The organism is Pseudomonas sp. WSY_20 (genome assembly GCF_043104335.1).
GTDB classification, from domain to species: domain Bacteria; phylum Pseudomonadota; class Gammaproteobacteria; order Pseudomonadales; family Pseudomonadaceae; genus Aquipseudomonas; species Aquipseudomonas parafulva_B.
Map to the genome: position 1 here is coordinate 112,350 of NZ_JBICKP010000054.1, position 53,428 is coordinate 165,777.

Annotated in this window: 54 protein-coding genes (1 of these 54 running past the window's edge); 23 read left to right on the forward strand and 31 right to left on the reverse strand. The window is 59.0% G+C overall.

Annotation, left to right across the window (positions count from 1 at the left end; genetic code table 11):
* On the forward strand, window positions 1–29 hold the end of the coding sequence (locus ACF8E5_RS13735; RefSeq protein ID WP_196185254.1) for a hypothetical protein. It extends 598 nt beyond the left edge of the window; the window shows 29 of its 627 coding nt (coding positions 599–627); the start codon falls outside the window, past its left edge; it ends in the stop codon at window positions 27–29.
* On the opposite strand, the gene ACF8E5_RS13740 is transcribed toward ACF8E5_RS13735, so the two are convergent.
* On the reverse strand, window positions 21–938 hold the full coding sequence (locus ACF8E5_RS13740) for a LysR substrate-binding domain-containing protein (protein WP_058638804.1): 918 nt from the start codon (window positions 936–938) through the stop codon (window positions 21–23). The genes ACF8E5_RS13735 and ACF8E5_RS13740 overlap by 9 nt on opposite strands.
* 182 nt (window positions 939–1,120) lie before the next feature.
* Here ACF8E5_RS13740 and aspA point away from each other — a divergent pair, with 182 nt between their 5' ends.
* The 4 genes from aspA to ACF8E5_RS13760 all read left to right on the forward strand — a co-directional run bounded on the left by aspA (window position 1,121) and on the right by ACF8E5_RS13760 (window position 6,010).
* Window positions 1,121–2,545 (forward strand): aspartate ammonia-lyase, encoded by a 1,425-nt coding sequence (gene aspA / locus ACF8E5_RS13745; RefSeq protein WP_058602745.1) that lies wholly within the window; start codon window positions 1,121–1,123, stop codon window positions 2,543–2,545.
* 177 nt (window positions 2,546–2,722) lie between these two features.
* Entirely contained in the window at window positions 2,723–3,715 is a 993-nt protein-coding gene (locus ACF8E5_RS13750) for an AraC family transcriptional regulator (RefSeq protein ID WP_058638803.1), read from the forward strand.
* Between the two features lie 148 nt (window positions 3,716–3,863).
* Window positions 3,864–4,907, forward strand: a complete 1,044-nt coding sequence (locus ACF8E5_RS13755; RefSeq protein ID WP_058602743.1) for a histone deacetylase family protein — start codon at window positions 3,864–3,866, stop codon at window positions 4,905–4,907.
* Window positions 4,907–6,010, forward strand: a complete 1,104-nt coding sequence (locus ACF8E5_RS13760; protein ID WP_392475397.1) for a polyamine ABC transporter substrate-binding protein — start codon at window positions 4,907–4,909, stop codon at window positions 6,008–6,010. The genes ACF8E5_RS13755 and ACF8E5_RS13760 overlap by 1 nt, the downstream gene beginning before the upstream one ends.
* An 80-nt stretch (window positions 6,011–6,090) precedes the next feature.
* Here ACF8E5_RS13760 and ACF8E5_RS13765 read toward each other — a convergent pair whose 3' ends face one another.
* Window positions 6,091–7,629 (reverse strand): PLP-dependent aminotransferase family protein, encoded by a 1,539-nt coding sequence (locus tag ACF8E5_RS13765; RefSeq protein WP_392475398.1) that lies wholly within the window; start codon window positions 7,627–7,629, stop codon window positions 6,091–6,093.
* Window positions 7,630–7,719: 90 nt separating this feature from the next.
* On the opposite strand from ACF8E5_RS13765, the gene ACF8E5_RS13770 reads away from it, so the two are divergent.
* Genes ACF8E5_RS13770 through ACF8E5_RS13780 form a run of 3 tightly spaced genes read left to right on the forward strand, consistent with a single transcriptional unit; the run spans window position 7,720 to window position 9,486 of the window.
* On the forward strand, window positions 7,720–8,349 hold the full coding sequence (locus tag ACF8E5_RS13770; RefSeq protein WP_078479364.1) for an FMN-binding negative transcriptional regulator: 630 nt from the start codon (window positions 7,720–7,722) through the stop codon (window positions 8,347–8,349).
* An 11-nt stretch (window positions 8,350–8,360) separates the two neighbouring features.
* On the forward strand, window positions 8,361–8,807 hold the full coding sequence (locus ACF8E5_RS13775; protein WP_058638792.1) for a GNAT family N-acetyltransferase: 447 nt from the start codon (window positions 8,361–8,363) through the stop codon (window positions 8,805–8,807).
* A 7-nt stretch (window positions 8,808–8,814) separates the two neighbouring features.
* A complete protein-coding gene (locus ACF8E5_RS13780) occupies window positions 8,815–9,486 on the forward strand; it encodes a GNAT family N-acetyltransferase (protein ID WP_392475399.1) in 672 nt (223 codons plus the stop codon).
* Window positions 9,487–9,667: 181 nt separating this feature from the next.
* Here ACF8E5_RS13780 and oadA read toward each other — a convergent pair whose 3' ends face one another.
* Complete coding sequence (oadA, locus tag ACF8E5_RS13785) at window positions 9,668–11,476, reverse strand: sodium-extruding oxaloacetate decarboxylase subunit alpha (RefSeq protein ID WP_392475400.1); 1,809 nt, start codon at window positions 11,474–11,476, stop codon at window positions 9,668–9,670.
* A 98-nt stretch (window positions 11,477–11,574) separates the two neighbouring features.
* On the reverse strand, window positions 11,575–12,990 hold the full coding sequence (locus ACF8E5_RS13790) for an acetyl-CoA carboxylase biotin carboxylase subunit (RefSeq protein ID WP_196185258.1): 1,416 nt from the start codon (window positions 12,988–12,990) through the stop codon (window positions 11,575–11,577).
* A 190-nt stretch (window positions 12,991–13,180) separates the two neighbouring features.
* Here ACF8E5_RS13790 and ACF8E5_RS13795 point away from each other — a divergent pair, with 190 nt between their 5' ends.
* Window positions 13,181–14,143, forward strand: coding sequence for a LysR family transcriptional regulator (locus ACF8E5_RS13795; protein WP_058638789.1), 963 nt, complete (start codon window positions 13,181–13,183; stop codon window positions 14,141–14,143).
* On the opposite strand, the gene ACF8E5_RS13800 is transcribed toward ACF8E5_RS13795, so the two are convergent.
* Both ACF8E5_RS13800 and hexR read right to left on the reverse strand, forming a co-directional pair.
* Complete coding sequence (locus tag ACF8E5_RS13800) at window positions 14,085–14,303, reverse strand: PA3496 family putative envelope integrity protein (RefSeq protein WP_078479366.1); 219 nt, start codon at window positions 14,301–14,303, stop codon at window positions 14,085–14,087. The two genes, ACF8E5_RS13795 and ACF8E5_RS13800, sit on opposite strands and share 59 nt — an antisense overlap.
* Window positions 14,304–14,425: 122 nt before the next feature.
* On the reverse strand, window positions 14,426–15,292 hold the full coding sequence (gene hexR, locus ACF8E5_RS13805) for a transcriptional regulator HexR (protein WP_023532857.1): 867 nt from the start codon (window positions 15,290–15,292) through the stop codon (window positions 14,426–14,428).
* Window positions 15,293–15,395: 103 nt separating this feature from the next.
* On the opposite strand from hexR, the gene zwf reads away from it, so the two are divergent.
* The 5 genes from zwf (at window position 15,396) to ACF8E5_RS13830 (ending at window position 21,267) form a co-directional block, all read left to right on the forward strand.
* On the forward strand, window positions 15,396–16,838 hold the full coding sequence (zwf, locus tag ACF8E5_RS13810) for a glucose-6-phosphate dehydrogenase (protein ID WP_058638800.1): 1,443 nt from the start codon (window positions 15,396–15,398) through the stop codon (window positions 16,836–16,838).
* Window positions 16,839–16,922: 84 nt separating this feature from the next.
* Window positions 16,923–17,237 carry a hypothetical protein gene (locus ACF8E5_RS13815; RefSeq protein ID WP_058638788.1) on the forward strand — a complete coding sequence of 105 codons (315 nt, stop codon included), beginning with the start codon at window positions 16,923–16,925 and terminating at the stop codon, window positions 17,235–17,237.
* A gap of 137 nt (window positions 17,238–17,374) precedes the next feature.
* Window positions 17,375–19,561 carry a DNA helicase II gene (gene uvrD / locus ACF8E5_RS13820; RefSeq protein ID WP_058638787.1) on the forward strand — a complete coding sequence of 729 codons (2,187 nt, stop codon included), beginning with the start codon at window positions 17,375–17,377 and terminating at the stop codon, window positions 19,559–19,561.
* Between the two features lie 167 nt (window positions 19,562–19,728).
* Entirely contained in the window at window positions 19,729–20,583 is an 855-nt protein-coding gene (locus ACF8E5_RS13825; RefSeq protein ID WP_326383954.1) for a TIM44-like domain-containing protein, read from the forward strand.
* A 276-nt stretch (window positions 20,584–20,859) separates the two neighbouring features.
* A complete protein-coding gene (locus tag ACF8E5_RS13830; protein WP_023532298.1) occupies window positions 20,860–21,267 on the forward strand; it encodes an SMI1/KNR4 family protein in 408 nt (135 codons plus the stop codon).
* 75 nt (window positions 21,268–21,342) lie between these two features.
* Here ACF8E5_RS13830 and ACF8E5_RS13835 read toward each other — a convergent pair whose 3' ends face one another.
* The gene (locus ACF8E5_RS13835; RefSeq protein WP_196185260.1) at window positions 21,343–23,103 is read right to left on the reverse strand and encodes a cation:proton antiporter; all 1,761 of its coding nucleotides are present in this window, start codon (window positions 23,101–23,103) and stop codon (window positions 21,343–21,345) included.
* Between the two features lie 330 nt (window positions 23,104–23,433).
* Here ACF8E5_RS13835 and ACF8E5_RS13840 point away from each other — a divergent pair, with 330 nt between their 5' ends.
* Window positions 23,434–23,919 carry an acyl-CoA thioesterase gene (locus ACF8E5_RS13840; RefSeq protein WP_023532667.1) on the forward strand — a complete coding sequence of 162 codons (486 nt, stop codon included), beginning with the start codon at window positions 23,434–23,436 and terminating at the stop codon, window positions 23,917–23,919.
* Here ACF8E5_RS13840 and pdxY read toward each other — a convergent pair.
* Complete coding sequence (gene pdxY, locus ACF8E5_RS13845; RefSeq protein ID WP_058638785.1) at window positions 23,916–24,788, reverse strand: pyridoxal kinase PdxY; 873 nt, start codon at window positions 24,786–24,788, stop codon at window positions 23,916–23,918. The two genes, ACF8E5_RS13840 and pdxY, sit on opposite strands and share 4 nt — an antisense overlap.
* Before the next feature lie 119 nt (window positions 24,789–24,907).
* On the opposite strand from pdxY, the gene ACF8E5_RS13850 reads away from it, so the two are divergent.
* Entirely contained in the window at window positions 24,908–25,300 is a 393-nt protein-coding gene (locus ACF8E5_RS13850; protein WP_058602729.1) for a DUF3301 domain-containing protein, read from the forward strand.
* Here the strand turns inward: ACF8E5_RS13850 and ACF8E5_RS13855 are convergent, their stop codons facing one another.
* From ACF8E5_RS13855 to zigA, 3 genes are read right to left on the reverse strand one after another with little or no spacing between them, the layout of a single operon-like run.
* Window positions 25,301–26,272 (reverse strand): GTP-binding protein, encoded by a 972-nt coding sequence (locus ACF8E5_RS13855; RefSeq protein ID WP_196185261.1) that lies wholly within the window; start codon window positions 26,270–26,272, stop codon window positions 25,301–25,303.
* A 40-nt stretch (window positions 26,273–26,312) separates the two neighbouring features.
* Window positions 26,313–26,933 (reverse strand): DUF1826 domain-containing protein, encoded by a 621-nt coding sequence (locus ACF8E5_RS13860; protein WP_392475401.1) that lies wholly within the window; start codon window positions 26,931–26,933, stop codon window positions 26,313–26,315.
* Entirely contained in the window at window positions 26,930–28,138 is a 1,209-nt protein-coding gene (gene zigA / locus ACF8E5_RS13865; RefSeq protein WP_392475402.1) for a zinc metallochaperone GTPase ZigA, read from the reverse strand. Before zigA ends, ACF8E5_RS13860 begins: the two co-directional genes overlap by 4 nt.
* A gap of 222 nt (window positions 28,139–28,360) precedes the next feature.
* Between zigA and folE2 the strand changes: the two genes are divergently transcribed.
* Window positions 28,361–29,266 (forward strand): GTP cyclohydrolase FolE2, encoded by a 906-nt coding sequence (folE2, locus tag ACF8E5_RS13870; RefSeq protein ID WP_058638781.1) that lies wholly within the window; start codon window positions 28,361–28,363, stop codon window positions 29,264–29,266.
* On the opposite strand, the gene ACF8E5_RS13875 is transcribed toward folE2, so the two are convergent.
* The gene (locus ACF8E5_RS13875) at window positions 29,250–29,777 is read right to left on the reverse strand and encodes a DUF3617 domain-containing protein (protein ID WP_058638780.1); all 528 of its coding nucleotides are present in this window, start codon (window positions 29,775–29,777) and stop codon (window positions 29,250–29,252) included. The two genes, folE2 and ACF8E5_RS13875, sit on opposite strands and share 17 nt — an antisense overlap.
* A gap of 130 nt (window positions 29,778–29,907) precedes the next feature.
* On the opposite strand from ACF8E5_RS13875, the gene cls reads away from it, so the two are divergent.
* Window positions 29,908–31,347, forward strand: a complete 1,440-nt coding sequence (gene cls, locus ACF8E5_RS13880; protein WP_392475403.1) for a cardiolipin synthase — start codon at window positions 29,908–29,910, stop codon at window positions 31,345–31,347.
* Between the two features lie 70 nt (window positions 31,348–31,417).
* Here the strand turns inward: cls and cfaB are convergent, their stop codons facing one another.
* The gene (cfaB, locus tag ACF8E5_RS13885) at window positions 31,418–32,602 is read right to left on the reverse strand and encodes a C17 cyclopropane fatty acid synthase CfaB (RefSeq protein ID WP_145254126.1); all 1,185 of its coding nucleotides are present in this window, start codon (window positions 32,600–32,602) and stop codon (window positions 31,418–31,420) included.
* Window positions 32,603–32,713: 111 nt separating this feature from the next.
* Window positions 32,714–34,765: a TonB-dependent receptor gene (locus ACF8E5_RS13890; RefSeq protein WP_392475404.1), complete on the reverse strand. Its 2,052-nt coding sequence runs from the start codon at window positions 34,763–34,765 to the stop codon at window positions 32,714–32,716.
* Between the two features lie 275 nt (window positions 34,766–35,040).
* Here ACF8E5_RS13890 and ACF8E5_RS13895 point away from each other — a divergent pair, with 275 nt between their 5' ends.
* Entirely contained in the window at window positions 35,041–35,364 is a 324-nt protein-coding gene (locus ACF8E5_RS13895; RefSeq protein ID WP_392475405.1) for a hypothetical protein, read from the forward strand.
* A gap of 221 nt (window positions 35,365–35,585) precedes the next feature.
* Here the strand turns inward: ACF8E5_RS13895 and arsJ are convergent, their stop codons facing one another.
* Genes arsJ through ACF8E5_RS13935 form a run of 8 tightly spaced genes read right to left on the reverse strand, consistent with a single transcriptional unit; the run spans window position 35,586 to window position 41,449 of the window.
* Window positions 35,586–36,818: an organoarsenical effux MFS transporter ArsJ gene (gene arsJ, locus ACF8E5_RS13900; protein ID WP_044047293.1), complete on the reverse strand. Its 1,233-nt coding sequence runs from the start codon at window positions 36,816–36,818 to the stop codon at window positions 35,586–35,588.
* A 9-nt stretch (window positions 36,819–36,827) separates the two neighbouring features.
* Window positions 36,828–37,832, reverse strand: coding sequence for an ArsJ-associated glyceraldehyde-3-phosphate dehydrogenase (locus ACF8E5_RS13905; RefSeq protein ID WP_013974856.1), 1,005 nt, complete (start codon window positions 37,830–37,832; stop codon window positions 36,828–36,830).
* Between the two features lie 32 nt (window positions 37,833–37,864).
* On the reverse strand, window positions 37,865–38,368 hold the full coding sequence (locus ACF8E5_RS13910) for a cyclin-dependent kinase inhibitor 3 family protein (RefSeq protein WP_013974857.1): 504 nt from the start codon (window positions 38,366–38,368) through the stop codon (window positions 37,865–37,867).
* Between the two features lie 12 nt (window positions 38,369–38,380).
* Window positions 38,381–39,097, reverse strand: coding sequence for an arsenical resistance protein ArsH (gene arsH / locus ACF8E5_RS13915; protein ID WP_013974858.1), 717 nt, complete (start codon window positions 39,095–39,097; stop codon window positions 38,381–38,383).
* A 3-nt stretch (window positions 39,098–39,100) separates the two neighbouring features.
* Entirely contained in the window at window positions 39,101–40,162 is a 1,062-nt protein-coding gene (arsB, locus tag ACF8E5_RS13920) for an ACR3 family arsenite efflux transporter (RefSeq protein WP_054912979.1), read from the reverse strand.
* A gap of 18 nt (window positions 40,163–40,180) precedes the next feature.
* Window positions 40,181–40,651, reverse strand: coding sequence for an arsenate reductase ArsC (locus ACF8E5_RS13925; RefSeq protein ID WP_044047179.1), 471 nt, complete (start codon window positions 40,649–40,651; stop codon window positions 40,181–40,183).
* A gap of 19 nt (window positions 40,652–40,670) precedes the next feature.
* A complete protein-coding gene (locus tag ACF8E5_RS13930; RefSeq protein WP_044047180.1) occupies window positions 40,671–41,027 on the reverse strand; it encodes a metalloregulator ArsR/SmtB family transcription factor in 357 nt (118 codons plus the stop codon).
* Window positions 41,028–41,035: 8 nt separating this feature from the next.
* On the reverse strand, window positions 41,036–41,449 hold the full coding sequence (locus ACF8E5_RS13935; protein WP_044047181.1) for an arsenate reductase ArsC: 414 nt from the start codon (window positions 41,447–41,449) through the stop codon (window positions 41,036–41,038).
* 115 nt (window positions 41,450–41,564) lie between these two features.
* Between ACF8E5_RS13935 and ACF8E5_RS13940 the strand changes: the two genes are divergently transcribed.
* Window positions 41,565–41,903 (forward strand): helix-turn-helix transcriptional regulator, encoded by a 339-nt coding sequence (locus tag ACF8E5_RS13940; RefSeq protein WP_013974863.1) that lies wholly within the window; start codon window positions 41,565–41,567, stop codon window positions 41,901–41,903.
* A 42-nt stretch (window positions 41,904–41,945) separates the two neighbouring features.
* Window positions 41,946–42,488, forward strand: a complete 543-nt coding sequence (locus ACF8E5_RS13945; protein WP_013974864.1) for an NAD(P)/FAD-dependent oxidoreductase — start codon at window positions 41,946–41,948, stop codon at window positions 42,486–42,488.
* A 209-nt stretch (window positions 42,489–42,697) separates the two neighbouring features.
* On the opposite strand, the gene ACF8E5_RS13950 is transcribed toward ACF8E5_RS13945, so the two are convergent.
* Both ACF8E5_RS13950 and ACF8E5_RS13955 read right to left on the reverse strand, forming a co-directional pair.
* Window positions 42,698–44,395, reverse strand: coding sequence for a phosphoethanolamine transferase (locus ACF8E5_RS13950; RefSeq protein ID WP_044047182.1), 1,698 nt, complete (start codon window positions 44,393–44,395; stop codon window positions 42,698–42,700).
* Window positions 44,396–44,902: 507 nt separating this feature from the next.
* Window positions 44,903–45,061, reverse strand: coding sequence for a hypothetical protein (locus tag ACF8E5_RS13955; protein WP_224459398.1), 159 nt, complete (start codon window positions 45,059–45,061; stop codon window positions 44,903–44,905).
* Between ACF8E5_RS13955 and ACF8E5_RS13960 the strand changes: the two genes are divergently transcribed.
* Together ACF8E5_RS13960 and ACF8E5_RS13965 are read left to right on the forward strand one after the other, a co-directional pair.
* A complete protein-coding gene (locus ACF8E5_RS13960) occupies window positions 45,032–45,232 on the forward strand; it encodes a zinc ribbon domain-containing protein (RefSeq protein ID WP_224459391.1) in 201 nt (66 codons plus the stop codon). The genes ACF8E5_RS13955 and ACF8E5_RS13960 overlap by 30 nt on opposite strands.
* Before the next feature lie 55 nt (window positions 45,233–45,287).
* A complete protein-coding gene (locus ACF8E5_RS13965; RefSeq protein ID WP_047595902.1) occupies window positions 45,288–46,193 on the forward strand; it encodes a cation diffusion facilitator family transporter in 906 nt (301 codons plus the stop codon).
* Window positions 46,194–46,318: 125 nt separating this feature from the next.
* Here ACF8E5_RS13965 and ACF8E5_RS13970 read toward each other — a convergent pair whose 3' ends face one another.
* The 7 genes from ACF8E5_RS13970 to ACF8E5_RS14000 form a co-directional block, all read right to left on the reverse strand.
* On the reverse strand, window positions 46,319–49,285 hold the full coding sequence (locus ACF8E5_RS13970) for a Tn3-like element TnAs1 family transposase (protein WP_010921731.1): 2,967 nt from the start codon (window positions 49,283–49,285) through the stop codon (window positions 46,319–46,321).
* 3 nt (window positions 49,286–49,288) lie between these two features.
* Window positions 49,289–49,849 (reverse strand): recombinase family protein, encoded by a 561-nt coding sequence (locus ACF8E5_RS13975; RefSeq protein WP_010921730.1) that lies wholly within the window; start codon window positions 49,847–49,849, stop codon window positions 49,289–49,291.
* A gap of 174 nt (window positions 49,850–50,023) precedes the next feature.
* A complete protein-coding gene (locus tag ACF8E5_RS13980) occupies window positions 50,024–51,013 on the reverse strand; it encodes a DUF3330 domain-containing protein (RefSeq protein WP_012314201.1) in 990 nt (329 codons plus the stop codon).
* The gene (merE, locus tag ACF8E5_RS13985; protein ID WP_003132004.1) at window positions 51,010–51,246 is read right to left on the reverse strand and encodes a broad-spectrum mercury transporter MerE; all 237 of its coding nucleotides are present in this window, start codon (window positions 51,244–51,246) and stop codon (window positions 51,010–51,012) included. The genes ACF8E5_RS13980 and merE overlap by 4 nt, the downstream gene beginning before the upstream one ends.
* A 156-nt stretch (window positions 51,247–51,402) precedes the next feature.
* Window positions 51,403–52,239: an aminoglycoside O-phosphotransferase APH(6)-Id gene (locus ACF8E5_RS13990; protein ID WP_000480968.1), complete on the reverse strand. Its 837-nt coding sequence runs from the start codon at window positions 52,237–52,239 to the stop codon at window positions 51,403–51,405.
* Window positions 52,239–53,042 (reverse strand): aminoglycoside O-phosphotransferase APH(3'')-Ib, encoded by an 804-nt coding sequence (gene aph(3'')-Ib, locus ACF8E5_RS13995; RefSeq protein WP_001082319.1) that lies wholly within the window; start codon window positions 53,040–53,042, stop codon window positions 52,239–52,241. Before aph(3'')-Ib ends, ACF8E5_RS13990 begins: the two co-directional genes overlap by 1 nt.
* A 65-nt stretch (window positions 53,043–53,107) precedes the next feature.
* The coding region (locus tag ACF8E5_RS14000) for a recombinase family protein (protein ID WP_034975116.1) at window positions 53,108–53,428 on the reverse strand (321 nt) is incomplete at its 5' end.

Here is a 53,428-nt window from a genome sequence, read left to right on the forward strand (position 1 = left end):
CGGATTATCTGAAATACAATTCAAAATGATGCCTCGCCTTGGACGCTGGTCGACTCCAGTTTGCGCCACAGCAAGCGCACGTTGGCCTTGCGGACCAAGGCGCAGCGATACAGGCGAATTTCCAGCGGCACGTGCCACTGGCTGCCACCGCAGATCGCAAGTTCCCCACGCTCCAGTTCACCGCGCATGGACAGTCGCGGTACCCATGCCACCCCCATCCCCTCCAGGGCCATGCTCTTGAGGCTGTCAGCCATGGCGGTTTCATAGACGGTGGTGTAGCGCAGATTGCGCTGGCGCAGCAGCAGGTTCACCGAACGGCCAAGGAAGGCGCCGGCGCTGTAGGCCAACAATGGCACGCTGGTTTCACCCTCCAGGGTGAACAACGGTTTGCCTGCGGCATCCACGGCACAAACGGGCAACATCTCGGTGGTGCCCATGTGCAGCGAGGGAAAGATTTCGGCGTCCATCTGCAAGGCTGCATCAGGGTCGTAGAACGCTAGCATCAGGTCGCAGCCGCCTTCCCTCAAGGCATGCACTGCATCGCCGACGTTGGTGGCAACAAGCCGGGTGGCGATGTTCAGCCCATCGTTGCGCAGCTGGGCCACCCAGCGCGGGAAGAAGCCCGACGCGAGCGAGTGCGCGGCCGCCACTTGAATCACTTCGCCCTGGCCACCCTCGAGATGATGCAAATGGCGAAGAATTTCGCTCAGTTGGTCGACAACCGTACGGGCTGTTACCAAAAACAGCTGGCCCGCCTCTGTCAGCTCGATAGGGGTGCGGGAACGGTTGACCAGGGTAAGCCCCAAGGCTGCCTCCAGGCTACGAATCCGGCGGCTGAAGGCCGGCTGCGTCACGAAGCGCCGCTCCGCCGCCTGGGAAAAACTGCGGGTTGAGGCCAGGGCACTAAAGTCCTCCAGCCATTTGCTTTCAAGGTTCATTGGGCCGCTCCCCTGCCGTGCACCAAAATGGAACACGCTCGAAAATCAATCGGCGTCACATCTATCACTATGCCGTTTGTGCATAGGTTAGCGTGCAACAGCATTGGCCGCAAAAACACCTTAGGGCCTAGGATTGGCGCCATTCCGGCATGTGCCGGGTCAAACTCGAGATGATATTTATCATGTCCGCTGCTGCATCGTTCCGCGTCGAAAAAGATCTGTTGGGCACCCTTGAAGTTCCTGCCGATGCCTACTACGGCATCCAGACCCTGCGCGCTGCCAACAACTTCCACCTCTCTGGCGTCCCCCTGTCGCACTACCCCAAGCTGGTCGTGGCCTTGGCCATGGTCAAGCAGGCGGCTGCCGATGCCAACCGTGAGCTGGGCCACCTGAGCGATGCAAAGCACGCTGCCATCAGTGCAGCCTGCGCCCGTCTGATCAAGGGCGACTACCACGAGCAGTTCGTGGTCGACATGATTCAAGGGGGTGCCGGTACCTCCACCAATATGAACGCCAACGAAGTCATCGCCAACGTTGCGTTGGAGGCCATGGGTCACCAGAAGGGTGAATACCAGTACCTGCACCCCAACAACGATGTGAACATGGCGCAGTCGACCAACGACGCCTACCCCACCGCTATTCGCCTGGGCTTGCTGCTGGGCCACGACGCCCTGCTGGCCAGCCTCGACAGCCTGATCCAGGCCTTTGCTGCCAAAGGTAAAGAGTTCGACCACGTACTGAAGATGGGTCGTACCCAGCTGCAGGACGCCGTGCCGATGACTCTGGGCCAGGAATTCCGCGCCTTTGCCACCACCATGACCGAAGACCTCAACCGTCTGCGCTCGCTGGCACCTGAGCTGCTCACCGAGATCAACCTGGGTGGCACCGCGATTGGCACCGGCATCAACGCCGACCCGGGCTACCAAGCTCTGGCCGTACAGCGTCTGGCAACCATCAGTGGCCAGCCACTGGTACCGGCTGCCGACCTGATCGAAGCCACCTCCGACATGGGCGCCTTCGTACTGTTCTCCGGCATGCTCAAGCGCACCGCGGTCAAGTTGTCGAAGATCTGCAACGACCTGCGCCTGCTGTCCAGCGGCCCGCGTACCGGCATCAACGAGATCAACCTGCCGGCTCGTCAGCCAGGCAGCTCGATCATGCCAGGCAAGGTAAACCCGGTGATTCCTGAAGCCGTGAACCAAGTGGCCTTCGCCATCATGGGCAACGACCTGGCCCTGACCGTCGCGGCCGAAGGCGGCCAGCTTCAGTTGAACGTGATGGAGCCGTTGATCGCCTACAAGATCTTCGACTCGATTCGCCTGCTGCAACGCGCCATGGACATGCTGCGCGAGCATTGCATCGTCGGCATCACCGCCAACGAACAGCGCTGCCGTGAACTGGTCGAGCATTCGATTGGCCTGGTCACTGCCCTGAACCCTTATATCGGCTACGAAAACGCCACCCGTATCGCTCGCGTTGCCCTGGAAACCGGCCGCGGTGTGCTTGAACTGGTGCGCGAAGAGAAGCTGCTGGACGACGCGATGCTCGACGACATCCTGCGCCCGGAAAACATGATTGCCCCGCGTCTGGTTCCGCTCAAGGCCTGACCAGCACGTTGTAACCGTCTCACCAGGTCGAGGGACTAGACACCTCTCAACCTTTCCTAAGCCCGGGCGCATGCTTCGGGCTTTTTTTTGCCCGCCCGGTGCCGGTTGGCAGGCATTGACGGCACTCGGCATACAACTTGCTCGGTAATGCGTCCCAGACCTACGGGACCACCCAGCATGCTGCACAGCCACCTGACCACCCTCAACGCGGTTTCGCTGATTCTCAACGTCTTCCAGGCTCAAGGCTGCGAAGCCTCGGAACTGCTGGCCGGGAGCGGCATAGGCCCAGCGGACCTTGGCCATGCCGATGCACGCATCACGACCCAGCAGGAACTGCAGGTCTGTGCCAATGCCGTGGCACGTCGGGAGGATATTGGCCTGGAGTTGGGCCAGCGCATGCGCGTGTCTTCCTACGGCATGCTGGGGTACGCCCTGCTGTCCAGTGCCACTTTGGGTGACGCCCTGAGCCTGGCCTTGGAGTATCCGGCACTGCTGGGAACAGTTTTTACCTTGCGTCTGGTCGACGACGGCCACAGTGTCTGGCTCAGCGCCAGCGATTATCGGGACAGCCCTGCGCTCAGCGCTTTCAACGCCGAATTCTGCATGGTGTCGTTGAAGGTCATCTGCGACGACTTGCTAGGCCTCGATCTGCCGCTGCTCGGGGCTCGCTTCGAGCACCTGCGCCCGGATTACCACGCGTGCTACAGGCGCATGTTCCAGTGCCCGACCACCTTCGCCTCCCATGACAATGCCTTTGCCTTCGAGCGGCACTGGCTAGACGCGCCACTTCCCCTGGCCGACCCGATCACCCACAAGGCCATGAAAGAGCGATGCCGACGCCTGAACCTCGAGTTCACCGGCCGGCAGGCATGGCTGGGGCGCGTCCGCCAACTGCTTGTCAATCAACTGGAAGCGGCGCCGGGCCTGGAGGGCCTGGCACGGCAGATGAACTGCTCGTCCCGTACGCTTCGCCGTCATTTGCAGGCGCTGGGCAGCAGCTATCAGCAATTGCTCGATGAGTTGAAGTTCGAACGGGCCAAGGAACTGCTCGCCGACGGGCACATGCCGATCCACCGCATTGCCGAAACCCTTGGGTACAGCGAGACGGCCAGTTTCCGTCATGCCTTTGTGCGCTGGAGTGGCGTGGCGCCGACTCGGTTTCGTGGCTGACCCTGCTGCTAGGCCCAGGGAAACTGCCGCGAAGATGAAAGTGTTCGACGTTGGCCATATCTATCCTCTTTTGGCCGATTCGGACGTTCTCGCTAAGCGGCCCCGTTCGTGACAATGGATGCACGCCAGTACCCACCGGAGAACAACAATGCTGACGATCTATTCCGATGATCACCGTCTGCACCATGGCCGCTGCGAGCTGATCGACGGCAAGCTCATGCCTTGCTTCGAAATGCCCTCGCGTGCCGATCACGTCCTGGCCCAGGTACGCAAACGCGAGCTGGGTGAGGTCAGAGGCCCTGACGATTTTGGCCGTGCGCCGTTACTGCGCGTACACAGTGCCGACTACCTCGACTTCTTCGAAGGCGCCTGGGCGCGCTGGGCAGCCATGGGCCAGGAGGGCGATCTGCTTCCCTATACCTGGCCTGCTCGCACGTTGCGGGCGGTCAAGCCCACCGGGTTGCACGGTGAGCTGGGTTACTACAGTTTCGATGCAGGGGCGCCCATCACGGCAGGCACCTGGCAGGCCGCCTACAGCGCAGCCCAGGTCGCGCTCACGGCGCAAGCGGCCATCGAGCAGGGTGCCCACGCCGCGTTCGCATTGTGTCGTCCACCGGGGCACCACGCGGCAGGCGACGTCATGGGGGGCTACTGCTACCTGAACAATGCAGCCATCGCTGCCCAGGCCTTCCTCGACCAAGGGCGAGCAAAGGTGGCCATCCTCGACGTGGACTACCACCACGGCAATGGTACCCAGGACATTTTCTATAGCCGCGCCGATGTTTTCTTCGCCTCCATTCACGGTGATCCTCAGGATGAGTTTCCCTTCTTCCTGGGCTATGCCGACGAAACCGGAGCCGGTGCCGGCGAGGGCTGCAACGTGAATTATCCGCTACCGGCAGGCAGTGACTGGTCGACCTGGCGGGCAGCTCTGGAAGACGCTTGCGAGCGCATCGCCGCGTATGAGCCGGAGGTCGTGGTGGTATCGCTGGGGGTGGACACGTTCAAGGACGATCCGATCTCCCAGTTCAAGCTCGACAGCCCTGATTACCTGGAGATGGGCAAGCGCATCGCGCAGCTCGGCAAGCCCACCCTGTTCGTGATGGAAGGTGGCTATGCCGTGGAAGAAATCGGCATCAACGCCGTCAACGTGCTCGAAGGCTTCCAGCGCGCACAACCCGGAGCTCGATAATGGCCACCCTCAAACAGCTACTCGCCCCTCTCGTTGCTGCGGTACTGTGCACAAGCACCCTGCCCGCCCAGGCCGAACAGCGCACGCTGCGCGTGTACAACTGGTTCGATTACATTACCCCGCAGACGCTGACTGACTTCCAGAAGGACAGCGGTGTGAAGCTGGTGTATGACATCTTCGATACCAATGAAGCGCTGGAAGCCAAGTTGCTGACCGGCAACTCTGGTTACGATGTGGTGGTGCCATCCAACGTGTTTCTGGCCAAGCAGATCGAGGCCGGCGTGTTCCAGCCGCTCGATCGCAGCAAGCTGCCGAACTGGCAACACCTGGACCCGGCCCTGATGAAGCTGATCGAGGCCAACGACCCCGGCAACCGCTTCGCCGTGCCGTACATGTACGGCACCATATTGATCGGCTTCAACCCGGCCAAGGTCAAGGCTGCGCTCGGCGACAATGCGCCGGTGGACAGCTGGGACCTGATCTTCAAGGAAGAGAACATTGCCAAGCTCAAGCAATGTGGCGTCGCCCTGCTCGACTCGCCGTCGGAGATTCTGCCGCTGGCCCTGCAGCACCTGGGCTTGCCACCCAATAGTGACAAACCGGCCGACTACAAGAAGGCCGAGGCGCTGATGCTGAAGATTCGCCCGTATATCACCTACTTCCACTCGTCGAAGTATATGGCAGACATCGCCAATGGCGATATCTGCGTCGCCGTGGGCTACAGCGGCAGCTTCTCGCAGGCTGCCAACCGTGCCCGCGAGGCCAACAACGGTGTCGTGGTGGACATGCGCCTGCCCAAGGAAGGCGCACCGATCTGGTTCGACATGCTGGCGATACCGAAAAACGCGGCCAACCCGGAAGACGCCTATAAGTTCATCAATTACCTCCTGCGGCCGGAGGTGATTGCGCCGATCAGCGACTTTGTCGGGTACCCCAACCCGAACAAGGATGCGACCGACAAGGTGAACCCAGCGATTCGCAACAACCCCAACCTGTACCCGACGGCAGAGGCAATGACCAAGCTGTACACCCTCAAGCCATTGGCGCGAGATGCGGAGCGTGCGCGGACCCGCGCATGGACCAGAATCAAGTCCGGGACCTGAGTCGCCTGCTTCGCGGGTAAACCCGCTCCCACAGGTACAGCGCTGACCTTAAGTGCTGTGCAGATCCTGTTGGAGCGGGTTTAACCGCGAAGTGGCCGCCAAGCCTTGCGCAGTTTCATCAAGGCATCGGCAATTTCCCCTTCCGGCACCGCTGCAAACCCCAGCACCAGCCCTGCCCGCTTATCCACAGGCACCTCGCTGTCCGCCAACCAGAAACTGCTCAGCGCCGTCACCTCTACGCCCACCGCTTCAGCCTTGGCTACCAGTTCCTGCTCACGCGCAAAGTTATCCACATCTACCTTCACATGCAGCCCGGCCGCCACTGCCGGCATGGCACCCAACCCGGGAATATCCATAGGCCAGCCGGCCTTGAGCACATTGCGCCGGCTCAACGCCGCCTTGCGCATGCGCCGGATATGCCGCTGAAAGTGCCCACGGGCCATGAACTCGGCCATCACGCATTGGCTGCTGACCTCAGAATGCCGCACCGCCAACGCCTTGCCCTGGCTGAACGCTTGGGCCAGCGGCGGCGGTAGCACCAGGTAACCCAGGCGCAGCGCCGGGAAGGCGATTTTGCCGAAGGTGCCGACATACAGCACCCGCCCGTGAAGGTCGAGCGCTGCAAGCGGGGCCAAGGGCGCGCCACGGTATCGGTACTCACCGTCATAGTCGTCCTCGATAATCCAGGCGTCGTTACGCTCGGCCCAGGCCAGCAGTGACAGGCGACGCGCCAGGCTCATGGTCACCCCGGTCGGGTACTGATGAGCAGGCGTCACGTAGGCCAGCCGGCAATCCTCCAATTGCGCTAGCCGAGTGCAATCCATCCCCTCTTCATCCACCGGTACACCATGCACCCGGCCACCCGCCAGTGCGAAGGCATGACCGGCTGCCCGATAGCCCGGGTTTTCCACAGCCACACCGTCGCCTGGCTGCAACAGCAACTGTGCACAAAGGCTGATGGCCTGTTGTGCACCACTGGTGATCACAATTTGTTCAGCCATGCAACTCAGCCCACGCGAGCGTCGCAAGTAGGCAGCGATGAGTTCGCGCAGCATCGGCTCGCCCGCCGGATCGCCATAACCCAGTTGAGCGGGGCTCGGATGACGCCAGAAACCCGCCTGCAGCTTGGCCCAGACGTCAAACGGGAACAGGTCGAATGCGGGAATACCGACGCGAAAAGCACGGGGCTGACCGCTTCTTGGCGGCGGCAAGTAGTTGGTTTTCAGTCGCTGCAAAGCGTCACTGAAACGCCGGTTGCTGGATAAATCCTCAGTATCATTTACAGGAAATGTGGATAAGTCTGTTGATAACCCATGGGATAACCCTGTGGATACTTGTGTGGATAGTTTTGGTAGCCGACTCACGTAAGTGCCATCACCCACCCGGCTTTCGATGTAGCCCTCGGCGTACAACTGGTCATAGGCCCGCACCACGCTGTTGCGTGATAACCCCAGCATGGTGGCCAACTCACGGGTGGCCGGCAACCGGGTTCCGCTGCTCAGGCGCCCATCCAGCACCCGCGCTCGCAGCGCCTGGTACAGCTGCTGGCTAAGCCCGCGGCGGTGATCCAAGGCAATTCCGGAAGGGTCGAAAGGCAAAACGAGGGGGCTATCGCTCATGGTATTGGACCTATCAAAACAGGCAGTAATGGCTCTTACCCAGAACCAATAGCCTGCTTAGGATGGCACCATTGCACAAGGAAACCGAGCATGTACAACAGCAAACCTCACCAGGAAGACGACCTCGGCCGCCTGCATCAGCATATGCTCGATACCCGCCTGGCCGTGCTGGTCAGCCAAGGAGAACAAGGCTTGTTGGCCACACACCTGCCGGTGCTGGTCGATACCGGCGAAGGCAAGCTAGGGACCGTCTATGCGCACCTGGCACGGGCCAACCGCCAATGGGAGGACCTGGCACAAGGTGGCGAAGCCCTGCTGGTCTTCCCCGGCGCCGATGCCTATGTCAGCCCCGGGTACTACCCAAGCAAAGCCGATAACCCCAAGGTCGTGCCGACCTGGAACTACCTGGCAGTACACGCTTATGGTCCGGCCGAGATAATCCAAGACCCAGCAGCGTTGCTGACTATCGTCAGCCGCCTGACCGAGCGCCACGAACAAGGCCGCAACGAGCCATGGAGCGTCACCGACGCCCCGGCTGACTACCTCGACGGCATGCTCCGCGCCATCGTCGGTATCCGCCTGCCCATCGCCCGCCTGCAAGGTGCGCGCAAGCTCAGCCAGAACCGCTCCAAACAAGACATCGCCGGCGTGCGCGAAGGCCTGACCGCCAGCCCCGATCAACTGGATAACCAACTCGCAGCGCACATGCGCCAGCTTTGAAGGAATAGCCCATGCCCAGCGTTACCCTGCGTCCTGTCACCGCTCAAGATCACGCCGCCTGGCACGCCCTGTGGCAAGCCTACCTGCACTTCTACGAAACCGAGTTGGCAGATGACGTCAGCCTGAGCACCTGGCAGCGCCTGCTCGACCCGAGTGAGCCGACCCATTCGGCACTGGCCTGGGTGGATGGCAAGGCGGTGGGGATGGTCAACTTCATCTACCATCGTTCCAACTGGAGCATCGAGAACTCCTGCTACCTACAGGACCTGTACGTCGACAGCGCGCAGCGTGGTCTGGGCGTTGGTCGCCAGCTGATCGAGCACGTCTACACCACAGCCAAGGGCGATAACTGCATTAAGGTGCACTGGCTGACCCACGAAACCAACGCCACCGCCGTCAGCCTGTATCAGCAGGTTGCCGAGCGCTCGGGCTTTATCCAATTTCGCAAAGGCTTGTAGGCTGAACATGACAGACGCATTGAACTGGAAACCCGCCGCAACGCCCCAGGCCGAGCCCATCGAGGGCCGCTTCATCCGCCTGGAAAAGCTCCACCCTGCGCGCCATGGCGACGACCTCTGGGAAGTGCTGCAGGGCCCAACCGCCGACCCGGTGCTATGGGACTACCTGCCTTATGGCCCGTTCACCGAGCGTGCCGCCTTCGACCGCTGGCTGGACGGCAACGCCGCAGGCCGCGACCCGCTGTTCTACACCGTCATCGACCGCACCACCGGCCAGGCTCAGGGCATTCTCAGCCTGATGTCGATTGTGCCCGACCACGGCCGCATCGAAATCGGCCACATCGCCTTCGGCGCCGCCATGCAGCGCACCCCCAAGGGCACCGAGGCGGTGTACCTGCTAGGTAAGCTGAGCTTCGAACTGGGCAACCGCCGGCTGGAGTGGAAGTGCAACAACGCCAACGCTCGCTCCAAGCGTGCGGCAGAGCGGTTTGGTTTCACCTACGAAGGGGTGTTCCGCAAGCACTTGGTGGTGAAGGACCACAACCGCGATACGGCCTGGTATTCGATTACCGATGATGAGTGGCCGCAGGTGGCTACCGGGTTTGAGCGGTGGTTGAGTGATGAGAATCAACAGCCAGAGGGCCAAGTAGAAACCCTCGAGGCTTGCCGCAAAGACTGATTTTTGCGCTGGCTTCACCGGCCCTATCGCCGGCAAGCCAGCTTCCACAGGATTAACTCGAGGTCGGAACCTGCGGCGATCCTATGGGAGCGGGTTACCCGCGAAGAGGCCGGTGAATCCAGCAAAGAAAAAGGGGAGCATCCGCTCCCCCGAGGTAAACCGCTTATAGATTAGGGTCTACTCAGCCCTCGATCTCGATCAGGATCTCACCCGGCGTGACACGGTCGCCCTTGGCCACGTGGATTGCCACGACCTTGCCGGCTATGGCCGCCTGCACTTCTGTCTCCATCTTCATGGCTTCGGTGATCAGCACGGCCTGGCCGGCCTTGACCATGTCACCCTCCTTGACCAGCACATCGACAATGTTGCCGGGCATGTTGGTACTCACGTGACCCGGCTCGCTAGCCTGCTTGCGCTTGCTGCCGCCGCCGCCAACGAACTCGTTAAGGGGTTCGAACACCACTTCTTCCGGCATGCCGTCGATCGACAGGTAGAAGTGGCGCTTGCCTTCGGCTTTCACACCAACGCCAGTGATGTCGACGCGGTAGGTTTCACCGTGCACGTCGATGACGAACTCGGTCGGGACGCCTTCACCGCCTGGCGCAGAAACGGCGCCAGCCTCCGGAATTGGCAACAACGCTTCCGGGGTAAGGGTGCCGGCTTCGCGTTCTTCGAGGAACTTGCGACCAATGTCCGGGAACATGGCAAAGGTCAGCACGTCCTCTTCGCAACGGGCCAAGGCACCGATGTCGGCACGCAGCTTGGTCATCTCTGGCTTGAGCAGGTCGGCCGGGCGCACGTCGATCACGTCTTCGCTGCCGATCGCCTGGCGGCGCAGCTGCTCGTTGACCACGCCAGGGGCTTTACCGTAACCGCCTTGCAGGTACAGCTTCACTTCGTTGGTGATGGTCTTGTAGCGCTCGCCAGCCAGCACGTTGAAGAACGCCTGGGTGCCAACGATTTGCGAGGTCGGCGTCACCAGCGGCGGGAAGCCGAGGTCTTCACGCACACGCGGGATCTCTGCCAGCACTTCGTTCATGCGGTTGAGCGCGCCCTGCTCTTTCAGCTGGTTGGCCAAGTTGGAAATCATGCCACCCGGCACCTGGTTGACCTGCACGCGGGTATCCACGGCGGTGAACTCGCTTTCGAACTGGTGGTACTTCTTGCGCACGGCGTAGAAGTACAAGCCGATTTCCTGCAGCAGTTCCAGGTCCAGGCCGGTGTCGAACTCGCTACCCTTGAGCGCAGCAACCATCGACTCGGTACCCGGGTGGCTGGTGCCCCAGGCGAAGCTGGAGATGGCGGTATCGATGTGGTCGGCGCCGTTTTCCACAGCCTTGAGCTGACACATGGCGGCCAGGCCGGCGGTGTCGTGGGAGTGGATAAACACCGGCAGCGACTGCTCGGCTTTCAGCGCCTTGACCAACTCGCCCGTGGCAAACGGGGTCAACAGGCCGGCCATGTCCTTGATGGCGATCGAGTCGCAACCCATGGCCTCCATTTGCTTGGCCTGGTTCACGAACGCCTCGATGGTGTGCACCGGGCTGGTGGTGTAGGCGATGGTCCCCTGGGCGTGCTTGCCCGAGGCTTTGACCGCCTCGATGGCCACACGCAGGTTACGCACATCGTTCATGGCGTCGAAGATGCGGAATACGTCGATGCCATTGACGGCGGCCTTGGCGACGAATGCCCTGACCACATCGTCGCTGTAGTGACGGTAACCCAGCAGGTTCTGGCCGCGCAGCAGCATTTGCAGGCGCGTGTTGGGCAGTGCGGCACGCAGTTTGCGCAGGCGCTCCCATGGGTCTTCCTTCAGAAAGCGCACGCAGGCATCGAAGGTGGCGCCCCCCCAGACTTCCAGCGACCAATAACCGACCTTGTCGAGTTTCTCGCAGATCGGCAGCATGTCTTCGGTGCGCATACGGGTGGCCAGCAGGGACTGGTGGGCGTCGCGCAGGATCGTATCGGTTACGTGAATCTTCTTGGACATTGTTATCTCCTCGTCGCGGCAAGCTTCACGCCTCAGCCGGCCTGCACAGACGCGTTGGCGCTGGCTGGCAATCTGGGTTTGGCAGCTTGCTGCTGTATTCAAATGCCTGCGTGGGCGGCGATGGCGGCAGCGATGGCCAGGGCCAGCTCTTCGGGTTTGCGCTTGATCGAATAGTTGGTCAGTTCCGGGTGGGTCTCAACGAAGCTGGTATTGAACTGACCGCTACGGAATTCCGGATTACGCAGGATTTCCTGGTAATACGCCGCAGTGGTCTTGACCCCTTGTACACGCATGTCATCCAAGGCCCGCAGGCCGCGATCCATGGCCTCTTCCCACGTCAATGCCCACACCACCAGCTTCAGGCACATCGAGTCGTAGAACGGTGGAATGGTGTAGCCGGTGTAAATGGCGGTATCGGTACGCACACCGGGGCCACCTGGCGCGTAATAACGAGTGATCTTGCCAAAGCTGGGCAGGAAGTTGTTCTTCGGGTCTTCGGCATTGATGCGAAACTGCAGGGCGTAACCACGGTGCTGGATATCTTCCTGCTTCACCGACAGGGGCAGGCCCGATGCGATGCGGATCTGCTCACGCACGATATCGATACCGGTAATTTCCTCGGTGATGGTGTGCTCGACCTGCACGCGTGTGTTCATTTCCATGAAATACACTTCGCCATCGGCCAGCAGAAACTCAACGGTACCGGCGTTCTCGTAGCCCACCGCCTTGGCTGCACGTACTGCCAAGTCGCCGATGTACGCGCGTTGCTCTGGGGTAAGTTGCGGGCTCGGTGCAATTTCGATGAGCTTCTGGTTACGGCGTTGGATGGAGCAGTCGCGCTCAAACAAGTGCACGACATTGCCGAAGCTGTCGCCGAGAATCTGCGCCTCGATGTGCTTAGGGTTGACGATGCACTTTTCCAGGAACACTTCTGCCGAACCGAATGCCTTGGTGGCCTCGGAAATCACGCGCGGGAAGTTCTGCTCCAACTCTTCGCGACTGTTGCAGCGGCGAATACCACGGCCGCCACCACCCGACGTCGCCTTGAGCATTACTGGGTAACCAATACGATCACCTTCACTGAGCGCCTCGTGAATGTCGGCGACGTTGCCCTCTGTGCCTGGGGTGACCGGAACGCCCGCGGCGATCATGGTGCGGCGCGCTTCGGTCTTGTCGCCCATGCGGCGAATGACGTCGGCAGCAGGCCCGATGAACTTGACCCCGCGCTCGGCGCAGATCTCGGCCAACTCCGCATTTTCCGAGAGAAAGCCATAGCCAGGGTGCAAGGCATCGCAGCCCGTTTCCACTGCCAGGTTCACCAACTTGCGAGGATTCAAATACCCGGCCAGTGGCTCTGCGCCAATGCTGTAGGCTTCGTCTGCACGCTTCACATGCAGCGCATGCCGGTCGGCGTCGGAAAAGATCGCTACCGAGCGGATGCCCATTTCGGCGCAAGCGCGCACGATCCGAACTGCAATTTCACCTCGGTTGGCGATCAGGATTTTTTTTATCACTGGATTCTTCCCAAAGCCGTATGAACAGTCGACACGGTTCTACCGGTCGGCGCGTGGCCTGTTGTTGTTTGGCCAGTCGCAGATTCACCCTAGCGCTGTAGGTCGATAAACAAAAATCAATATTTGTTAGGGGCAGTATTAGCAAAAGCTTATAGTGAAGTTACAAGGTATTGCCGACGAGTCGAACAAAATGCGTAAGTCGTTGATGCGTATGACATTGCGTCAATTGCAGGTCTTCAATGAGGTGTGTGATCTTCGCTCATATAGCCGCGCGGCCGAAGAGATGGCGCTCACGCAACCCGCCGTTAGTCTACAGATCCGTCAACTCGAAGAGCTGATTGGCCAGCCGTTGTTCGAATACGTGGGCAAGAAGTTGTACCTCACGGAAGCCGCCGAAGCGCTGCAACGTGCCAGTCACGACATCTTCGGGCGGCTGGAGAGCCTGGATATGCAGTTGTCGGACATGCAAGGGTCATTGCAAGGGCAGTTGAAGCTGGCGATCGAGTCCAGCGCCAAATATTTCGTGCCGCATCTGTTCGCGGCATTCAAGCGGCGGCACCCGGAAGTCAACCTGACCTTGACCGTAGTCAACCGGGCACAGGCCATCAGGCGGCTGTCCGATAACCGTGATGACCTGATCATCATGTCCATGGTGCCGCAGGACATGGGGCTGGACTTCCTGCCGTTCCTGAACAACCCGATCATTGCCGTCGCACCGCCTGAGCATGCCCTGTGTAGGCTGCCGCGGCTGCGCCTGCAAGACCTCGAGCCCCATACGCTGCTGATACGCGAACAAGGCTCAGGCACCCGCAAGGCTTGCGAGGAGTATTTCAAGGAAAAGCGCGTGCATTTCACCCAAACCCTCGAAGTGGCTTCGGCCGATGCCCAGCGTGAATGCGTGATAGCCGGGTTGGGTATCGCATTGTTGACCCGCCATGCCGTGAACATGGAGCTGGCCACGGGAAACCTGGTAGAACTGCCTGTCGAGGAGTTGCCGCTGTACCGCAGCTGGTGCGTGGTTCAATCCAAGGCCAAGCGACAATCGCCGGTCGCACTCGCCTTTCAGGCCTTCATACGCAGCGAGCGGTCATTGATCAGCGCATTGGTCGAGCGTTTTTCGGGTCAGTCGTCGCTGCTGCCTGCCAGGCAGTGAGCCCTTCGAAGTCAGGATAATCAGCGACATCACGCAAGAGTTGCCGTTGGTCACAGTAACTTTCGATAGCGCGGCGGTACTCCATGCGTCGCTGGTCCTTTTCCTGCTGTTTGCGAGCCTTGGCGTTGGGTTGGTAGATGCCGTCGTGGTCACGAGCCATTGCCTGATTCCCGGGAAGGATGCGGAAGGCTCAGAATGACCCGATGGTTTTACCGTTTGAAGGCGCGATGATGACAGCGTCGTGAACGATGATGGCGCCGTCCCGTGGAACCGAAGCAGGCTTCAGTCGTCATGGGCTTTGATCGACTTGGGCGACAGTCGCAGGCTACGCAGGCTGCGCTTGACGCTCTTGAGGTGATTGACCAAGCTTGGACCGCGCGCCATGGCAACGCCCATGGCCAGCACGTCGATGACCACCAGGTGAGCAATGCGCGAGGTCAGAGGCGTATAGATCTCGGTGTCTTCATGAACGTCGATGGCCAGGTTGACCGTGGACAGCTCGGCCAGCGGGGTCTGGCTGGGGCACAACGTGATCAGGTTGGCGCCGCTTTCACGGACCAGGTTGGCCGTGATCAGCAAGTCCTTCGAGCGGCCTGATTGCGAAATGCACACCGCTACGTCGCCAGGCTTGAGCGTCACGGCGGACATCGCCTGCATGTGCGGGTCAGAGTACGCCGCCGCGCTGAGCAGCAAACGGAAGAACTTGTGCTGGGCATCGGCTGCCACGGCCCCGGACGCGCCGAAACCATAGAACTCCACACGCTGCGCCTGCGCCATGGCGCTGACGGCCTGCTGAAGCGCCTGTGGGTCAAGGTGCTCGCGCACCTCCATCAAGGTATGCAGGGTCGTGTCGAAGATCTTGAGGCTGTAATCGGCGACGGAGTCGTCTTCATGAATAGCAAACTGACCAAAACTAGCCCCGGCGGCCAGGCTCTGCGCCAGTTTCAACTTCAGGTCTTGAAACCCCGAGCACCCGATAGCCCTGCAGAAACGAACGATGGTCGGTTCACTGATACCGACGCTATGTGCCAGGTCAGCCATCGAACTGTGCATGACGGCGGCCGGGTCCAGCAGCACGTGATCGGCCACTTTCAGTTCCGATTTGCGCAGCAGGTGGCGCGATTGGGCGATATGTTGCAACAGATTCACGGGCTGGACTCGGTTATGATCGGCTGGCCGGGTTGTAGCTTTCTTGTAGTTATACTACATGGACGGCAACCCGCCCAGTTAAACGAACGTGGAGCGTGGTGGTTTGACTATTCCTTGCGACATTCTGGTCTTTGGCGGCACGGGCGACCTGGCCCTGCACAAGTTGCTGCCCGCGCTCTACCACTTGTTTCGTGACAATCGCCTCGACCCTGCCGTGCGGGTAATCGCCCTGGCTCGGCGCCCTCTGCCGCGCAGTGACTACCTCAAGCTTGCAGAGCGGCATTGCCGGGCACAGATCGCTCTTCGCGACTTTGACGAAGACATCTGGCGACGCTTTTGTGCCCGGGTCGACTACTTCGCGATGGATGCGACCCAGAGTGCTGATTTCGTTCGGCTGGCACGCTACCTGGGCGAGCCCGGGGGCTTGATGCGCGTGTTCTATCTCGCCACCGCGCCTTCGCTGTTCGCGCCCATTGCCAGCCATTTGCATACCGCAGGGCTGGCCGACAGCGAAGCGCGTATTGTGCTCGAGAAACCGATCGGGCACTCCTTGTTGTCGGCCACTGCCATCAATGAAGCGATCGGAGCGGTGTTCGAAGAGCGGCAGGTGTTCCGTATCGATCACTACTTGGGCAAGGAAGCCGTCCAGAACCTTATGGCCTTGCGCTTTGCCAACGCACTCCTTGAGCCGGTGTGGCGCAATGGGCAGGTCGATCACGTGCAGATCAGTGTCGGTGAGACCTTGGGCGTGGAGAACCGTGGTGGCTACTACGACCGAGCAGGGGCCATGCGCGACATGCTGCAGAACCATCTGCTCCAGCTGCTCTGCCTGGTGGCCATGGAGCCGCCTGCGCAGTTCGAAGCCGAGGCCGTGCGTGATGAGAAAGTGCGAATTCTCCGAGCGCTTCAGCCGATTACCGGACAAGACGTCCAGGAGAAAACTGTTCGTGGCCAGTACGGGGCCGGATATATCGGCGGTCAGGAGGTAGGCGCGTATTACTTTGAAAAGGACGTCAATAACGACAGTGATACCGAAACCTTCGTCGCCATCGAAGTGCACATCGACAACTGGCGCTGGGCTGGCGTGCCCTTCTACTTGCGCACGGGCAAGCGCATGGCCCGGCGCTCCTCGCAGATCGTCATCCAGTTCAAACCTGTACCGCATGCGCTGTTCGAGGGTGGCCAGGTCAACCAGCTGTTGATTCAGTTACAGCCAGACGAGCGCATCAGCCTGCGCATGATGACCAAGATCCCCGGCAAGGGCATGCGCCTGGAGCCGGTCGACCTGGACCTGAACCTGGCCCAGGTCTTCAGCAAGACACGTCGCTGGGAAGCCTACGAACGTTTGTTGCTGGACGTGCTGGAAGGCGACTCGACCCTGTTCATGCGACGCGATGAGGTCGAAGCCGCCTGGGCGTGGGTGGATCCCATCATCAAGGGCTGGGAAGCGCATTTCCAGACTCCGCGCTCGTACCCTGCCGGGAGCAATGGTCCTGAGCAGGCCAACAGCCTGCTCGCCCGCCATGGCAGAAACTGGCACGGGTGAAGCGTTGCCCAATCGTAGCCCAGCTTTGATACGGAGACAGTAGCGATGCGCATATGCGCTACTTTCACCATCAAGGAGGCTCCCATGAGCACACTCAAAGACTTCGTTGCTTACAACCAGACCGCAGGCGGTCAGAAATCCTTCCGGGTTCACGGTGTCGTCACCGTGCCAAGTCCGGCGTTCGAGCCGGTACTAGTCGAGCCGGCAATTCGCCACCGGGGCGGCTGGGAGGTTCTGCAACTCAAGCTGGTGGACACTGGGGTCATCGCCAATGCTGTATTGACCGAGAAGACTGTCGAATACCTGCGTGAAGGGCCGTGTGTTTTCAAGATGCTGGAGATCATCCATGCAGATGGCAGCCTGCGCATCGCAATCGAAGACCTCCAGGCGCTCGACTGATGTAGCCAGCCAGTGCGCCAAAGATGGCGCCCTGGTGTGACCCAGGCGCCCTTGTCGCGATGAACGGCAGGGGCCTAAGGTGAATATTCATACAGTAGATGTTTGCCCCTGGCTCAGCGTCCCCCTAGAATGGCGAGATGAGCACAGATGACCTTTCCCTCCTGCTGAATTCCCTCAATGATGCCCAACGCCAGGCTGTAGCGGCTTCGGTCGGGCGTCAACTGGTGCTTGCTGGCGCCGGTTCCGGTAAAACCCGTGTGCTGGTGCATCGCATCGCCTGGCTAATCCAGGTGGAGCAGGCATCCCCGCACTCGATCCTGTCGGTGACCTTCACCAACAAGGCTGCTGCTGAAATGCGCCACCGGATCGAGCAATTGTTGGGCATCAACCCTGCAGGGATGTGGGTGGGGACATTCCACGGTCTGGCGCATCGGCTGTTGCGTGCCCACTGGCAGGAAGCGGGGCTAGTGCAGAACTTCCAGATTCTCGACAGCGACGATCAGCAGCGCCTGGTTAAACGGGTGATGCGCGAGCTGGGGCTGGACGAACAGAAGTGGCCGGCACGCCAGGCCCAATGGTTCATCAACGGCCAGAAAGACGAAGGCCTGCGCCCGCAGCACATTCAGCCAGGTGGCGACCTGTTCCTGACCACCATGCGCGATGTCTACACCGCGTACGAGCAGGCCTGCGAGCGCGCCGGTGTCATCGATTTTTCCGAGTTGCTGCTGCGCGCCCTGGATTTGTGGCGCGATCACCCAGGCCTGTTGGCCCACTACCAACGCCGCTTCCGTCACGTGCTGGTCGATGAGTTCCAGGATACCAACGCCGTGCAGTACGCCTGGCTGCGTCTGCTGGCCCGTGGTGGCGACAGCCTGATGGCGGTGGGGGACGACGATCAGTCGATTTACGGCTGGCGCGGCGCCAAGATCGAGAACATCCACCAGTACACGGCCGACTTCCCAGATGCCGAGTTGATCCGCCTGGAGCAGAACTACCGCTCCACCGGGGGCATCCTCAAGGCTGCCAACGCCCTGATTGCCAATAACAGCGGGCGCCTGGGCAAGGAATTGTGGACTGACATGGGTGAAGGTGAACCCATTACGCTGTACGCCGCCTACAACGAACACGACGAAGCACGCTATGTGGTCGAGACCATTGAAAGCCTGATCAAGCAAGGCAACGCGCGTGACGAAATCGCTATTCTGTATCGCTCGAACGCCCAGTCACGGGTGCTCGAGGAAGCCTTGCTGCGCGAGCGGATTCCCTACCGTATCTATGGTGGCCAGCGCTTCTTCGAGCGTGCAGAGATCAAGAATGCAATGGCCTACCTGCGCCTGATTGAAGGTCGCGGCAACGATGCGGCGCTGGAACGCGTGATCAACGTGCCGCCGCGCGGCATTGGCGAGAAAACCGTCGAGGCCATTCGCGAGCATGCACGTCACAGCCAGGTCTCGATGTGGCAGGCGATGTGCCAGCTCATCGCCGCAAAAGCGCTCAAGGGCCGGGCTGCCAGCGCGCTGGGTGCGTTCATCGAGCTGATTGACGGGCTTGCGGCCAAGGTCGAAGACATGCCGCTGCATACCATGACGCAGACCACCATCGAACAGTCCGGGCTGATCATCTATCACCAGGAAGAAAAAGGTGAAAAGGGTCAGGCACGGGTGGAAAACCTTGAGGAACTGGTTAGCGCAGCGCGCAACTTCGAATCGACCGAAGAGGACGCCGACCTCTCCCCACTGTCCGCCTTCCTTGGTCACGCCTCGCTCGAAGCCGGCGACACGCAAGCTGACGAGCACGAGGACAGTGTGCAGCTGATGACCTTGCACAGTGCCAAAGGTCTGGAGTTCCCCTACGTGTTCCTGGTGGGCATGGAGGAAGGACTGTTCCCGCACAAGATGAGCCTGGAGGAGCCAGGTCGTCTTGAGGAAGAACGCCGCCTGGCCTACGTGGGCATTACCCGCGCCATGCGTCAGTTGGTCATGACGTATGCCGAGACAAGACGGCTCTACGGTAGTGAGACCTACAACAAGGTGTCTCGCTTCGTACGCGAGATTCCGGCTGGTCTGGTGCAGGAAGTACGTTTGTCAAACAGTGTCAGCCGCCCGTTCGGCACTCCGAAGACAGCCCTCAACAGCCACCTGTTTGCCAATGCGGATATCCCCGAAACCGCATTCAACCTCGGCCAGCGCGTGCAGCACTCCGTTTTCGGTGAAGGGGTCATCCTGAACTTCGAAGGCTCCGGGGCCCAGGCTCGTGTACAGGTCAACTTTGCCGAAGGCAGCAAATGGTTGATGGTGGGCTACGCCAAGCTTGAAGCAATCTGAGGACAGGCCGTCAGTCCAGGGGCGAACTCAAGTAGGAACGCCTGCGTCGTTGCCTGCTCAAATAAGTCATATCAAGCAAAAGCTCGAAACATTATGTCGCTGGTCATATGCCTTGGAACATGTGCACCATGACGCGCGTGCAATCCACAACAGGGGATATCCCATTTATGCAACGTTTTCTTAGCATCGCACTGGCGCTCTGCGTCGGCCTGACGCTGAGCCTGGACGCCAACGCCAAGCGATTTGGCGGCGGCAAGAGCGCTGGCTCCGCGCCTATTCACCAGACCCGTCAAGCTACGCCGAACACGCCTGCCGCCGCGCCGACCGCTCCTGGCCGCGCACCGGCCGCCGCCAGTGGTGCTTCGCGCTGGCTGGGCCCCCTGGCGGGCTTGGCCGCCGGTGGTCTGCTGGCATCCATGTTCATGGGTGACGGCTTCGAAGGCTTCCAGATCATGGACTTCCTGATCATCGCGCTCATCGCCTTCCTGGTGTTCCGCTTCATCGCCGCACGGCGACGTCAGCAGCAGCCGCACATGGCCATGCCTGGCAATGCCCCCATGCAACGTGAAGTGCATGGTCAGGCCGCACAGCCAAACATCTTCGGCGGTTCGGCTGCACCGGCGGCAGCGCCAGCGCCTGTCATCAACGCGCCAGCCTGGTTCAACGAACAAAGCTTCCTGGCAGCTGCCCGTAACCACTTCCAGTCGCTGCAGCAGCACTGGGACGCCAATGAAATGGACAAGATCGCCGAGTTCGTGACCCCGCAGATGCTCGAGTTCCTTAAGCGCGAGCGTGCCGAGCTGGGTGATGGCTTCCAGTCCACTTACATCGACAACCTTGATGTACAGCTGGACGGCGTGGATGAGCGTGACGACCGTACTGACGCTACCCTCACCTTCCGTGGCGTATCGAAGAACTCGCGCTTCGACCAAGGTGAACAGTTCAGCGAGAGCTGGCACATGGTACGCGCCAAGGGCGAGAACCAGCCTTGGCTGGTCGCGGGTATCCGTCAGAACGGGTAATCCAGCCCTGCTATTCAAAGCAGTTGTTACGTGGGGCCGCTTCGCGGCCCCAACAATTCTGGCTCGCCGCAAGTATTCTTCAAAACAGTTAACCCTGTCCTGCTGTCCAAAAAAACCTCGGGTTTGCCCCGTGATGCTGCTCACTTGGCGCTGCCCTGCGGCCCGACGATTACAAGTGAACAGTGTTCCGGGCCTCCCCGGGGTTTTTGCTTTTGCCATAGCGCACTACTAGGGTATAACCCGCAGCGTTGTCATCTAGGTCAGAGGAAGTGAATCGTGGAAGAAGTGATCGAACAACTCCGTGAAGCCAACGAGCCAGTACCGGTCCCCCTTGAGCTTCCAGACGAGGATCAGTTGGTTGAAATCGAAGAGCAGCTGTTCATCAACATTCCGTTCGTGTTCAAGGAATTTCTGCTGAACGTCAGCGACGTCGTCTATGGCTCGCTGGAACCTGTCACAGTGACTGACCCGCAGTCGCACACCTACCTTCCGGACGTCGCAGCAAATGCCTGGGACGCCGGGGTGCCTCGGGAACTGATTCCGCTGTGCCAGGACGGCGACAACTACTATTGCGTCGAGGAAGATGGCACCGTGGTGCTGTGGGATGCCGATGAGGAACTTGTCGGTGAGGACAGCTGGGAATCGGTTTGGCATTGGGCACGGGACGTCTGGCTAGAGAGCTGATCAGGCTCACCCTCACCTCGGTCTAAGGACCTTGCGGGCCGTGAGCACGGCCCGCCTGCAGCGTTCGCCACAGGGTCAGTGGCCGTTGTCCCGGTTGTTCTCCAGCGTTTCCAGCAACGCAATCTGCATGCGTGTATGCACCCGGATGAACCAACGCCACAGCAAGGCGACCACCACCGCTGCCACTATGGCAATGATCAGCAGCAGTTCATTAGTGGGAAGAATGCTCGCCGACAACGCCGACAGCAGCAAAAAGATCACCAGCAGCGAAATCAGCGGAATGACTTCTGCAATCACGCGCCGTACGCGCTGAGTATGGCGCCCGGCCATTTCCGGTTTGACGCCCATCTCAGCCAGCAGCATCGATAGGGCCTTGAGTTTGCGGTAAGCCGCGATCAGAAATGGTAGCGAGAGCAGTAGCGCAGCCCCCCAGATCACCGCCTTCTGCTGGCTCACATCGCTCACCCACTGACTGAGCCAAGTGCCAAGCCGCCCTGCGAAGTAACCGCCGCTGAAGAATATGGCGATGACCAATGCCAGGTTCACACCTACCTGCAACAGTATGCGCCGTATCATCGCCGCTACCATGGCACTCTGGCCCTGGGGTTGGATATTGCGCAGCCATTCCCCGTACAAGGACAGCACACGAGCCAGCCGCCCAGGCACTACGTTGCCCAGTTTTATCGACAGCGGATCAGCGGCGCGAATCAGATAGGGCGTCAGTAGCGTGGTGATGGCCGAGACGGCGACTGCCACCGGGTAGAGAAAGTCGCTGGTCACCTGCAGGGTCATCCCCAAGGCCGCAATGATGAAGGAAAACTCGCCAATCTGAGACAGGCCCATACCTACCCGCAACGACGTGCGCCCGTCGTTGCCAGCGATGAAAGCGCCCATTCCACAGGACAGCATCTTGCCCAATACAACGGCCAAGGTGATGACCAAAATCGGCCAGGCGTAGTCGACCAATACCTGCGGATCAATCATCAAACCGATCGCGACGAAGAATATAGCGCTGAACAAGTCCCTGACGGGTTCGATCAAACGCTCGATCTTCAGCAACTGCCGCGACTCGGCCATGATGGCACCAATCAGGAAGGCCCCCAGGACCATGCTGTATTCGAGTTTCACGACCAGCAGGCAAAAACCGAAGCACAGACCCAGCACTGTGATCAGCAGCATCTCGTTGCTTTCGAACTTGGCCACATAAGCCAGTACGCGCGGTACCAACAGAATGCCAATCACCAAGGCAACAATCATGAACAGCGACAGCTTGCCGACGGTTGAAAATACCTCTCCCGAACTGACGGTGCCGCTGACGGCGATACCCGAAAGCAATGCGATGATGCCGATACCCAGTATGTCTTCGACAATCAACACGCCGAATATCAGCTGTGCAAACCGTTCGTTCTTCATCTTCAGGTCATTGAGAGCCTTGACGATGATCGTGGTCGAGGAAATGGCGAGAATGGCGCCCAGAAACAAGGAGTCCATGGTGTTCCAGCCGAACCAACGCCCTATCTCGAAGCCGATCCAGATCATCAGCACAATTTCCAGAAAGGCGGCTATGAAGGCCGTGGCGCCCACTTTGAACAGCTTACGCAGACTGAACTCAAGGCCTAGGCAAAACATCAGGAAGATCACGCCGAGCTCGGCGAGGGTTTTGATGGTGTCTTCGTCGTGAATGAGACCGAAGGGGGGCGTGTGAGGGCCTATGATGAAACCGGCGACGATATAGCCGAGGACCACTGGCTGCTTGAGACGATGAAAAACAATGGTGACCACGCCTGCAACCAGCATGATGACCGCCAGGTCCTGAATGAAGCTGATGGCATGCATGACGTGATTCTCCTTCTCTCGTCTTGGGCTGTTCTACCAGGCAGACCGCGCCTGCGCCGAGGCGGGCCCAAGCAAGCAGCGAGTACACACTGTATTCATTGAAAGACTGCCCATGTTGCATGGGCGTACTCAGAGTAACATCGCGTCTTCCCATGAACCGTCGATGCAATATGATGAAACAGATCGGCTGCTATAAGGCCGTCACTGGCGTAAACAGCGTGACGCCTCAAAGCATGGGAGCGTCCCGTTAAACGCAGGCTGCCGCCTCATCAGAACAGAGCCCCTGCTAGCCTTTGGCGCGATTGCGCGCAATCTTACCGTGAGCATTTTATGGAACCTGGAAACGCCCAACTGAGCATGACCGTCTTGATGACACCCGACATGGCGAATTTCTCTGGCAACGTACATGGCGGCACGCTGCTCAAGTACCTCGACGAAGTCGCGTATGCGTGTGCCAGCCGCTATGCAGGCTCCTATGTAGTCACGCTGTCAGTCGACCAGGTCATCTTTCGCGAGCCGGTGCATGTGGGCGAGTTGGTAACTTTCCTGGCGTCGGTGAACTACACCGGCAATACCTCCATGGAGGTCGGTATCAAGGTTGTTACCGAGAACATTCGTGAACGCTCGGTGCGCCATTCCAACAGCTGCTTTTTCACCATGGTGGCCGTGGACGATAATCGACGGCCAGTCTCGGTCCCGCCGCGCCAACCGCAGAGTAGCGAGGAGAAACGCCGATTCCTGCAAGGCCAGCAGCGACGGCAGATTCGCCAGGAACTGGAAAAACGCTACCAGAACCTGAAAACCGACGGCGTCTAAGCGCTCAACAGCCTCGCTTCAAAACGCACGCGCGGGTGGGCTATGCGGTCCTGGGCACGTATCAGCTGTAGCTCGTAACTGGCGCAGGCTTGAGTTTCCAGCAGTACTTCGTGTACGGCGGAGGCTGCAAACTCGAATGCCTGCTCCCAGCTGTCGCCAAGCAGTACCCGCGCCATGAACAGACCGGAAGTCAGGTCACCCACGCCCACCGGTTGCTTCGGGAAGGCCAGCAGTGGGCGGCGCAGGTGCCAGCTGTGTTCGGCAGTCACCAACAGCATCTCGAACTGGTCCTCTGCGCGTCCTGGGTAAGCCAGATGCTTGACCAGCACAACCTTGGGCCCTTTGAGCAAAAGACTGCGCGCCATGCCTACGCAATCCTCCAGTGATGCGGCGCGCCGGCCACAGAAGCTGTCTAGCTCCAGCTGGTTGGGGCACAGAATGTCAGCCTTGGTGATCGCTTGCTCCAGCAGAAACTGGCTGACCTGCGGCGATACGATGCACCCTTTCTCAGGATGACCCATGACCGGATCGCACAAGTATAAGGCCCGCGGGTTGACGGCCTTGATTCGCGCCACGCCTTCCAAAATCGCGCGCCCCTGTTCGGCACTGCCGAGGTAGCCCGAGAGCACGGCATCACACTCCCCCAGCTCACCGATGTTGGAAATGCCTTCCACCAACGCAGGAATTTGCGTTGGAGCAAGCACGTCTCCGCTCCACTGGCCATACTGGGTGTGATTGGAGAATTGCACCGTGTTGAGCGGCCACACATTGATGCCGACACGCTGCATGGGAAATACCGCAGCGCTGTTGCCGGCATGGCCGAAGACCACATGAGACTGGATGGCGAGCAGGTGCGGGGTACGTTTCATGCGAGTCATTTCCAAAGCTGTTCAAGAATCATGCAACGCGCAGTATGAACGTGATTGCCACCTGTACGACAGGCCAAGGACGCAGTTAAGCTGGATCGATCTGTTTGGAGCCTACGCACATGTTGACCCTGGAGAATCTGTTTGTCCTGATGGTGATGGCCACGGCAGGCGCTTGGTTGTGGCACAACCACGGTCTGCGCGAGAAGGCCTTGGAAAGGGTCAAACAACATTGCGCAAAGCTTGACCTTCAGTTGCTGGATGACGCCGTCGCGCTCAAACGTATTGCCTTCGTGCGTGATGCCAACGGTCGCAAGCGTCTGGCACGCATTTACGGCTTCGAATTTACCGTGACGGGAGAGCAACGTCACCCTGGTACCGTGACTCAGTTCGGCGCGCACAGCGTGCAGATAGAGCTTGCACCCTACCCCTTCGAAATCAAGACGCCCCCACGCGCAGACAATGTGATCGAAATGCAGCAGTGGCGCCAACAACATGACCGTTGGCACAACTGATCAAGGCATAAGGCACTCCTGCACGCGGGCTTGCAGCTCGTCCACAGGCTGAGGCCTTTCGAAAATCAACTCCAGGCGACTGTCGGCTGCCCATTCACTGGGCTGCCAAGGTGCCAACTCACCTTCTAGTGCATTGAAGGAGCGCCTTCCTTGTGCAGTGTGGATAACACCCTTGGCACGTCGCCACGCCAACGTCTTCAGCAGCTCATCTACTGCCTGTGGATAAAACTGCTGTGCGGGGTGCCAGCGCCAGCCTATGCTCCACCCATCCTCTCCTTGAAATATCTGGCGTATCGGCTCACGCCGGTTCGTCCAAAGAGCCAGCGGTGCCTTTGGCAGATTGTCGACAATCCCGATATTGGTGTTAGGGCTGTCAACAATCTGGTTTTGATAAACAGGTAGGCATTTGAAAGGAAGCCGACCCTGCGTCGTCCATATCAACCTTTTGCCTAAAAATTCTTGATTTATCAACAGCTTGAAATCTTTATCCACAGCCTCGGATTTATTGATAACTAGCGTCTCACAGGCTTCCAATGCCGCTGATTGGGCAGTTGATAGTTGCTTGCCAATACACAGAGACGCGGGTGTAGCAACGACTACCAACGGCTGAACTGTCAGCACATCGTGCCAAGGCGCCTGGGCCAATTGATCAAGCAATTGAAGGGGATGGCCCAGACCGGATGGTTCTATGAACAGCCTGTGCGGCTCGCACTGGCGCAGAAGCCTGCCCAGGCCTACCTGGAACGGCACCCCATTGACACAGCACAAACAGCCCCCTGCCACTTCGGCTATCGCGATGCCGTTCCGGCTTGTGGACAAAAGTGCCGCATCCAGCCCTACTGCCCCGAATTCGTTGACCAATACGGCCCAGCGTTCGTGATCAGGCTTCTGCTGAAGCAGGTGATGAATCAGTGTGGTCTTGCCGGCCCCCAGCGGGCCAGCAATGACATGGGTGGGAATATTGCGGAGCATGAGGGTTCTTCAAGCGAACGGTTTGCTCAACTATGCGCTGTCAGGCTAGCCAGTCAAGCGTCAGCAACAGCCAGGGTGGCCCTGAAGGGGAACGATGTACGACGCCTGCGCCTTCATTGCCCTCCCAAAGCTCGCCCTTGAATAACGCCACGTCACCAGCATTCAGGCGCATCACCTTATCCACAGCGGCATAGCCTGTGGACAATGCAGTTCGCGCCACTTCCTGCTCCGACACATACTCACTACCCGGTCCCGCATACGTTGTAATCAGTCTCAGCGGAACGTTATCCACATGGAAGCGTGGGCACATCGGACTGGTCAGTGCACGTACGCGCAAACCCACGCGGCGCGCGCCAAGCAAGCAGCTATAAGCCGACACGAGCCATGTGACATCCGCGACGAAAGCGTCATAGCCGTAGATATCCACAGCCTCCTGCAGCAGCGCGTCGATCACTGGGACCTGATGCTCATCGACCTCGAGCACCCGCTGATCCGCTAACGATCCACTAAGCCCCGCCACAACTTCTGCAAAGTCGTGAAGCTGAGGCGGAAGTTGTCGCTGCCAGACAGCGAGATTGACACCGTCCTGCAGGACTTGCGCCATTGCCTGGGGAGTCTGGCCAAACACCTGACGGATATCCACAGCCTCTGGCTTACTCACGCTGCCACCTGCTCGTCCCAGGGGCCGAATGGATCGGGAAAACGCAACCAGCCCATGGGCTCGAGTGCCATTTCTTCATCCGTCAACAGGCACTGATCAAGAGCTGTGGATAATTGAGCCACATCCAGATCTTGACCTATGAACACTAACTCCTGCCGGCAGTCGCCAGTATCTGGCAACCAATGTTCAAGAATGGCTGCAACGTTATCCACATCCTCCGGCCACTGTTCGCGGGGTACGAAACACCACCAGCGACCAGCCAGACCATGGCGCATCATGCCGCCTGCCTGAGACCAACTGCCCGCTTCTTTGTATTTGCTCGCCAACCAAAAGAACCCTTTAGAACGTAGTAACCGGCCATTACTCCAGGGCGTGTGGACAAAGTCATGGAACCGCTGCGGATGAAAAGGCCGCCGTGCGGTCCAGGTGGTCGCTTGGATACCATATTCTTCTGTTTCCGGTGTGTGTTCACCGCGAAGCTCCTTCAACCAGCCGGGCGCTTGCGCTGCCTGGTCGAAGTCGAACAAGCCGGTATTCAGAATCCTGGCAAGGGGAACCTGACCCATCACCATTGGAATGATCTGGGCTCGGCGGTTCAGGCTACGGAGGATGGCTGAAAGCTCTTCCCGTTCGGCCTGACTGGTCAGATCGATTTTGCTCAACAGCAATACATCAGCAAACTCTACCTGCTCAATCAGCAAGTCGCTGATCGAGCGTTCATCGTCTTCTCCCAATGTCTGGCCACTGCTTTCCAGGCTCTGCGCGGCTTGATAATCACGCATGAAATTCAAGGCATCCACTACGGTGACCATGGTGTCGAGACGCGCCAGATCCGACAGGCTGCGGCCTTGCTCATCACGGAAGGTAAAGGTTTCAGCCACAGGCAGAGGTTCTGAGATACCAGTCGATTCAATCAGCAGGTAATCGAAGCGCCCCGCCTCGGCCAGGCGTGCAACCTCTTCAAGCAGATCTTCACGCAGCGTGCAGCAGATGCAGCCATTACTCATTTCCACCAGCTTTTCTTCGGCCCGGTTAAGGGTGACATTGCGCTGGACTTCGCTGGCGTCAATGTTGATCTCACTCATGTCATTGACGATGACCGCGACACGAAGATCTTCGCGATTGCGCAGAACATGGTTGAGAAGCGTGCTTTTCCCTGCGCCCAAAAACCCGGAGAGCACAGTGACAGGAAGACGATTGGACATGGCAAAACCTCATCACACAGGCGCATTCGAAAAGATGCATTGCATAATGTTATAAAGTAACAATACAATTTAGCCAAGTGGTTCCTGACGAGAGCTCTGTGTAATGAATAGAAAACGACCAGCCCATTTCACGGCGCATTGCTGACGACTCAGCCGCTACCTCACTGCGCCCATCCGCAGTGGACCCAATGTTCCACATACACGCATAGCCTTGGAAATCCCATGTCCCATCCCCCGCTTCCCGACGTCGCTGCACAGCATCTGAATTCCACCACACCATTGGACTGGGTAGGGATGTGCGGTATAGCCATGCCGATGCAGATCGGGGGCCGTCTGGTAGCAGCTACGGCAGATGCGGGTGTTAACCTTGTGGATGGCAACTCACGCGGCATACACATGTCGCGTCTGTACCTGGCGCTTGAAAATCTTGAACAGGAGCCGCTGCGTCCGCTGCTGCTGCGTCGCCTTTTAGCGAGTTTTCTCAACAGTCATGATGGGCAATCGTCTGCGGCATACGTGCGATTGAGCTATCAGCATTTGCTTAAACGGCCTGCCTTGGTTAGTCCTCTTGCCGGGTGGAAAAGCTATGACGTCGAGATCCATGCACGGATCGAACATGAAATGTTCCACGTGGAACTATCCGTTTCGATACCCTACTCGTCTACATGCCCTTGTTCAGCGGCGCTGGCTCGACAGCTTATTCAGCGACAGTTTCAAGCGCGATTTGGCATAGGAAACGTGGATAGTGATGAGGTCGTTGCGTGGCTGGGCACTTCGGAAGGCATCGTAGCGACGCCTCACAGCCAGAGGAGCATGGCGAAGATAAGTGTCAGGCTCGAGGATAATCATCCTGATCTCCCCATAACCGAGGTGATAGACAAGGCCGAGCAAGCCTTGGGCACTGCGGTACAAACCGCCGTGAAGCGCGCCGATGAGCAAGCATTCGCCCTGGCAAATGGACAAAATTTGATGTTTTGCGAGGACGCAGCCAGGCGAGTTTATGGGGCGCTAAGGGCTGTGGAATGGAGTAAAGCGTTCAAAGTGCGCGTGGAACATGCTGAAAGCCTGCATGCCCACGACGCCGTAGCAACTGCCCAGTGGCAGTGGAACATCACGTCCGAGGCTTGACCGTACCGCAGTCATTGCCCAGCCATACCGCACGTGTATTCATGCTGCCCTGCTGCTGAACACCCGACGCATTGAAAGTACCACTTACTTGTGTAGTGAATTCCTTGTCACTCAGGAAGGTAGCCTGGCCATTGCCCTGGGCCTTGGGGCAGCTGAACTGAAACTTCCAAACGTTGCCGGTGCGATCGGTAATCTTTTGAGTACAGCCGGACTTTGGATCCTGCAGGGGAATGTCATTGGTTGCCACCTGCTGAGGGGTAAGACAGGAACGCACCCCTTTACCACCCACGGTGACACCTTGCTTGGCAAGCATGCCTTCCATCATCGCCCGTTGATCGGGCGGTAGGTTCTTCAACTGACTGAGCATGAAATCCATATCAGGTAGCGGCTTGCCATCGACCTGCATATTGCTGGTAGTCAGCTCCCACAAGCCGGGTTGAAGCATTTGGGCCTGGGCCGTTACGCAACTTGCGCACAAGGCCAGCGCCAGCAACGGCATACGAATTTTCATGGAAAACACACTCCTGGAAATGCCGGTCACCCCGACGATGTTTGAGTTAGACGTTGAAACGAACCGCTTGTTGCAGGCGAACCACGTTCGTGTTCTGTTACCTAAGGTGTATTCGACAAGCAGGATGCATATGGATTGCCACAGCCCCCTTTTTTTTGGCTATCTACTTGGCGTGATTCATCTGCTAGGTATTATCGCCGCGCTCCATGCGTTGTTCACAGTCCGTACTGCTCAAGGCGCCATCGCTTGGGCCATGCCGCTTTTCTTCATTCCTTACCTGACGCTCATTCCTTACCTGATATTCGGTGCGCGCTCCTTCAATGCCTACATAAAGGCCAGGCGCCAGGCCAATCAGGAAATGCATGTCGCCATGGCCAGCCTGAATTGGCGCCCTTGGGTCGAAGAAGCTCTCGCCGCTCGCGCATCGGACAGCTACGCTGCCTTGCGCGCAATGCCCAAACTCAGCCGAATGCCGTGCCTGGCCAATAATCAGGTCGAGCTGTTGATTGATGGCAAGCGCACCTTCGAGGCGGTGTTCGAAGCCATCGAGAAAGCGACGCGCGTTGTACTGGTGCAGTTTTTTATCATCCATGACGATGAACTTGGGCGGGCCTTGCAACAGATACTGCTGCGCAAGGCGGCCGAAGGCGTTCAGGTGTTTGTGCTTTATGACGGTGTCGGCAGCCATTCCCTGCCCCGCCGCTACAGCCAGCGGCTTCGTGCAGGAGGTGTGCAGATACATGCATTCGCTACCCGTCGAGGCTTATTCAATCGCCTTCAAGTCAACTTTCGCAATCATCGCAAGATCGTCGTGGTTGATGGCTTGGTCGGCTTTGTGGGTGGTCACAATGTCGGCGACGAGTACCTGGGCGCTAACCCCAAGCTTTCCCCCTGGCGTGATACTCATGTGCAAATCAGTGGGCCAGTGCTAGCGTGCCTGCAGGAATCGTTCGCTGAAGATTGGTACTGGGTAACTCGGCAGTTGCCTCCCCTGATCCTCCAGGACAACTATCCGGATGACGGCGTTCTGTGCCAGGCATTGGCCAGTGGCCCTGCAGACTCCAAGGAAACCTGCTCGCTGTTCTTTCTGGAGGCTATCCACTCGGCCAAGCATCGCGTCTGGGTAACGAGCCCGTATTTCGTTCCCGATGAAGCGGTATTCGCTGCCCTGCGGCTAGCAGCCCTACGCGGGGTAGATGTGCGTGTCCTGATTCCGTCTCGACCAGACCACAAGATCGTGTACGCCGCCTCCAGCCTGTTCGCATTCGAAGCGGTAAGCGCCGGTGTACGCATGTTCCGCTATCAGCCTGGGTTCCTGCACCAGAAGGTCGTGTTGGTGGATGACGACATCAGCGCTGTCGGCAGCGCCAACCTGGATAATCGATCGTTCCGTCTGAACTTCGAGATCACCTTGCTCACCATCGACAAGGCATTCGCCGATACGGTCGAACGCATGCTCAACGAAGACTTTGCCAATGCGCGAGAGATAACGGTTGAGGAAACCGAGGCCACCCATCGGCTACAGCAGGTGGGCATGCGCATCGCAAGGTTGATTTCACCGGTGTTGTAAAACGCGCCAAGCTTCACCGACCTCACTCCTGGAGCGAGTTCGGTGAAGCTTGGCACACAGGAGGTGAGCGCTAACGGTAGAGATGCTCACGCGTCCAAGGTAGATCATGATGGCCATCCGCGTAGGGCTTGACCGCCAGTATCTGATGCAGATTGATCCAGCCTTTCTCGAACGCATAGGCGCAACCTGCCAAATAAAGACGCCAGATACGCAGTGTCTTTTCCGGCACTAAGGCAGCCGCATTGTGCAGCTGGTTTTCCAGGTTCTCGCTCCAGTGGTGCAGAGTCTTGGCGTAGTGCATGCGCAGGCTTTCCACGTCGACCACTTCCAATCCAGCCTCACAGACAGCGGCGCTGATCATCGACAAGTGGGGCAACTCACCGTGCGGGAATACGTAGCGGTCGATGAATTCTCCAGCGCCTCGACCCACCGGGCGGCCATCCACATGCTTGGCCGTGATGCCATGGTTCATGACGAGGCCGCCTTCGCGCACTGCGCCGAATAGCGTCTTGCAATACAGCGGTAGATTGGCATGACCGACATGCTCGAACATGCCCACGCTGACGACCTTATCGAAGCGCCCGTCTTGTGGCAGGTCGCGGTAATCAAGAATCTGCAGGTCTACACTGTCGCCCAGGCCTTCGGCCTCCACACGTTCCCGTCCGAGCTTGAGCTGTTCTTTGCTCAACGTGATGCCAAAGACTTTCGCCCCATATTCACGTGCAGCGAAGCGCGCCAGACCTCCCCATCCACATCCCACATCCAGCAAATAGTCACCGGTCGCCAGGCGCAGCTTGCGGCACAGGTGATCGAACTTGTCTTGCTGGGCCTGTTGCAGTGTGTTGTCCGGCTCACGGAAATAGGCGCAGGAATAAACCATGTCCTGGTCCAGCCATAACCGGTAAAAGTCGTTGGACACATCGTAGTGGTAGGAAATGGCTTCGGCGTCGGTTCGCTTGTCATGGGCCAGGCGCTGGGGAGCGTGATCGCGATCGTCGGGCAGCAGTGCTTCGCTGAGCTCGTCGCAAACACGGATAGCCTCGCCGATGTCGCCTTCGAGCTCGAGCTTGCCTTCCACGAAAGCGGTACCCAGCTCATCCATGCTTGGATGGGTGAGCTGGAAAATGAGTTGAGGCTCCTTGACCAGAATGGTCACTTGCGGGCTGGGGCCCAAGTCGAAATGGTTGCCGTCCCATAATTTCAAACGCAACGGCAAGTGTAGACTCTGCAAAGCCGGCGGAAGCTGAGCAAGCATGTAACCCTTCCTTCCCATGTACGGGGCAAGACCCAAGACATTTCGAAAGCCACCGGTTCAGCGTAGACCATCTGTAGGAACTGTCTGTAAAACGAACGTTGCAGGCGGGGGCTACAGTTTCAGATTCAGGGAAACGAATGCTGACCGGCCAGGTGCCGGCGAGAACATCGCCTGGTCGTCACCGCCCCAGAAGAAGTTGTCGTACCAGACGTATTCGTATTTGCGATCCAGCAGGTTCTTGACCTGCACATCGACGCTGGCAGCGGACGTGATGCGGTAGCTGACGCTGGCGTCCGCGACGACAAACCCACCGTATTTGCCTTGCTCGTTGAGCTCGTCTATGTAGTAGCTCCCCTGTGCCCTGCCCTGCAGACCGAACTTCCAGTCATCGTTATAACGATAATCGACACCCACGGTGCTCACGTACCGAGGCGTGGAGAACACCTCCTTACCCGAGAGTGATTGCCCGGCAGCAGAAAACGCCTTGATCACCTTGGCTTCCTGGATGGCGTGGGAGGCATAGACAGTCCACTGATCATCCAGCTGGGCATTGATCTGCAAATCCACACCGCGGCGGCGCGTTTCACCCAGCCCGACCGTGGTCCCGGTACTGGGCATGTTTGCTACTTCATCGGTAGCATCCTGCTGCCAGATCGCGACCCGCGCTTGGGCGCCCTCGAACGGTCTGAACTTGATACCGACTTCTTTGCCTGTGTTGATCGACGGATCGTATGAAGGCTGCCCTGGGGTCAGGTAGGCGGGCTCGGTAGAGCCGGTGAGTATCTGGAAGGTACGCCCCCAATTGGCGTAAACGTCGATATCGGGAGTAACGCTGTAAATGACGCTCAGCTTGGGCTGTCGGATCCAGCCGTAGTCTTGCAGCGAGCCTTTGACGCCACCCAAGAGCTGCGTATTGCCGGTGAACTTATCCACCCGCATGGCCGGTATGATCTTCAGTGACTCGATGGGCTGGATAACGGCCTGAACATAGGCACCGGTGTTGCGCAGGGTGTAGCGATCGTCATTCTGCACGCGCGCCGGTACGGTATCGAAGTTGGTCGGAAGGCTGAAGCTGTAGCGCTCGCGACCGTAGCGGTTGTCCTGTTCCTCGTAGTTGACACCGCCGTCGAGGGTAAGGTGCTCGTTCACGCGCCATGTCAGGTTATTGAGCATGCCCGTCTGCTGTTCGTCCCATTGCCGACGCTGACGGGGCGCGTTACCGGGGCGGTAGTCCGTGAAGGTGATGGTGCGGTCATCGTTGTAGTCGTTGTAATACAGCTTGCTGCTAAGGCTCAGGTCATCATTGAGCTGCCAATCCGCGTGCAGGCTGAGATGCTTCATGTCGCGGTCATCACCGTCATTGGCGTTCTTTGCCGGTGATTGCGTGCGGCTAACGTGCATCTGTTCACGGGTTAGAAACCCGGACTCCTGAGCCTGGTGATGGTACAGGCGCGCGATCAGCCCAATGCGGAAATTCTGCTCGTCGTTGCTAACGAACCACTTACCTCCCAGCGCATATTTGTTCGAGTTGCTGTGATCGCGGTAGCCATTGCTGTCCTGCTTGGCAAGGAAGTAGTTCTGGGCAAAATTCCCCTCCTCGCGCCCGACCGCCAACTGCACCTCACGCGTGTCGAAGCTGCCATAGGTCAGCCGGCTATCTATATAGTTGCCGCCTTGGCGCGTGGCGAAGTTGATGTTGCCCGCGATGTTGTGCAACCCGTAACGCGGGTCGTTCGTGCCCCGGACCACTTCGATGTAGTCGATATCCAGGGGAAAGATCATGTCGATGAAGCGCTGGTTGCCGCTGTTGACGTTGCTCGGGATCCCATCGATCAGCGTCTTGATACCGTTGATGTACCCTTCGCCGTTGAAAGCGCGGAACGTTACCTTGCCCGATTCGGCCCCCTGCCCTGTTTCGGTGAGCTGAATGCCCGGCATTTGGCCCAGCAGCTGCCAGCTGTTCATGACGTTCTTGTCCTCGACCTGATCACCGCCCAGCACATCGACCGAAGTGAGCACGTTCTCGGTGCTCAGCGCCACCTTGGCGTCTTGCGTGATGTTCACGGCGCCAAGGGTGATTGTGGAACTGCCGGCTTGGTCGGCGAACAGTTCGGGGGTAACCATTACCGTGAACATGGCAAGGGAGGCCGGGGTGACTCGCATGGGTGCTCCTAGGTGAATAGACAGGGAAGAGATCAGGTGCCGGGAAGCTCGCTAAAAAAATGCTGTACCTTTAGACGTTATATCATAACTAATTCAACGTTATGATATATCAACTCAATTCCATCTATCTGATGTTAAAGCACCGAGATTCAAGACGGCCGCAGGAAGTATTGGGTGTATGGTTTCGGCCCAACCAACTCTGAAGCGCAAGAGCATGAAAAATCGCCAATAAAAAACCCCCGTGAAAACGGGGGTTTTGACTGCCGGTCGATCAGATGATCACCGACCGTATTTCACGGCTTCTGCTCGACGTTAAGCTGGTGTTGCTTATTAATAAACTCTGTCACAAAACCTCTGGAAATTCGCGGCCTAGCGGGGAGGTTGATCCTGTGGAAGCGAAATTAAAGGTTGTCACAAAGCATCGCTTTTCAAAAAATCTCGGGGGTTTTCGTTTAATAAAGGTTGTCACAACAATAACGGTTGTCACAGCAAAGGTTCAGCCGGAGAAAAATCGCAGGGGTACGCCTCGGAAAAAACCCGAAAAAATTATGATGGTATCTTTTGTGCTTGGAACGGAGACAGTGGAGTTAGAGAATTGAACTGTGCCAGGACGGTTGCGCTAGAGAAAAACTCCCCGGGCGCGTCATTGACCAGCCAGTCGGTGGGTTGGGCGATGTCATGATGGTCCCGCCTGTGGCGGAGGCGCGTAAGCAACACGTTCTGTGAACGGGGTGTCCCGCACGGCCCGAAATACCGCAGCAGAAATGGAGCACTTTGTGATGAAAGCGAAGGCCTGATGGCTTCCGCATTTCCTCTCAGATCAGTGCGTCTGCTGTGCCATTTCAGTGTGCCTGGGCAGAGCAATCGAGATGAGTGCAGCGACCAATACGAAGACGCTGGAAACCCACAAGCAAGCCTCCAACCCATAGGCCTGAAACACCCAACCTGACAGCAGTGTGCCGACCAAACGACCGAGGGCGTTGGACATGTAGTAGAAGCCTACATCCAGGGAGACGCCATCTTCCTTGGCATAACTGACGATCAGGTAGCTGTGCAGCGATGAGTTCACGGCGAACAGCACACCGAACAGCATCAACCCACCGAGCAAGACTACCTTTGCCGACCAGCCTGCCGACAGGCCCACGGCAATGAGCGCAGGCAGTCCGGCCAGAGCGATTGCCCAGATGAAGGCTGCTCGGCCATCGGGTACATGACCACGCCTCTTGCCGGTGATATGGGGGGCAAACGACTGGACGATGCCATAGCCGATTACCCAGACGGCCAAGAAACCGCCGACCAGCCAGAAGTCCCAGCCAAACGCAGAGCTCAGGTACACCGGTAGTGCCACGACGAACCAGATATCCCGCGCACCGAACAAAACCAGCCGTGCGGCCGAGAGGATGTTGATGGCCCGGCTCTTGGACAGCATGTCGCGGAACTTCGGTTTGGCCTTGGCCTTGCCCAAGTCCTTTTTCAGCAGCATCAGACTACCGATCCAGATCAGGGCCAGCACCGCCGCCATGGCCAGCACCGCCTGGGTGAAACCGAGCAACGCGAGCAATGCTCCCCCGAGGAAAAAACCCACGCCTTTGAGAGCGTTCTTCGAGCCCGTCAGGATGGCCACCCATTTGTAGAGGATGCCTTGCTGGCTGTCCGGCACCAGGAGCTTGATGGAGCTCTTGGCGCTCATTTTGTTCAGGTCCTTGGCGATGCCGGAGAGCGCCTGGGCCGCCATCACCCACGGCACCGTCAGCGAGGCTGCTGGTACCGTGAGCATCAGCAGGGCGAAGACCTGCATGCCAAGGCCGATGTTCATGGTGCGGTTGAGCCCCAGGCGGGCGCCGAGGTAGCCGCCCACGAGGTTAGTGATCACGCCGAACACTTCGTAGAACAGGAACAGCGCCGCGATCTGCAGCGGCGTGTAGCCCAGCGAATGGAAGTGCAGTACCACCAGCATGCGCAAAGCGCCGTCGGTAAGGGTGAAGGCCCAGTAATTGCCGGTAACCAGCAGGTACTGACGCACTTCCGCAGACAGGGCTGACAACGCCTTCATGATCGCCATTTACTCCGCTGCGCCGACCAGGCGTGCTAGTTCAACCGCACGGTTGGCGTAGCCCCACTCGTTGTCGTACCAGGCGTAGATCTTCACTTGGGTACCGTTGACTACGAGGGTGGACAGCGCATCGATGATCGAGGACCGCGGATCGGTGCGGTAGTCGATGGACACCAAGGGGCGTTCTTCGTAGCCCAGGATGTCCTTCAGCGGTCCTTCGGTTGCGGCTTTCAGCAGCGCGTTGACCTCTTCAGCCGTTGTCTCACGTTCCACTTCGAACACGCAGTCGGTCAGCGAGGCGTTGGCCAGTGGTACACGTACGGCGTGACCATTCAGCTTGCCGCGTAGCTCGGGGAAGATCTCGGCGATTGCGGTGGCAGATCCCGTGGTGGTCGGGATCAGGCTCATGCCCGAGGCTCGGGCGCGACGCAGGTCCTTGTGCGGTGTATCCAGAATGCTCTGGGTATTGGTGAGGTCGTGAATGGTGGTGATCGAGCCGTGGCGTATGCCCAGGTTCTCGTGAATCACCTTGACCACCGGGGCCAGGCAGTTAGTGGTGCAGGAAGCGGCGGTGACGATACGATGCTGCGCCGGGTCGAATAGGTGCTGGTTGACGCCCATCACCACGTTCAGTGCGCCTTTCTCCTTCACTGGAGCGCAGACGACCACACGTTTGACGCCTTGATCCAGGTAGGCCTGGAGTACGGCTACCGACTTCATCTTGCCGCTGGCCTCGATGACCAAGTCACAGCCCGACCAGTCGGTGTCCGCGATGGTCTTGTTGGCGGTGACCTTGATGCGCTTGCCCTCGATCACTACCGCGTCGCCCTCTGCGCGGGCTTCACGGTGCCAGCGTCCGTGGATCGAATCGAAGTTGATCAGATGGGCATGGGTCTCGGCGTCACCGGCCGGGTCATTGATCTGCACAAACTCGAATTCCGGCCAGTCCCAGGAGGCGCGAAGCGCCAAGCGACCAATACGGCCAAACCCATTGATACCTACTTTGATAGCCATGTTCTTTTTCTCGAATCGCGATTAGCGAAAGGTCAGAGGGTGTCGCTGAACTGGTTGATATACCCAACGTGCGCAGGGTTCTGGATCGCACGTGGACGCAGGGCCTGGACCTGGGAAACAGCTTCCTGCACAGGGATGCCGCACTCGATCATCAGGCGGGCGGCAAACAGGCCGGTGCGGCCAGAGCCGCCCTTGCAGTGAATGGCGATCGTCTTACCGGTCATCACCAGCTCTTTCAGGCGTTCCCGGTGAGCCTTCCAGGCGGCCGCAAACGGCTCACCGGGCGCTTCGTCATCCTCGACCGGCAGGTGGAACCATTCGAGGCCCAGCAGTTGGCACTCCTCGGGAAGCAGATCGATCTCGTTCTGCAGCAGTTCTTCACTCGGCATCAGGGTTACCAGCGCGCTTGCGCCGGCATCGTGCAACGTTGCCAGAGCCTGAGATACCGATGTCTCCTTGGTACCTGGGCACGGAGTGAAGATCAGCTGGCCGACCAGTTCGGAATTAGCCAACACTGAATACGGGTGCAATTGCATGCTCACAAAGCCTCAAATGGATCGTTGATTGACACGCTTGGATAGTTCTTCAGCCGACTCTTTACGTTCGGAGTAGCGATCGACCAGGTAGTCGGAGCGATCACGAAGCAGCAGGGTGAACTTCACCAGCTCCTCCATTACGTCGACAACACGGTCGTAGTACGAAGAGGGTTTCATGCGACCCGCCTCGTCGAATTCCAGATAGGCCTTCGGCACGGACGACTGGTTAGGGATGGTGAACATGCGCATCCAGCGGCCGAGGACGCGCAGCTGGTTGACCACGTTGAAAGACTGCGAGCCGCCGCAGACCTGCATCACCGCGAGGGTTTTGCCTTGAGTGGGGCGCACGGCGCCCATGCTCAGTGGAATCCAGTCGATCTGCGACTTGAACACGCCAGTCATCGCGCCGTGGCGCTCTGGCGAGCACCAGACCATGCCTTCCGACCACAGCACCAGGTCGCGCAGCTCCTTGACTATGGGGTGGTCATCGGGCACGTCATCCGCCAGTGGCAGCCCGGTCGGATTGAAGATCCGCGTCTCGGCACCGAAGTGCTCCAGCAGGCGTGCCGCTTCTTCCGTCAGCAGGCGGCTGAACGAGCGTTCGCGGGTCGATCCGTACAGCAGCAGGATGCGAGGGTTATGGGTGGACTTTTGCTCGACTGCCAGTTTGTCTGCTGTCGGCAGGTCGACCAGATCGTTGTCGATATTCGGGATATGGTGTTCGGTCATGATTTACTCCTGAGTCAAGGCGCCAGATGGCTGATCGAACCAGCGGCGCTTGAGCCACAAGGCCACGCCCACCAGGGAGATCAGTACCGGCACTTCCACCAAGGGCCCGATGACGGTGGCAAACGCGACCGGCGAGGCAAGGCCGAAGGTGGCGATGGCCACGGCAATGGCCAGTTCGAAATTGTTGCTCGCTGCAGTGAACGCCAGCGCCGTGGTACGTGGGTAGTCAGCTTCCAACAGCTTGCCCATCCAGAAGCTGATGAAGAACATCACCACGAAGTAGATGGTCAGCGGGATAGCGATGCGCAGCACATCCAGCGGCAGTTGCAGCACCATGTCGCCTTTCAGGCTGAACATGGCGACGATGGTCAGCAGCAACGCCACAAGGGTCAGCGGGCTGATCTTCGGGATGAATCGCTCCTGGTACCAGGTCTCGCCCTTGCTGCTGATCAGGATCTTGCGGGTCAGGAAACCAGCCAGGAACGGGATGCCCAGGTAGATCAGCACCGATTGGGCGATATCGAGGAAGCTGGTCTCAATGACGCTACCTTCAAGGCCAAACAGCGGCGGCAACAGCCCCAGGAAGATCCAGGCGTACACGCTAAAGAACAGGATCTGGAAAATGCTGTTGAAGGCGACCAGACCCGCCACGTACTGGTTGTTGCCACCGGCGATCTGGTTCCACACCAGCACCATGGCGATGCAGCGTGCCAAGCCGATGAGGATCAGGCCGGTCATGTACTCAGGCTTGTCGGAAAGGAAGACAACGGCCAGCCCGAACATCAGGACCGGGCCGATCACCCAGTTCTGGATCAGCGACAGGGCAAGGATGCGCTTGTCCTTGAATACCTGTGGCAACTCCTCGTATTTCACCTTCGCCAGAGGTGGGTACATCATTACGATGAGGCCAATGGCGATGGGGATGTTTGTCGAGCCTACCGACAGGCTATTCAGCCACGCAGGCAATCCCTGGAACAGGCTGCCCAGACCAATGCCCAGGCCCATGGCCAGAAAGATCCACACCGTCAGGTAGCGGTCTAGAAAGGAAAGTCGGCTTTTGCTCATGGTGGATCTCCCTAAACGTCAGAGCGTTCCGATACGGGCCAGCTCGGCCTTAAGCTGGGCGGCATCCAATTGTTCGAAAGGCAGCGCGAGGAATGCATTGAGGCGTCGTTTGATCTGCTCAAGCGTGACGTCGAACGCTGCGTCCAGTTCGGCGGTGTTGCCCTGCTGGTCAGAAGGGTCAGAAAGCCCCCAGTGGGCTTTCACTGCTGGTCCGAAGAACACGGGGCAGGCTTCGCCAGCGGCCTTGTCGCAGACGGTGATGACAAAGTCCGGTGCCAGCTCGGCATGCGCGTCACTTGACTTGCTGCTGAGGCCCTCGGTGGAGATACCAGCACGCTGCAGCGCGGTGATGGACAGCGGGTGCACATCACCCTTTGGCTGGCTGCCGGCGCTGTAGGCCTTCATGCCGGCCGGGGCCAGATGATTGAAAACAGCCTCGGAGAGGATGCTGCGGCAGCTATTGGCGGTGCAGAGGAACAGAACTTTCATCGGTTTTTCTCGGCAATGATCAGCAGCAGGAGGCGACGCGTTGAGGGCGGTCACCCATTGTGTCCAGTCGTTTAGTGCTAGCACTCAGCCATTCGCGGTTGGCCTCCAGCGTCGTCGCCAGGACCTCACGTACCCAGCCGGGAAGCGATGGATGCAGGCGGTAATAAACCCACTGGCCCTGACGCCGGTCTTCCAGCAGGTCACACGTGCGCAGTTGCGCCAGGTGGCGGGAAACCTTGGGCTGGCTTTCTTCCAGCGCGCAGGTCAGTTCACAGACGCAGAGTTCTTCCTCGCGAGAGATCAGCAGCATCATCCGAATGCGGTTCTCGTCGGCGAGGCATTTGAAAACCTTGGTAGGTGTCAGCGAGTCAGTCATAGCAATTCTCAGTGTTTAGTTTTCACGAGGACGAACATTTTGATGCGCTCATGAATCTCATGAAGCGTGCGTCGGAAGGCATCGTGTTGGTCACTGGTAACAGGGTCTTCGAAGTTCCACGCCAGAACCTCGCCGAGGGCAGGCAAAGTAAGGCACTCATGGGCTGCCTTGTCGCAGAGCGTAATCAAGTAGTCGAACCGTTCCCCTGCAAACTCGTCGATGGACTTGCTGCGTAGAGCCTTGGTATCGATATCGAGATATTCGAGGGCGTCATAGGTGCGCGGATCGACTTGGCCAGGCTGGGTACCTGCGCTAAAAACTTCGAAATGCACAGGGTCTGTGTGCCGGAGCAAAGCTTCGGCGAGCTGGGAGCGAGCGGCGTTTGCGGTGCAAACAAACAGAACGCGGGTCTTGCCAGTCATCACTTGGTACCCTGAGTGTATATGGTTTTTCGAATATACGCTTTTTCGAATGTGTCGCAACCCCTCGATGATGGGTGGCTTTACATGTGCGCGTTCATGCACATATATTGGCTGCATGACGACCAACCAAAATCTCCGTGCTCAAGCCATCGAAGCCGCCATCGAGTCGCTAGACGAGACCTTCTTCAAAGCGCTTTGCGAGCCTTCCAGAGTCGCGGTTTTCAAGCGCGTACTTTTGCTCGGCCGGGCGGATGTCGGCGAAATCGCCAAAGAGCTGCCACAGGAGCGCTCGGTGATCTCCAGGCACCTGCAGGTATTGCATGACGCCAAGATCGTGAAGGCCACCAAGGTGGGTCGGCAGGTGTTCTATGAAGTAAATGGTGGGTCGATCGTCGAGCGACTGGAGGGCCTGCTCCAGCGAACCAAAGGTCTAGTATCGATCTGCTGTCCGTAGTCCGGCCTTTTTTTGCCTTTAGATATGCATGAGTGCGCATATATGAATGAGTTGGATCGCGTTCTGGATGTGGTCGTTATCGGTGGTGGGCAAGCAGGTTTGGCGACTGGCTGGCATTTACAGCAGCACGGCTTGGATTACCTCATCTTGGATGAGCAGACATCCCCGGGCGGTAACTGGCGTAACTACTACGAAAGCTTGCAGTTGTTCTCACCATCGGAGTACTCAGCGCTGCCGGGGCGAGCGTTTCTTGGCGATCCCAAGGACTACCCGGTGCGAAATGAAGTGGTGCAGTACCTGGAGGCATACGCCGCCGAGTTTCAGCTCCCTTTTCAGGGCGGTACCCGAGTGGTGGCGGTCGTACAGAAGGGCAAGGCATTTGAGGTTCGCACCGCCAACGGAGCGAATTTCACTACGCGTGCTGTGGTAGTGGCATCAGGTGGCTTCAGCCGTCCTTTCATGCCTGACATTCCTGGGCTAGAGAGCTTTTCAGGACACTGTCTGCAGATAAAAAAGCAGCTCCGAAAAGCTGCTTTTCTGCCCTACTCCCCCTTTTTATGCTTGTGGGGTTTCAGGTCTGGGTGATCCTTCTGCTTCTCAGGCGTGACCCGCTGCCTCTTGTCCGGAGTGCCATCTTCGTTGGTGCGTTTAGGGCCTGGCTTGATGCTCATGCAAATTTCCTTTTCCGCTTGGGTTGTTGAGTACTGCTATGTAGTTAGTCGAGCTTCTGGCTGCTGTCAAAGCAGCTCGATGTGGAATCGCTATCGACCTCACGTGTTCAGCCCGTTGCAGCATTAGAGGCCTGAGTAGGTGCTTCCGGTCAAAGTCTTGCAAGGGGCAGTAAAATCAAGAGCTGAGCGATACGAGGATGTCTGGACGTTCATCATCCCGAGTACGGTGTGGAACAGGTTGTCGTGGCTCAGTGGCGAGCTCGTCTGTGCTTTCAAGCAGCCCACATTGAGGCGTTCGCTTTTCGCGAGAGAATCAGACATCCAGAGCACCAATGGCACCTTGGTTTGCTCATCTGGGGCCATCGCATAGGGCAGCCCATGCAGGTAAAGACCACCCTCTCCCAGTGACTCTCCGTGATCTGAGACGTACATGAGCGCAGTGTCGAATTTGGTATTCGCAGCCAGGATGTCGATCAGCCCGGCCGTCACGTAGTCGGTGTAGAGGATCGAATTGTCGTAGGCATTGATCACCTCCTGCTGCTTACATTTGTCGAGCTCATTGGTCTCGCAGACCGGCCCGAATTTCTTGAACTGCGGGGGGTAGCGCTTGTAGTAGGCCGGGCCGTGACTACCTTTGTAGTGGAGCACCAGGACTGCATCGCCTTCCTGACGCTTGATGAAGTCCTCCATCTCCGAAAGCAGCACCCCGTCCTTGCACTCGTCGCTGGTACACAGTTGAGCATCTGCGTGTTGGGTAGCCTTGTGGTTTGGCACCCGATCACAGACCCCTTTGCAGCCCGAATTGTTATCAGTCCACATGACACTGATGCCTGCCCGCTGAAGCACATCGAGCAGCCCTTCTCGGCTCTTGGCCAAGCCGTCCTTGTACTCATCCCTCCCGACGTCCAAGAACATGCATGGCAGGGAAACCGCAGTGGCAGTGCCGCACGAGCTCACATTCGAGAAGCTGATGACATTGCGCTTTTCCAGCTCTGGATTCGTATCGCGGGAGTAGCCATTAAGGGAGAAGTTGGCGGAACGTGCGGTTTCCCCCACTGCCAGTACCAGCAGCTTGGGTTTGCGAGCCGCTCCCTGCCTGGTCACCACGGCGTCGGTACCAATGGAGGTCAGCGCTTTCGGTGTGGCCAGCTTGCGTTTCAGGTAACCATGACCGGCAGCAAACAAATTGGTGGGAACCAGAATGAGCCGGATCTCCCGATTGTTGCGTAGGAGGGAGGCATAAGACTGGTACTGGCTCAGCACGATACCAGCAAGGGTTACCAGTGCGAGCGACAGGACGATGAGTCTGCTACCCAACGCTTTGGTCCAGGGCTTGCGTCGCAGGGGCACCAGACAGATCAGGTAGACGGGCAATACCCCTACCATTGCCACCCAGAGGCCAAGTTTCCAGTTCAGTAGCTCGGACACCTCACCGACGTCGGTCTCCACGACGTTGGTGAACATCGTGTAATCAATGACGATGCCGTAAGCACTCATGAAGTAGCTGGCGAACGACGCGCTGATCAGCACCAGGCACAGCAGAGGTTTTGCGAGTCTTGACCATGACAGCAAGCTAAGTACGGTGAACACCCAAACGAACACTACGACTGGCAGGCTGGCGGCGAGCAACCAGTTAACTTCATCAGTGTTGAATGCCAGGCGCCAGAGCACACGCCAAAGCTCAGCGTTCACGAACAACAACAACCAAAAAGTTACTAGCGCGATGAGTAAATTGGTGCTGATGCCTTCCTGTCTAACTTTGCGAATAGCATGGATCCATTTACTTAACAGGATGTGAACAATGGATTTAGAAGGTGTCATTATCAAACTCTAGGGAGCTGCTCATCCATGGCGCTGGTTATGAATAGTCGGGAGCTAAACGGCAAGCCATCGACAGACACTGAGCGAATCAGGCCGTACAGAGCGCCAGAGACCTTGATCCCCTTAGCCTGAGGACGCTTAGGATGTGTGAGGCATAGGATTAAATGAGAAATTAGCTCTCGCTAGGCGCATTATTTCCGCCACACGATAACGTCATGATGACTTCGCGATTACAATGCTGACAGAATCGCGATAATGACTTTTTCGATTGTAAATGCTCAGGCTATGATAAAAAATCGGACAGGTCCGACTCTTTGAGTAGTCAATGCCATCTGGCGAATTAAATTAAATTTCATAAACAAACCAGCTTCGTTTTGTCGTACGCTAATTTTGAACTTTTACTTTAACTTAAAAGTCATTCTAACGAGCAGAACACTTCTTTCACCTTTTGCTCGTGCTGATGTCACCTATCGATGAGGGACGAATACCATGAGTTTTCTCAAAAATTTATTGGGCGGCCACCACGGCCGTGGCAACCACGGCGGTGGCAAGCATCACGGTAGTGGGCACGGGAGTGATCGACATGACCGGCATGGTCGCTTCGAGCAGCAGCAATCCTGCGACAGTAATGACCGGGTGATTGAGGATGGTCGCGTAATAGCTCAAGCCCCAATCAAAGATCTGCAGACTTGCAGGCACTGCCGGACCGCAAACGCCCCGTCCGCACGCTTTTGTCTAAACTGCGGAACACCACTATCGAGTGGTTGCACGGCCTGCGGCTCATCCCTGACAGCAGGAGCAAAATTCTGCAGCCAGTGCGGCCAAGCCACCCATTAGCGCATGGCCACACTGGAAATCCAACGCGACCACTACCCTGTGCAAGGAGAAATACGTGGGATCGAATCATGATCATGGCAGTGCCGCGCTTCGTGAGGGGCATCAGAAGAAACTAGTCATGGCATTGGTCCTGACCGGTAGCTTCATGATCGCTGAAGTGATCGGCGCATGGATTACCGGCAGCCTGGCGTTGCTGTCGGATGCGTCTCACATGTTCACCGACACCGCCGCTTTGGCAATTTCGTTGATTGCGCTTCAGATCGCAAAGCGGCCGGCGGATCAGAAAAGAACCTTTGGCTATGCGCGGTTGGAGATCCTAGCCTCCACGTTCAACGCCGTGCTGCTCTTCCTGGTGGCGATGTACATCTTGTACGAGGCCTACCAGCGCTTCTTCATGCCGGCGGAGATCGCCACCGGGGCGATGATGTGGATCGCAATTGTCGGCCTGATCATCAACCTGATTTCAATGCGACTGCTGGCATCTGCCAGCAACGAGAGCCTCAACGTCAAAGGCGCCTACCTCGAAGTCTGGAGCGACATGCTCGGATCGTTGGGCGTGATCATCGCAGCCCTCATTATCCGCTTTACCGGCTGGACCTGGGTCGACACGGTTGTCGCCGTAGCGATCGGCCTTTGGGTATTGCCGCGGACTTGGCAATTGCTTCGAGAGAGCCTGGGGATTCTTATGGAAGGTGTACCCCGGGGGCTCAACGTGGCGGCAATCGAGGCCACGATCCTCAAGGTCGACGGCGTCACGGATGTCCATGACTTGCACGTTTGGGCCGTCAGCAGCGGAAGCAACGTGATGACGTCGCACGTGGTCGTCCGAGACGCAGCAGATGGAGATGCTGTGCTAGCGGCCGTCGTGGATGCAGTCAGCGACGCGTTCGAAATCCATCACTGCACCATTCAGATCGAGCGCGCAGCTTTCCACGAGAACGTTCCGTCGCCGTCGCATTGATCGGCCGGTAGACACCTGATCAACACACCGCCGCCAACGTCGGGGGGGTGTTGTCGAGGAAAGGTAAGGATGGATAGGCGACAGCAGAAGCAGGGGGGCTCGCAGAATTCGGAAAAAATCGTACGCTAAGGTTTTCCGGGCATCCGTAGGGGCCGAAACTTCCCGTCTTCCAGTCTGCGGCTCTGCCGCCAGACGTAATCGCCGGTGAGGTTGATGTGCTCCCAGCCCAGCGGCGACAGGAATTGCAGCAGCTCGCCGTCCACCGGCTTGCCGGCCTCGACCAACCCCTGGGTGGCGCGCTCCAGGTACACCGTGTTCCACAGCACGATAGCCGCCGTCACCAGGTTGAGGCCGCTGGCCCGGTAGCGCTGCTGCTCGAAGCTCCGATCCCTGATTTCCCCAAGGCGGTTGAAGAACACCGCCCTGGCCAGCGAGTTGCGCGCCTCACCTTTGTTCAGGCCGGCATGCACGCGGCGGCGCAGCTCAACACTTTGCAGCCAGTCTAGGATGAACAGCGTGCGTTCGATCCGGCCCAGCTCGCGCAGGGCCACGGCCAGGCCGTTCTGGCGCGGATAGCTGCCGAGCTTGCGCAGCATCAGCGAGGCAGTGACGGTGCCCTGTTTGATCGAGCTGGCCAGGCGCAGGATGTCGTCCCAATGGGCGCGGACGTGCTTGATGTTCAGGGTGCCGCCGATCAGCGGCCGCAGCGTCGGGTAGGTCTGCACGCCCTGCGGCACGTACAGCTTGGTTTCGCCGAGGTCGCGGATGCGCGGCGCGAAACGGAAGCCCAGCAGGTGCATCAGGGCGAAGACGTGATCGGTGAAGCCGGCCGTGTCGGTGTAGTGCTCCTCGATCCGCAGGTCGGACTCGTGGTACAGCAGGCCGTCGAGCACATAGGTGGAATCGCGCACGCCGACATTCACCACGCGGGTGCTGAACGGCGCGTACTGGTCGGAGATATGGGTGTAGAACAGCCGTCCCGGCTCACTGCCGTACTTCGGGTTGACGTGTCCGGTGCTCTCGCCCCGGCCGCCAGCCCGGAAACGCTGGCCATCGGAGGATGAGGTGGTGCCGTCGCCCCAGTGGGCGGCGAAGGCATGCTGGTACTGGTGGTTGACCAGCTCGGCCAGGGCCGCCGAATAGGTCTCGTCGCGGATGTGCCAGGCTTGCAGCCAGGACAGCTTGGCGTAGGTCAGACCGGGGCTCGACTCGGCCATCTTGGTCAGCCCGAGGTTGATCGCATCACCGAGGATCGCGGACAGCAGCAACGTCCGGTCTTTGGCCTCGGCCCCGTCCTTCAGGTGGGTGAAGTGGCGGCTGAAGCCCGTCCAGTCGTCCACGTCCATCAGCAGTTCGGTGATCTTGATGCGCGGCAGTAACTGACTGGTCTGGTCGATCAGCGCCTGCGCCCGATCCGGCACCGCCGCATCCAGCGGGGTGATCTTCAACCCGGACTCGGTGAGGATGGCATCGGGCAGCTCGTTGTCCTTGGCCAGGCGGGCGACAGTGGCCAACTGCTCGTCCAGCAGCTGCAAGCGCTCTTCCAGATACTGGTCGCTGTTCGGGTTGATCGCCAGCGGCAGGGCCTGTTCCCGCTTGAGCGCGGCGAACTTCTCGGCCGGCAACAGGTAGTCGTCGAAGTCGCGGAACTGCCGCGAGCCCTTGACCCAGATGTCGCCGGAGCGCAGGGCGTTCTTCAGCTCGGACAGGGCGCAGATTTCGTAGAAGCGCCGGTCGAGGCCTTCCGGGGTGATCACCAGTGGCTTCCAGCGCGGCTTGATGAAGGCGGTGGGAGCATCGGCCGGCACCTTGCGCAGGTTGTCGGCGTTCATCTCGCGCAGCGTCTGCACGGCTGCCAGCACGCCCTGCGCGGCCGGGGCGGCGCGCAGCTCCAATACCTCCAGCAGAGCCGGCGTGTAGCGGCGCAGGGTGGCGAAGTTCTCGCCGACCAGGTGCAGGTGGTCGAAGCCCTCCGGCCGGGCCAGCAGCTCGGCTTCGCTGACGCTCTCGGTGAACTCGTCCCAGGGGATCACCGCCTCGATGGCGGCATAGGGGTCGCTGCCGGCTTCCTTGGCCTCCAGCAGCGCCTGGCCGATCTTGGAGTACAGGCGCACCTTGTCGTTGATCGCCTTGCCCTGCTTCTGGAACTGCTGCTGATGCTTGTGCTTCGCGCCGCTGAACAGCTTGACTAGGATGCGGTCGTGCAGATCCACCAGCTCATCAATCACGGTTGCAGTGCTCTCCAGCACCACGGCGGCCAGGGTCGCATAGCGCCGCTGCGGCTCGAACTTGCCGAGGTCTTTGGGCGTCATCTGCCCACCCTCGCGGGCCAGCTTGAGCAGGCGGTTCTGGTGGATGTGCCGGCCCAGGACTTCGGGCAAGTCCACCAGCTGAAATGTCTTCAGCCGCTCGATGTGCTCAAGCATGTGCCGAGAGTTGGGTTTCAGCGGTGCCTGGCGCAGCCAGGTCAACCAGGTGATGCTGCTGCCGGCCTTGAGCTTCAACAGCTCGTCCAGCTTGGCCCGATGCGAGTCCGTGAGCGGTTCAACCAGGGCGCGGTAGACCCGCCGATTGGCCCGTGCAATGGCCTCCGAGCAAGCCCGGTCGATCACGCTCAACGCCGGCAGGATGCGTCGCTTCTGCCGCAGGCTCTCCAGCGCCTGGCCGGCCAGCAGCAAGCCCTTGTCGGTCTGCTGGGCCAGTTCGGTCAGCTCGCGCACCAGGGCGCGGAAGTCGGACAGGCCGAACGGGGCCAGTTGAAGGTAGGTGCGCAGTTCCTGGGCGTGCTCGCGACGGGTCACATCGCGCTCGCCGTACTTCGTCCAACTCGCCGGATCGGTCTGGACTTGCTTGGCCACCCACAGGATGACCGGTTCGGGCAGCTCGCTGTCAGTGCCCAACGCATAGCCGGGGTAGCGCAGCAGGCAGAGTTGCACGGCGAAGCCGAGGCGGTTGGCGTCGCCGCGCCGCTGACGGATCAGCGACAGGTCGGAGTCGTTGAAGGTGTAGTAGCGGATCAGGTCATCCTGGCTTTCTGGCAACGCGAGCAGGGTGCCCCGCTCCGTGGCCGAGAGGATCAAGCGACGCGGCATGTGTCAGTCGTCCGTGCGGAGGTACTGGTAGAGGGTTTCCCGGCTGATGTTGAACTCGCGGGCAAGCTGCGCCTTGGGCTCGCCGGCCGTCGCTCGCTGCCGCAGGGTAGCAGCCTGCTCATCGGACAGGGCTTTCTTGCGGCCCCGGTACGCGCCACGCTGCTTGGCCAAGGTGATGCCCTCACGCTGCCGCTCGCGGATCAGGGCGCGCTCGAACTCAGCGAAGGCCCCCATCACCGACAGCATCAGGTTGGCCATCGGCGAGTCCTCGCCAGTGAACACCAGGCCCTCCTTCAGGAACTCGATGCGCACGCCGCGTTGAGTCAGCTTCTGTACCAAGCGACGCAGGTCATCGAGGTTGCGGGCCAGCCGGTCCATGCTGTGCACCACCACTGTATCGCCTTCGCGGACGAAGCTCAGCAGCGCTTCGAGCTGGGGGCGCTGGGTGTCCTTGCCCGATGCCTTGTCGGTGAACACCTTGCTCACCTGTGTCTGTTCCAGCTGGCGTTCCGGGTTCTGGTCGAAGCTGCTGACCCGGACGTAGCCGATGCGGTGCCCCTGCACGATGTCTCCTTGGTTGAAGGCGGCTTAAGTGCTCCTTCTGTTCCGTTGTGCCTCAAACCCCGTTTCTGTCAGGCTGAAATCTATGACCTTCGCAGGCATGTGTCAAAAATGCGAAAGATGACTCTATTCTGACTAAGCGGCGCGGCCCTGCCTGACATCCAGTTAGGGTATGCCTCAATCTGACGGTAGCGAGTCGCAGGCGTTCGGATCGGCATCGGTTTCGTTCCCTGTCTTGGCACGCGCTTCGAAGCGTTGATAACACTCCAACCCGCAGAAGTGCTCGACGTATTCCGCGCCTTCCGGGGTGAAGGCGGCATCGAGCGGGATTTCCTTGCAGCACACGCAGCAACTGGTGGTGGTCGAGTCACTTGCATTCATGGTGGCACCCCTCCATTGACTGACGAAGACGGCGAATGCCGCCGCCGGCATTGGCTTCGCGAACAGGAAGCCTTGTCCTGTGTCGCAGTCCGCTTGTCGCAATAGATCAAGACTCGCCGATGTTTCCACGCCTTCAGCCACCACATCCATGCCCAGCCCGTGCGCAAGCTGAATCACGGTGTGCACGATGGTTTGGTCGCGGCGGTCGTTGGCGAGCCCGGCGACAAACGATTGGTCGATCTTGAGCGTGCTGATTGGGCAGCACTTCAGATGTTGCAGACAGGAATACCCCGTCCCGAAGTCATCGGCGGCGAAGCGCACACCGATCTGCCGCAAGGCGTCCAGGGCGGGGAAGATCGCCGGATCACCAAACGCGACCGATTCGGTCAGCTCGATTTCGAGATACTCGGCGGGCAACTCGGCATCAGCCAGCACGCCCTTTACCCACCCGTCGAAGTCCGGTCCCACTTGGCTCGCCGAAGCATTGACGGCCAGCCGGAACGGTCGCCATGCCAGCATTCGCCAGTCACGCATCTGGCGGCAGGCTTCGCCCAGCACCCAAGCGCCGATTTCAGGCATCAGGCCGGACGATTCGACCACGGGCAGGAACTGGCCCGGTGGCAATAGTCCAAGCGTCGGATGACGCCAGCGCAACAGGGCTTCCGCGCCGACAATCCCACCACTGCGCAGATCGACGACGGGCTGGTAGTGCAGTTCAAGCTGCCCGCGCTCGACCGCTTGGGCCAGTTCCGGCGTCGTCCATCCATCCGGCCGGAAAGCGCTCATTCTCTTTCCCTGAATGCCCGCAACGCCCGCGACAGGGACAGAAGGAACAGGCCGGTCAAACCGAGCGCCGCGATGACCCAATGCTCGCCGAGGAAAGCACCGGCGGTTGTGCCGGCCAGCACGACAGCGAGGATGGGCAGGTGGCAGGGGCAAGTCAGCACAGCCAGTCCGCCCCACAGGTAGCCGGTGATCGGTTTGTGCGTCTCGGACGGCAAGCGCTCGGGGTTGTTCATGGCAGACTCTCCGCGTGCTGTGCCGGCTCGGTCGGCAGGGTGGCCAACTGGGGGTCGTTTGCGGGAGAGGGCGAAATCCTACGCTAAGGCTTTGGCCAACGATATTCTCCGGTAAGATTGATGTGTTCCCAGGGGATAGGAGAAGTCGCTTGATATCTAGTATGACGTCTGTCGCACCTGCTTGATCGCGGCCGCGATAGCTAGATCGCGTTGCTCCTCTTCTCCATCCGCGTTCCAAGCTGCGGAAAGGCACCCATAAGCGTACGCCTGGTCGAGCAGGCGACGCGGATCGACGTCCAGCGCACGAGAGAATGCGTCCGCCATCTGTGCAATGCGTCTAGGATCGAGACAAAGGTCGTCTCTGTCAGCCGGATCGTAGAACATATTGGCGGCGCCAAAGCCCACTTCACCGACCAGACCGACGGGATCTATCACCAGCCAGCCGCGACTGGAGAACATGATGTTTTCATGATGCAGATCGCCATGTAGCCCACGCAGTTCCGAGGCATTGCTCATCATTTGATCGGCTATAATCGCCGCGTGGACGTAGTCAGTTTGACAACCTGCGTTTTGATCATCGCGCGCCCGCTGAAACAAAGCTGCAAAGCGATCCCGGATCGGGAGAAGGGCAGAAGGCAGGGGTTCCTCAGATGCGGCATACAGCTTCGCCATTAGTTCCGCTGCAATTTCGGTCGCCTGGTAGTCGCCGTGCTCGGCAACGATGTGAGAGAGCATTCGCTCCCCGGCATATTCGAGCAACATCAGATTGTTCTCACGACCGAGCAACCGGACTGCTCCCCTCCCATTGCGCCATACCAGATAGTCGGCCCCGCGCAGTTCATCAGCAATGTCTTCTATAGGTTTCAATCCCTTGACGATTGCAGGAGTCCCGTCTGGCAATGAAACTTTCCAAACGAGGCTGGAAAAGGTGTCCGCAATGAGAACAGGTTGCGAAACGTGCCAATGAGCAGGAAAAACAGGCGGCATGAACATCAACCCCAAGTCAGAGGGTCCAATCGCAGATAGAAGGCAAGGCGTTCGCGGTCGGGGGCTTCGATCCCCAATACATTGAATAGGACAGCGAAGGCGCGCTCTGCTTCATCTGGCGCTGCCCAGTTCTCTTCGGCGTTAGCAATCATGAGTGCCAAATCGGCATAGCGATCTGCTGTTCCGAGCCGCCCAAGGTCGATCAGACCCGTGCATTGAAGAGTTTTAGGGTCCACCATGAAGTTCGGCATGCAGGGATCACCATGGCAAACAACCATATCGGTGCGCTCTTGGTCGAGCCGCACCGGTAGCTCTCGTTCGACACGAGCCAAAAGATCGAGCTGCGGCGTACTCTTGTCCTCGTCCGGTAAGAAGTCGGGATTGACGGCATTGCGGGACACCACATCAACGGCGCGTCCGAACATTCGCGACAGCCTGCGCTCAAACGGACATTGATCAACCGATAGGCTGTGAACAGCGCCAAGTTGCTGCCCCATTGACGGCCACGCTTTGAGCAAATCCGCTCCAGACAGATCAGCCGCCGGTACTCCCGGAATTGCCGTTATCACCAAGCATGCACCCTCCTGTTCCTCCTGCCAGTTGATCACCTCGGGGCAAGCCACACCTCGACCTTTGAGCCAAATGAGGCGGTCACGCTCTCCAGCGAGCTCACCGCGGCGGGAAGCAGGTGCGATTTTCGCGAAGGCATGCCCGTCACCACGTCGAAAAACAAAATCACCAGATTCTCCGCCTCTGACAGGCAACCAGTCAGAATGCGATTCACCAAAAAAAATATTAGTTCGATTCAATGGAGGTTCCTTCAGTTTTCTGATGAAGCGCGGAGGTGGCTCAACCTGCGAAAAGAAACGAGTTGCTACGTAAGTCCGAGAACATGCTTTCCATGGTCTCTGAGCTCGCCTTTGGGACCGACATATCGGTAGAGAGTGACGCGCTCGATGCCGAGTTCCTTGCAGAGATCGGAAACTGAAGTATCGCGCTGGGCCATGGCGGCTTGCGCGAGACGCACCTGAGCTTTGGTGAGCGCGAATTTTCGTCCGCCCTTGCGACCGCGCGCTCTCGCGGAGGCGAGACCCGCCATGGTGCGCTCTCGGATCAGATCCCGCTCGAACTCGGCCAAGGTGGCGAAGATTCCGAACACCATGCGACCGGACGCAGTCGTGGTGTCGATCTGAGC

Excerpts from the sequence above, each read along its gene's own strand:
- ACF8E5_RS13850 (WP_058602729.1), top strand. The coding sequence starts at position 24,908 with ATGTTGACCCTGGAGAATCTGTTTGTCCTGATGGTGATGGCCACGGCA.
- ACF8E5_RS13935 (WP_044047181.1), bottom strand. The coding sequence starts at position 41,449 with ATGACTGGCAAGACCCGCGTTCTGTTTGTTTGCACCGCAAACGCCGCT.
- ACF8E5_RS13910 (WP_013974857.1), bottom strand. The coding sequence starts at position 38,368 with ATGCAATTGCACCCGTATTCAGTGTTGGCTAATTCCGAACTGGTCGGC.
- ACF8E5_RS13945 (WP_013974864.1), top strand. The coding sequence starts at position 41,946 with ATGAATGAGTTGGATCGCGTTCTGGATGTGGTCGTTATCGGTGGTGGG.
- folE2 (WP_058638781.1), top strand. The coding sequence starts at position 28,361 with ATGTCCCATCCCCCGCTTCCCGACGTCGCTGCACAGCATCTGAATTCC.
- ACF8E5_RS13825 (WP_326383954.1), top strand. The coding sequence starts at position 19,729 with ATGCAACGTTTTCTTAGCATCGCACTGGCGCTCTGCGTCGGCCTGACG.
- cls (WP_392475403.1), top strand. The coding sequence starts at position 29,908 with ATGGATTGCCACAGCCCCCTTTTTTTTGGCTATCTACTTGGCGTGATT.
- ACF8E5_RS13875 (WP_058638780.1), bottom strand. The coding sequence starts at position 29,777 with ATGAAAATTCGTATGCCGTTGCTGGCGCTGGCCTTGTGCGCAAGTTGC.
- ACF8E5_RS13770 (WP_078479364.1), top strand. The coding sequence starts at position 7,720 with ATGTACAACAGCAAACCTCACCAGGAAGACGACCTCGGCCGCCTGCAT.
- ACF8E5_RS13980 (WP_012314201.1), bottom strand. The coding sequence starts at position 51,013 with ATGAGCGCTTTCCGGCCGGATGGATGGACGACGCCGGAACTGGCCCAA.
- ACF8E5_RS13890 (WP_392475404.1), bottom strand. The coding sequence starts at position 34,765 with ATGCGAGTCACCCCGGCCTCCCTTGCCATGTTCACGGTAATGGTTACC.
- ACF8E5_RS13815 (WP_058638788.1), top strand. The coding sequence starts at position 16,923 with ATGAGCACACTCAAAGACTTCGTTGCTTACAACCAGACCGCAGGCGGT.
- ACF8E5_RS13970 (WP_010921731.1), bottom strand. The coding sequence starts at position 49,285 with ATGCCGCGTCGCTTGATCCTCTCGGCCACGGAGCGGGGCACCCTGCTC.
- ACF8E5_RS13930 (WP_044047180.1), bottom strand. The coding sequence starts at position 41,027 with ATGACTGACTCGCTGACACCTACCAAGGTTTTCAAATGCCTCGCCGAC.
- uvrD (WP_058638787.1), top strand. The coding sequence starts at position 17,375 with ATGAGCACAGATGACCTTTCCCTCCTGCTGAATTCCCTCAATGATGCC.
- ACF8E5_RS13840 (WP_023532667.1), top strand. The coding sequence starts at position 23,434 with ATGGAACCTGGAAACGCCCAACTGAGCATGACCGTCTTGATGACACCC.
- cfaB (WP_145254126.1), bottom strand. The coding sequence starts at position 32,602 with ATGCTTGCTCAGCTTCCGCCGGCTTTGCAGAGTCTACACTTGCCGTTG.
- ACF8E5_RS13760 (WP_392475397.1), top strand. The coding sequence starts at position 4,907 with ATGGCCACCCTCAAACAGCTACTCGCCCCTCTCGTTGCTGCGGTACTG.
- ACF8E5_RS13905 (WP_013974856.1), bottom strand. The coding sequence starts at position 37,832 with ATGGCTATCAAAGTAGGTATCAATGGGTTTGGCCGTATTGGTCGCTTG.
- ACF8E5_RS13990 (WP_000480968.1), bottom strand. The coding sequence starts at position 52,239 with ATGTTCATGCCGCCTGTTTTTCCTGCTCATTGGCACGTTTCGCAACCT.
- ACF8E5_RS13855 (WP_196185261.1), bottom strand. The coding sequence starts at position 26,272 with ATGCTCCGCAATATTCCCACCCATGTCATTGCTGGCCCGCTGGGGGCC.
- ACF8E5_RS13895 (WP_392475405.1), top strand. The coding sequence starts at position 35,041 with ATGATCACCGACCGTATTTCACGGCTTCTGCTCGACGTTAAGCTGGTG.
- merE (WP_003132004.1), bottom strand. The coding sequence starts at position 51,246 with ATGAACAACCCCGAGCGCTTGCCGTCCGAGACGCACAAACCGATCACC.
- ACF8E5_RS13795 (WP_058638789.1), top strand. The coding sequence starts at position 13,181 with ATGCGTAAGTCGTTGATGCGTATGACATTGCGTCAATTGCAGGTCTTC.
- ACF8E5_RS13800 (WP_078479366.1), bottom strand. The coding sequence starts at position 14,303 with ATGGCTCGTGACCACGACGGCATCTACCAACCCAACGCCAAGGCTCGC.
- ACF8E5_RS13775 (WP_058638792.1), top strand. The coding sequence starts at position 8,361 with ATGCCCAGCGTTACCCTGCGTCCTGTCACCGCTCAAGATCACGCCGCC.
- arsJ (WP_044047293.1), bottom strand. The coding sequence starts at position 36,818 with ATGAAGGCGTTGTCAGCCCTGTCTGCGGAAGTGCGTCAGTACCTGCTG.
- zigA (WP_392475402.1), bottom strand. The coding sequence starts at position 28,138 with ATGTCCAATCGTCTTCCTGTCACTGTGCTCTCCGGGTTTTTGGGCGCA.
- ACF8E5_RS13740 (WP_058638804.1), bottom strand. The coding sequence starts at position 938 with ATGAACCTTGAAAGCAAATGGCTGGAGGACTTTAGTGCCCTGGCCTCA.
- ACF8E5_RS13765 (WP_392475398.1), bottom strand. The coding sequence starts at position 7,629 with ATGAGCGATAGCCCCCTCGTTTTGCCTTTCGACCCTTCCGGAATTGCC.
- ACF8E5_RS13835 (WP_196185260.1), bottom strand. The coding sequence starts at position 23,103 with ATGCATGCCATCAGCTTCATTCAGGACCTGGCGGTCATCATGCTGGTT.
- arsB (WP_054912979.1), bottom strand. The coding sequence starts at position 40,162 with ATGAGCAAAAGCCGACTTTCCTTTCTAGACCGCTACCTGACGGTGTGG.
- aspA (WP_058602745.1), top strand. The coding sequence starts at position 1,121 with ATGTCCGCTGCTGCATCGTTCCGCGTCGAAAAAGATCTGTTGGGCACC.
- ACF8E5_RS13780 (WP_392475399.1), top strand. The coding sequence starts at position 8,815 with ATGACAGACGCATTGAACTGGAAACCCGCCGCAACGCCCCAGGCCGAG.
- ACF8E5_RS13750 (WP_058638803.1), top strand. The coding sequence starts at position 2,723 with ATGCTGCACAGCCACCTGACCACCCTCAACGCGGTTTCGCTGATTCTC.
- ACF8E5_RS13950 (WP_044047182.1), bottom strand. The coding sequence starts at position 44,395 with ATGACACCTTCTAAATCCATTGTTCACATCCTGTTAAGTAAATGGATC.
- ACF8E5_RS13925 (WP_044047179.1), bottom strand. The coding sequence starts at position 40,651 with ATGAAAGTTCTGTTCCTCTGCACCGCCAATAGCTGCCGCAGCATCCTC.
- oadA (WP_392475400.1), bottom strand. The coding sequence starts at position 11,476 with ATGTCCAAGAAGATTCACGTAACCGATACGATCCTGCGCGACGCCCAC.
- pdxY (WP_058638785.1), bottom strand. The coding sequence starts at position 24,788 with ATGAAACGTACCCCGCACCTGCTCGCCATCCAGTCTCATGTGGTCTTC.
- ACF8E5_RS13940 (WP_013974863.1), top strand. The coding sequence starts at position 41,565 with ATGACGACCAACCAAAATCTCCGTGCTCAAGCCATCGAAGCCGCCATC.
- arsH (WP_013974858.1), bottom strand. The coding sequence starts at position 39,097 with ATGACCGAACACCATATCCCGAATATCGACAACGATCTGGTCGACCTG.
- ACF8E5_RS13755 (WP_058602743.1), top strand. The coding sequence starts at position 3,864 with ATGCTGACGATCTATTCCGATGATCACCGTCTGCACCATGGCCGCTGC.